General features: G+C 64.3%; 50 protein-coding genes and 1 pseudogene (1 of these 51 only partly in view). 32 read left to right on the top strand and 19 right to left on the bottom strand.

Annotated features, from left to right (window positions below; translation table 11 throughout):
* Positions 1–125 (top strand): annotated as a pseudogene (locus AC2VNO_RS12885) (dihydroxy-acid dehydratase); the annotation flags it as partial.
* Between the two features lie 71 nt (positions 126–196).
* Entirely contained in the window at positions 197–1,285 is a 1,089-nt protein-coding gene (locus tag AC2VNO_RS12880; RefSeq protein WP_486934483.1) for an oxidoreductase, read from the top strand.
* 8 nt (positions 1,286–1,293) lie between these two features.
* Here AC2VNO_RS12880 and nudE read toward each other — a convergent pair whose 3' ends face one another.
* On the bottom strand, positions 1,294–1,881 hold the full coding sequence (gene nudE / locus AC2VNO_RS12875) for an ADP compounds hydrolase NudE (RefSeq protein ID WP_486934482.1): 588 nt from the start codon (positions 1,879–1,881) through the stop codon (positions 1,294–1,296).
* 114 nt (positions 1,882–1,995) lie between these two features.
* Between nudE and yrfG the strand changes: the two genes are divergently transcribed.
* From yrfG to msrB, 5 genes are all read left to right on the top strand, one after another.
* Positions 1,996–2,709, top strand: a complete 714-nt coding sequence (yrfG, locus tag AC2VNO_RS12870; protein WP_486934481.1) for a GMP/IMP nucleotidase — start codon at positions 1,996–1,998, stop codon at positions 2,707–2,709.
* Positions 2,702–3,088: a ribosome-associated heat shock protein Hsp15 gene (gene hslR / locus AC2VNO_RS12865; RefSeq protein WP_486934480.1), complete on the top strand. Its 387-nt coding sequence runs from the start codon at positions 2,702–2,704 to the stop codon at positions 3,086–3,088. Before yrfG ends, hslR begins: the two co-directional genes overlap by 8 nt.
* A gap of 48 nt (positions 3,089–3,136) precedes the next feature.
* Positions 3,137–4,012 (top strand): Hsp33 family molecular chaperone HslO, encoded by an 876-nt coding sequence (gene hslO / locus AC2VNO_RS12860; RefSeq protein ID WP_486934479.1) that lies wholly within the window; start codon positions 3,137–3,139, stop codon positions 4,010–4,012.
* A gap of 314 nt (positions 4,013–4,326) precedes the next feature.
* Positions 4,327–5,883 carry a phosphoenolpyruvate carboxykinase gene (locus AC2VNO_RS12855; protein WP_486934478.1) on the top strand — a complete coding sequence of 519 codons (1,557 nt, stop codon included), beginning with the start codon at positions 4,327–4,329 and terminating at the stop codon, positions 5,881–5,883.
* A gap of 111 nt (positions 5,884–5,994) precedes the next feature.
* Positions 5,995–6,498, top strand: a complete 504-nt coding sequence (gene msrB / locus AC2VNO_RS12850) for a peptide-methionine (R)-S-oxide reductase MsrB (protein ID WP_486934477.1) — start codon at positions 5,995–5,997, stop codon at positions 6,496–6,498.
* On the opposite strand, the gene AC2VNO_RS12845 is transcribed toward msrB, so the two are convergent.
* On the bottom strand, positions 6,491–7,342 hold the full coding sequence (locus AC2VNO_RS12845) for a LysR substrate-binding domain-containing protein (RefSeq protein ID WP_486934476.1): 852 nt from the start codon (positions 7,340–7,342) through the stop codon (positions 6,491–6,493). The two genes, msrB and AC2VNO_RS12845, sit on opposite strands and share 8 nt — an antisense overlap.
* A gap of 112 nt (positions 7,343–7,454) precedes the next feature.
* Here AC2VNO_RS12845 and AC2VNO_RS12840 point away from each other — a divergent pair, with 112 nt between their 5' ends.
* The 5 genes from AC2VNO_RS12840 (at position 7,455) to AC2VNO_RS12820 (ending at position 13,311) form a co-directional block, all read left to right on the top strand.
* Positions 7,455–7,709 (top strand): DUF1127 domain-containing protein, encoded by a 255-nt coding sequence (locus AC2VNO_RS12840; protein WP_486934475.1) that lies wholly within the window; start codon positions 7,455–7,457, stop codon positions 7,707–7,709.
* A 71-nt stretch (positions 7,710–7,780) separates the two neighbouring features.
* Positions 7,781–10,135 carry a Tex family protein gene (locus tag AC2VNO_RS12835; protein WP_486934474.1) on the top strand — a complete coding sequence of 785 codons (2,355 nt, stop codon included), beginning with the start codon at positions 7,781–7,783 and terminating at the stop codon, positions 10,133–10,135.
* A gap of 117 nt (positions 10,136–10,252) precedes the next feature.
* Positions 10,253–11,869: a glutamate--cysteine ligase gene (gene gshA, locus AC2VNO_RS12830; protein WP_486934473.1), complete on the top strand. Its 1,617-nt coding sequence runs from the start codon at positions 10,253–10,255 to the stop codon at positions 11,867–11,869.
* Positions 11,869–12,417: a disulfide bond formation protein B gene (locus AC2VNO_RS12825; RefSeq protein WP_486934472.1), complete on the top strand. Its 549-nt coding sequence runs from the start codon at positions 11,869–11,871 to the stop codon at positions 12,415–12,417. Before gshA ends, AC2VNO_RS12825 begins: the two co-directional genes overlap by 1 nt.
* Positions 12,418–12,459: 42 nt before the next feature.
* Positions 12,460–13,311: an alpha/beta hydrolase gene (locus AC2VNO_RS12820; RefSeq protein ID WP_486934471.1), complete on the top strand. Its 852-nt coding sequence runs from the start codon at positions 12,460–12,462 to the stop codon at positions 13,309–13,311.
* Here the strand turns inward: AC2VNO_RS12820 and AC2VNO_RS12815 are convergent, their stop codons facing one another.
* The 13 genes from AC2VNO_RS12815 to AC2VNO_RS12755 all read right to left on the bottom strand — a co-directional run bounded on the left by AC2VNO_RS12815 (position 13,312) and on the right by AC2VNO_RS12755 (position 26,029).
* Positions 13,312–13,725 (bottom strand): RidA family protein, encoded by a 414-nt coding sequence (locus AC2VNO_RS12815; protein WP_228579269.1) that lies wholly within the window; start codon positions 13,723–13,725, stop codon positions 13,312–13,314.
* Positions 13,718–14,143, bottom strand: a complete 426-nt coding sequence (locus AC2VNO_RS12810) for an acyl-CoA thioesterase (protein WP_486934470.1) — start codon at positions 14,141–14,143, stop codon at positions 13,718–13,720. The genes AC2VNO_RS12815 and AC2VNO_RS12810 overlap by 8 nt, the downstream gene beginning before the upstream one ends.
* A 10-nt stretch (positions 14,144–14,153) precedes the next feature.
* Entirely contained in the window at positions 14,154–14,834 is a 681-nt protein-coding gene (locus AC2VNO_RS12805) for an ABC transporter ATP-binding protein (RefSeq protein WP_486934469.1), read from the bottom strand.
* Entirely contained in the window at positions 14,835–15,578 is a 744-nt protein-coding gene (locus AC2VNO_RS12800; protein ID WP_486934468.1) for an ABC transporter ATP-binding protein, read from the bottom strand.
* Positions 15,571–16,617: a branched-chain amino acid ABC transporter permease gene (locus AC2VNO_RS12795; RefSeq protein WP_486934467.1), complete on the bottom strand. Its 1,047-nt coding sequence runs from the start codon at positions 16,615–16,617 to the stop codon at positions 15,571–15,573. The genes AC2VNO_RS12800 and AC2VNO_RS12795 overlap by 8 nt, the downstream gene beginning before the upstream one ends.
* Positions 16,610–17,524 (bottom strand): branched-chain amino acid ABC transporter permease, encoded by a 915-nt coding sequence (locus AC2VNO_RS12790; RefSeq protein ID WP_486934466.1) that lies wholly within the window; start codon positions 17,522–17,524, stop codon positions 16,610–16,612. Before AC2VNO_RS12790 ends, AC2VNO_RS12795 begins: the two co-directional genes overlap by 8 nt.
* Positions 17,525–17,593: 69 nt before the next feature.
* Positions 17,594–18,736: an ABC transporter substrate-binding protein gene (locus AC2VNO_RS12785; RefSeq protein WP_486934465.1), complete on the bottom strand. Its 1,143-nt coding sequence runs from the start codon at positions 18,734–18,736 to the stop codon at positions 17,594–17,596.
* Positions 18,737–18,843: 107 nt separating this feature from the next.
* Complete coding sequence (locus AC2VNO_RS12780) at positions 18,844–20,481, bottom strand: benzoate-CoA ligase family protein (RefSeq protein ID WP_486934464.1); 1,638 nt, start codon at positions 20,479–20,481, stop codon at positions 18,844–18,846.
* A 104-nt stretch (positions 20,482–20,585) separates the two neighbouring features.
* Entirely contained in the window at positions 20,586–21,734 is a 1,149-nt protein-coding gene (locus tag AC2VNO_RS12775; RefSeq protein WP_486934463.1) for an acyl-CoA dehydrogenase family protein, read from the bottom strand.
* On the bottom strand, positions 21,734–22,543 hold the full coding sequence (locus tag AC2VNO_RS12770) for an enoyl-CoA hydratase family protein (RefSeq protein ID WP_486934462.1): 810 nt from the start codon (positions 22,541–22,543) through the stop codon (positions 21,734–21,736). Before AC2VNO_RS12770 ends, AC2VNO_RS12775 begins: the two co-directional genes overlap by 1 nt.
* Positions 22,540–23,007, bottom strand: coding sequence for a MarR family winged helix-turn-helix transcriptional regulator (locus AC2VNO_RS12765; RefSeq protein ID WP_486934461.1), 468 nt, complete (start codon positions 23,005–23,007; stop codon positions 22,540–22,542). The genes AC2VNO_RS12770 and AC2VNO_RS12765 overlap by 4 nt, the downstream gene beginning before the upstream one ends.
* Positions 23,004–23,747 (bottom strand): SDR family NAD(P)-dependent oxidoreductase, encoded by a 744-nt coding sequence (locus AC2VNO_RS12760; RefSeq protein WP_486934460.1) that lies wholly within the window; start codon positions 23,745–23,747, stop codon positions 23,004–23,006. Before AC2VNO_RS12760 ends, AC2VNO_RS12765 begins: the two co-directional genes overlap by 4 nt.
* The gene (locus AC2VNO_RS12755; RefSeq protein ID WP_486934459.1) at positions 23,744–26,029 is read right to left on the bottom strand and encodes a bifunctional salicylyl-CoA 5-hydroxylase/oxidoreductase; all 2,286 of its coding nucleotides are present in this window, start codon (positions 26,027–26,029) and stop codon (positions 23,744–23,746) included. The genes AC2VNO_RS12760 and AC2VNO_RS12755 overlap by 4 nt, the downstream gene beginning before the upstream one ends.
* 208 nt (positions 26,030–26,237) lie before the next feature.
* Here AC2VNO_RS12755 and rsd point away from each other — a divergent pair, with 208 nt between their 5' ends.
* Entirely contained in the window at positions 26,238–26,726 is a 489-nt protein-coding gene (rsd, locus tag AC2VNO_RS12750; protein WP_486934458.1) for a sigma D regulator, read from the top strand.
* A 79-nt stretch (positions 26,727–26,805) separates the two neighbouring features.
* On the opposite strand, the gene AC2VNO_RS12745 is transcribed toward rsd, so the two are convergent.
* Positions 26,806–29,898, bottom strand: a complete 3,093-nt coding sequence (locus AC2VNO_RS12745; RefSeq protein ID WP_486934457.1) for an efflux RND transporter permease subunit — start codon at positions 29,896–29,898, stop codon at positions 26,806–26,808.
* Positions 29,899–29,900: 2 nt separating this feature from the next.
* A complete protein-coding gene (locus AC2VNO_RS12740; protein WP_486934456.1) occupies positions 29,901–31,037 on the bottom strand; it encodes an efflux RND transporter periplasmic adaptor subunit in 1,137 nt (378 codons plus the stop codon).
* Positions 31,038–31,353: 316 nt separating this feature from the next.
* Here AC2VNO_RS12740 and AC2VNO_RS12735 point away from each other — a divergent pair, with 316 nt between their 5' ends.
* Positions 31,354–32,328, top strand: a complete 975-nt coding sequence (locus AC2VNO_RS12735; RefSeq protein ID WP_486934455.1) for a malate dehydrogenase — start codon at positions 31,354–31,356, stop codon at positions 32,326–32,328.
* Positions 32,329–32,414: 86 nt separating this feature from the next.
* On the opposite strand, the gene AC2VNO_RS12730 is transcribed toward AC2VNO_RS12735, so the two are convergent.
* Positions 32,415–33,071, bottom strand: a complete 657-nt coding sequence (locus AC2VNO_RS12730; RefSeq protein ID WP_486934454.1) for a histidinol-phosphatase — start codon at positions 33,069–33,071, stop codon at positions 32,415–32,417.
* Between the two features lie 198 nt (positions 33,072–33,269).
* Between AC2VNO_RS12730 and AC2VNO_RS12725 the strand changes: the two genes are divergently transcribed.
* The 12 genes from AC2VNO_RS12725 (at position 33,270) to AC2VNO_RS12670 (ending at position 48,783) form a co-directional block, all read left to right on the top strand.
* Positions 33,270–33,761: an RNA pyrophosphohydrolase gene (locus AC2VNO_RS12725; protein ID WP_486934453.1), complete on the top strand. Its 492-nt coding sequence runs from the start codon at positions 33,270–33,272 to the stop codon at positions 33,759–33,761.
* 131 nt (positions 33,762–33,892) lie between these two features.
* A complete protein-coding gene (gene ptsP, locus AC2VNO_RS12720) occupies positions 33,893–36,154 on the top strand; it encodes a phosphoenolpyruvate--protein phosphotransferase (RefSeq protein WP_486934485.1) in 2,262 nt (753 codons plus the stop codon).
* Positions 36,155–36,162: 8 nt separating this feature from the next.
* Entirely contained in the window at positions 36,163–36,951 is a 789-nt protein-coding gene (locus tag AC2VNO_RS12715; RefSeq protein WP_486934452.1) for an NRDE family protein, read from the top strand.
* 67 nt (positions 36,952–37,018) lie between these two features.
* Complete coding sequence (locus AC2VNO_RS12710; RefSeq protein ID WP_486934451.1) at positions 37,019–38,386, top strand: response regulator; 1,368 nt, start codon at positions 37,019–37,021, stop codon at positions 38,384–38,386.
* Positions 38,383–39,177, top strand: a complete 795-nt coding sequence (locus AC2VNO_RS12705; protein ID WP_486934450.1) for a sulfite exporter TauE/SafE family protein — start codon at positions 38,383–38,385, stop codon at positions 39,175–39,177. Before AC2VNO_RS12710 ends, AC2VNO_RS12705 begins: the two co-directional genes overlap by 4 nt.
* A 7-nt stretch (positions 39,178–39,184) precedes the next feature.
* Entirely contained in the window at positions 39,185–39,994 is an 810-nt protein-coding gene (lgt, locus tag AC2VNO_RS12700; RefSeq protein WP_486934449.1) for a prolipoprotein diacylglyceryl transferase, read from the top strand.
* A gap of 67 nt (positions 39,995–40,061) precedes the next feature.
* Positions 40,062–40,916, top strand: a complete 855-nt coding sequence (locus AC2VNO_RS12695; RefSeq protein WP_486934448.1) for a thymidylate synthase — start codon at positions 40,062–40,064, stop codon at positions 40,914–40,916.
* The gene (locus AC2VNO_RS12690) at positions 40,913–41,437 is read left to right on the top strand and encodes a dihydrofolate reductase (protein ID WP_486934447.1); all 525 of its coding nucleotides are present in this window, start codon (positions 40,913–40,915) and stop codon (positions 41,435–41,437) included. The genes AC2VNO_RS12695 and AC2VNO_RS12690 overlap by 4 nt, the downstream gene beginning before the upstream one ends.
* A 119-nt stretch (positions 41,438–41,556) precedes the next feature.
* The gene (locus tag AC2VNO_RS12685) at positions 41,557–42,657 is read left to right on the top strand and encodes a ProQ/FINO family protein (protein ID WP_486934446.1); all 1,101 of its coding nucleotides are present in this window, start codon (positions 41,557–41,559) and stop codon (positions 42,655–42,657) included.
* 412 nt (positions 42,658–43,069) lie between these two features.
* Entirely contained in the window at positions 43,070–44,218 is a 1,149-nt protein-coding gene (locus AC2VNO_RS12680) for a porin (protein WP_486934445.1), read from the top strand.
* 244 nt (positions 44,219–44,462) lie between these two features.
* Entirely contained in the window at positions 44,463–45,200 is a 738-nt protein-coding gene (gene fnr / locus AC2VNO_RS12675) for a fumarate/nitrate reduction transcriptional regulator Fnr (RefSeq protein WP_486934444.1), read from the top strand.
* A gap of 106 nt (positions 45,201–45,306) precedes the next feature.
* The gene (locus tag AC2VNO_RS12670; protein WP_486934443.1) at positions 45,307–48,783 is read left to right on the top strand and encodes an EAL domain-containing protein; all 3,477 of its coding nucleotides are present in this window, start codon (positions 45,307–45,309) and stop codon (positions 48,781–48,783) included.
* Positions 48,784–48,795: 12 nt separating this feature from the next.
* Here the strand turns inward: AC2VNO_RS12670 and AC2VNO_RS12665 are convergent, their stop codons facing one another.
* Positions 48,796–49,692: a LysR substrate-binding domain-containing protein gene (locus AC2VNO_RS12665; protein WP_486934442.1), complete on the bottom strand. Its 897-nt coding sequence runs from the start codon at positions 49,690–49,692 to the stop codon at positions 48,796–48,798.
* 172 nt (positions 49,693–49,864) lie between these two features.
* On the opposite strand from AC2VNO_RS12665, the gene AC2VNO_RS12660 reads away from it, so the two are divergent.
* From AC2VNO_RS12660 to AC2VNO_RS12635, 6 genes are all read left to right on the top strand, one after another.
* Positions 49,865–50,680 carry a citryl-CoA lyase gene (locus AC2VNO_RS12660; protein WP_486934441.1) on the top strand — a complete coding sequence of 272 codons (816 nt, stop codon included), beginning with the start codon at positions 49,865–49,867 and terminating at the stop codon, positions 50,678–50,680.
* The gene (locus tag AC2VNO_RS12655; protein ID WP_486934440.1) at positions 50,677–51,819 is read left to right on the top strand and encodes a CaiB/BaiF CoA transferase family protein; all 1,143 of its coding nucleotides are present in this window, start codon (positions 50,677–50,679) and stop codon (positions 51,817–51,819) included. Before AC2VNO_RS12660 ends, AC2VNO_RS12655 begins: the two co-directional genes overlap by 4 nt.
* An 88-nt stretch (positions 51,820–51,907) precedes the next feature.
* Positions 51,908–52,849 (top strand): dioxygenase family protein, encoded by a 942-nt coding sequence (locus AC2VNO_RS12650; RefSeq protein ID WP_486934439.1) that lies wholly within the window; start codon positions 51,908–51,910, stop codon positions 52,847–52,849.
* Between the two features lie 56 nt (positions 52,850–52,905).
* Entirely contained in the window at positions 52,906–54,018 is a 1,113-nt protein-coding gene (locus tag AC2VNO_RS12645; RefSeq protein WP_486934438.1) for a C4-dicarboxylate TRAP transporter substrate-binding protein, read from the top strand.
* Positions 54,019–54,067: 49 nt separating this feature from the next.
* Complete coding sequence (locus AC2VNO_RS12640; protein WP_486934437.1) at positions 54,068–54,649, top strand: TRAP transporter small permease subunit; 582 nt, start codon at positions 54,068–54,070, stop codon at positions 54,647–54,649.
* On the top strand, positions 54,646–55,163 hold the beginning of the coding sequence (locus AC2VNO_RS12635; protein ID WP_486934436.1) for a TRAP transporter large permease. The gene runs 805 nt beyond the window's last position; 518 of the gene's 1,323 nt are visible here — the first part of the coding sequence; its start codon is at positions 54,646–54,648; its stop codon lies beyond the right edge, outside the window. Before AC2VNO_RS12640 ends, AC2VNO_RS12635 begins: the two co-directional genes overlap by 4 nt.

The following is a 55,163-nucleotide window of genomic DNA, read 5'->3' as shown; positions in this document are numbered from 1 at the left end:
GCAGTCAGGCGTGGAAACCGAGCATCCAGCGGGTACGCAAGGTCTCGGCGGCGCTCAAGGCCTATGCCCTGTTGGCCACCTCCGCCGACAAGGGCGCCGTAAGAGACCTCTCCAAGCTCGATTGACCGGGCGACGAACCGGGCGAGGCCCGGTTCGTCGTCACTGGCATTTCCATCCAGCAGTAAGGAACGACGACATGCGCAAGCAGACCTTCGGCGTCGGTCTGATCGGTTTCGGTACTGCCGGCCGCCTCTTCCATGCCCCGCTGATCCAGGCCACGCCGGGCCTCGAGCTGCTGGCCGTGGTCAGCAGTTCGACGGCAAAGGTGAACGATGTGCTGCCCGACGTCGAGGTGCTGCCCAAGGCTTCGGCGCTGCTGGCCCGGCCGGACATCGATCTGGTGGTCATTGCCAGCCCCAACGAGACTCACTATCCGCTGGGCAAGGCGGCGCTCGCGGCCGGCAAGCACCTGGTGATCGACAAGCCCTTGACCGTGTCGCTCTCCGAGGCTCGTCTGCTCAAGGCCGAGGCCGACAAGGCCGAGCGTCTGCTCAGCGTTTTCCACAACCGCCGTTGGGACAGCGATTTCCTCACGCTGCAAGCGCTGCTTGCCGATGGCTGCGTTGGCCGACCGGTGTCGCTGGAGCTGCGCTTCGATCGATTCCGTCCCACTGTGGCCGACCGCTGGCGCGAGCAGCAAAAGCCCGGCAGTGGGATCTGGTACGATCTCGGCTCGCACCTGCTCTATCAGGCGCGGTCGCTATTCGGCATGCCGCGGGCGATTTTGCTCGACCTGCAGGCGGTGCGCGACGGCGCCGAGGTGGACGACGACTTCCATGCCCTGCTGGACTACGACGGGCTTCGGGTCACCCTGCGCGCCAGCTCCCTGGTCGCGGAACCGACTCCGCAGCTGGCGTTGCACGGTACCCGCGGCAGTTTCGTCAAGTATGGCCGCGATCCTCAGGAGAACTGGCTGCGCGAGGGGGGCACGCCGTCTCGCTGCTGGGGTATCGATCCGCGGCCGGGGCTGCTGACCCTGATCGATGAAAGTGACGGCGATGCCTTGGTCTCCAGCGAATATCCCGGTTTGCCCGGGGATTACCTGGCCTACTATGTCGGTATCGCCGAATCGCTGACCAGCGGCGCCCCGCCGCCGGTTAGCGTGGAAGAGGGTATCGAAGTCATGACGCTACTCGAGGCCGGCCTGGACAGCTACCGCCAGAGCCGCTGGATACGCTTCAAGGAGGGAGCCGGCTCGCTGCGCCATCTGCATCGCCATGGTTGAATGTGGGGCTACCAGGCCAGCGTCGGCTCGCTGTAGCGACGTTGGCGCAGGGTGTCCCGAGCGATGAACAGGGCGGCGATGGCACGCGCTTCGTGAAAGTCGTCGCGCATCAATAGCGCCGGCAGATCCTCGAGCGCGTGGGTTTCCACGATCAGTGGCTCCGGCTCGTCACCCGGCAGGCGCTTGGGATACAGCTCGGTGGCGAGCAGTACCTGCATCCTGTGGCGCATGTAGTTGGGTGCCAGTGACAGCTCCACCAGCGGTTCGATGCGTCGCGCGCCAAAGCCGCACTCTTCCATCAATTCCCGATTGGCCGCTGTGATGATGTCCTCGCCGGGGTCCACCAGCCCTTTGGGCAGCGTCAGTACGTAGTCCTCGAAGCCTGCGGCGTACTCTCGTATCAGCAGCACGTGATCCGGATCGGGCATGGCAATGATCATGACGGCGCCCTGATCGCTGCCGGTCAGGCGCTCGAAGGTGCGCTCGGCGCCGTTGGAGAAGCGCAGGTCGAGGGACTCGATGTGAAACAGGCGACTGCGGGCCACGGACTGGCGCGAGAGCACCTGGGGTTTGTGCAGGGTCTGCTTGTCTGTCATGAAGGCTCCGTTCGTGCGACGGCCGTTGGCTGGCTTCCTGACGGGAATGCGCCGTCGTCATCCTTTGGGTACAATATCACGCCTTCCTCCGCTCAGATGCCACCGGGAGTCGCCATGATCGACTGGCGCGCCATCGATACCGTTCTGCTGGACATGGACGGTACGCTGCTCGACCTTCATTTCGACAGTCATTTCTGGCTGGAGCACCTGCCGCGTCGCTATGGCGAACTCCATCGCCTCGACGAAGCCACCCAGGAGCAGCTGCGTTCGCGCATCTTGCGTGAACAGGGCACCCTCAACTGGTACAGCCTAGCCTACTGGAGTCGGGAGCTGGGCGTGGACATCGTGGCACTCAAGCGCGAGATACAGCATTTGATCGGCCTGCGCAGCGATGCACTCGATTTTCTCAAATGGCTCAAGCAGGCGCACCCGAGGGTCGTGCTGGCGACCAATGCCGACCGCGAGAGTCTTGGGCTCAAGCTGCCACTCACTGGTCTGGAAAGCTATCTGGATGCCATTGTCTCCTCGGCCGATCTCGGCGTACCCAAGGAAGCCCAGGAGTTCTGGTTCGCGCTGCAGGAGGTCGAGCCCTTCGATCCGGCGCGTACGCTGTTCATCGACGACAATCCCGCGGTCCTGGAAAGCGCCAGGGAGTTCGGCATTCGCCACCTGCTCGGTATCAAGCAGCCCGACAGTACGCGGCCGGAAAAGGAGCTCAAGGAGTTCATCGCTCTGGACCGCTTCGCCACGATCCTGCCCCAGGGGCTACCCTTGGAGATACGCGGTGCTGGCGGAATTCGAGCTGAGACAGGAGAAAGCGGTGGATAGCGTACGACTCGACAAGTGGCTGTGGGCTGCACGCTTCTTCAAGACTCGTGCGCTGGCCAAGAAGGCCATCGAAGGCGGCAAGGTGCACTACAATGGCGGGCGTGCCAAGACCAGCAAGAACGTCGAGCTCGGCGCGCTGATTCGTGTCCCCCAGGGTTGGGACGTCTGGGAAGTGGAGGTGATGGCGCTTTCCGACCAGCGCCGCGGTGCGCCCGAGGCCCGTGAACTCTATCGCGAGACCGAAGAGAGCGTCGAACGCAGAACGCGCGAGGCGGAAGGCCGACGGCTGACCAACCAGGCCATGCAGCATCCGCTCAAGCGCCCCGACAAGAAGCAGCGCCGCGATATCCAGCGTTTCCAGCGTCAGCGGGACGAGTGATCGCCGCCTGACGCCACCGCCCTGAACGATCCTATTCCGGAATCAACCATGACCGACAAGATCCAGCGCTTTCTTTTCGAACGCACCAACGTCCGTGGTGAGATCGTCACCCTGGAGCGAGCCTATGCCGAGGTGCTCGAGCGGCATGGCTACCCGGCAGTCGTCAATCGCCTGTTGGGCGAGTTGCTGGCCGCCGTGGCGCTGCTCACCGATACCGTCAAGCTCGACGGTATCCTCAGCATCGAGGTACGCGGCCAGGGTGAGCTGTCGCTGCTGATGGCGGAATCCAACCCGGGCGGCGAGCTGCGCGCCATCGCCCGCCTGGCCGAGAGTGCCAGCCTGCCGGAAGGGGAGGCGGGCTTTCGCGATCTCGTCGGTGACGGTCATATCGTGATCACGCTCGACCCGCGCGAGGGCAATCGCTACCAGGGTATCGTGGCGCTCGATCATGACAGCCTGGCCGGCTGTCTCGAAGCCTACTTCGCACAGTCCGAACAGCTGCCTACCCAGCTGTGGCTGCGTGCCGACGGCCAGCGTGCGGGCGGGTTGTTGCTTCAGCGCCTGCCGGACGAATCGCAGAACCAGGACGAGGATGCCTGGGAGCGTACCGTTCACCTGGCGAAGACCCTGAAGACAGAAGAGCTGCTGGGACTTGACCAGCATGAGCTTCTCCACCGCCTCTACCACGAGGAGACGGTGCGGGTATTCGAACCCAAGGCGCTTCGTTTCGGCTGTACCTGCTCGCGGGAACGCATCGGCGCGGGGTTACTGACACTGGGCGCCGTCGAGCTGCGGGACATCCTCGCCGAGCAGGGCGAGATAGAGACTCAGTGCCATTTCTGCCATACCCACTTCCGTTTCAGTAAAGGCGAAGTCGAGACGCTGCTGCGCGATCAGGACGGCCCGGCCCCGACCTTGCACTGACGTTTTCGGCGATGTGATGGCCGAGAGGCTGAGGAGCGGCTCGTTCGTACGCCTGACCATGCTGCATTGCACAAGCATGGTTGTAGTCAAACTGCGGCGATTTGTCTCGATGTAGTAGTAAAACTACAAGAACTTCGGCCAATGTTACCGTTTCCTGTCGGCTTCCTTTTTGCCATAATGGCGCCGCCTTAAGGCCGATCGCCGCATTACAAGACGGCAACGATCCGCACGGACGATCGGAGACCTCAAACGCAACCGGCGTTACGGACGCCTGGCATACGAGAGAGAACCGGCCGCAAGGCCCAGGAACCGACATGACCACAACCCAAGCCGCTCCTCAAGCACACGTCAATCTCAGTAGCGCAGAACTCATCGAGCGTGCCGTGGCACGCGGTGAAGGCCGTCTGGCCGCCAATGGCGCCCTGGTGGTAAACACCGGCCTGCGTACCGGTCGCTCGCCCAAGGATCGCTTCATCGTCGATGAGCCCTCCACCAGCGGCGATATCGACTGGGGCAGCGTCAATCGCCCCTTTCCCGCCGAGCAGTTCGACGCCCTGTGGAACCGCGTCGAAGACTATCTCGGCAGCGCCGAGCGCTTCGTCACCGAACTGCACGTGGGCAGCGATCCGACCCACTACCTGCCGGTGCGTGTGACTACCGAGACGGCTTGGCACAACCTCTTCGGTCGTACCATGTTCGTGCGCCCCGAGGGCTACAACCCCGCCGCCAAGGAGGAGTGGACGATTCTCAACGCGCCCTTCTTCGAGTGCGACCCGAACCGTGACGGCACCAATTCCGACGGCACCGTGATCATCAACTTCGCCCAAAAGAAGGTGCTGATCGCCGGTATGCGTTATGCCGGGGAAATGAAGAAGGCGATGTTCTCGGTACAGAACTTCCTGCTGCCGGCTTCCGATGTACTGCCCATGCACTGTAGCGCCAACGTCGGCGAGGACGGCGAGACGGCGCTGTTCTTCGGCCTTTCCGGCACCGGCAAGACCACGCTTTCCGCCGACCCGGCCCGCTACCTGATCGGCGACGACGAGCACGGTTGGGGCCCCGGTACCGTGTTCAACATCGAAGGTGGCTGCTACGCCAAGTGCATCGATCTGTCGGCCAAGAACGAGCCGGTGATCTGGAATGCCATCAAGTTCGGCACCGTGCTCGAGAACGTGGTTCTCGACGATCGCCGCGAGCCCGACTACACCGATGACAGCCTGACTCAGAACTCTCGTGCCGCCTACCCGCTGGAGCACGTCGACAAGCGCGTGCCTGAGAACCGTGCCGGCGAGCCCAATGCCATCATCTTCCTGACCTGCGACATGTCGGGCGTGCTGCCGCCGGTGTCGATCCTCTCCAAGGAAGCGGCGGCCTACCATTTCCTTTCCGGCTACACCGCCAAGGTGGGGTCTACCGAGATGGGTTCCTCCGCGGGACTGGAAGCGACCTTCTCGACCTGCTTCGGTGCGCCGTTCTTCCCTCGCCCGGCCCGCGTCTACGCCGACCTGCTGATCAAGCGCGTCGAGGCCAAGGACGCTCAGGTCTATCTGGTCAATACCGGCTGGACCGGCGGTTCCTACGGCGAGGGTGGTTCGCGCTTCTCGATTCCGACGACCCGCGCCATCATCAGCGCGATTCAGTCCGGCGTGCTGCGCGAAGTCGAGACCAAGCGCATCGACGGCCTCAATCTGGACGTGCCGGTATCGGTCCCGGGTGTCGATTCGCGCCTGCTCGACCCGCGCGAAACCTGGGAAGACCAGGCGGCTTACGATCGCAAGCTGCGTGATCTGGCGGCCAAGTTCGTCGACAACTTCAAGAAGTTCGAAGGGGTCAGCGAAGGTATCGTCAAGGCCGGTCCCAGTTTGACCTGAACCTGAGCTGCCCGCGGCAGTCTGAAAGGGGGAAGAGGCAGATGCCTCTTCCCCCTTTTCTTTGCGACGTTCTTTACCGACGTTCGCCCAACGGACCCGAGGGTAGATGAGATGAAGAGACGACACTTTCTCGGCGTTCTGGGCGCAGGCGGCGCGGCCTGGCTTGTGCCGAGCGTCGGCTGGGGGTTCCCCCGGCTGAGCCTCGAGCCTGCAGCGGGCTTGGAACGGCTCGAGCTCTCCCGCGACGAATGGCGTGAACGACTCACGCCCGAACAGTTCTGGATCCTTCGGGAGCACGGCACAGAGGAGCCTTTCTCGAGCCCGCTCGACAAGGAGTGGGGCGAAGGAGAGTACCGCTGCGCCGGCTGCGACCTGCCACTGTTCGACAGCGCCATGAAATATGACTCGGGCACCGGCTGGCCTAGCTTCTTCGCTCACATCGAGGGGCACCTGCTCAGCCAGCTCGACTTCAGCATGATCTGGCCCCGGCGCGAATACCACTGCGCCCGCTGCGGCGGCCATCAGGGCCATGTCTTCAGCGACGGCCCCGAGCCCACCGGCCTGCGCTGGTGCAATAACGGTCTGGCGCTCGCCTTCGTGCCGGCGACTACCTGAACCCCTCTACGATATGCTGCGCCAGACCATCAACTGCGGGTGAGGTGGCCTCAGGCGAGCGCAGCAGCACGATGGAGCCTTCCGGCAGCGGGGGGAAATCGTCCGCTTCGTCGAGAATGCGCATGCCGGGTGTGACCAGGCTCTTCATCAGTGCCGATACGGCAAGCCCGGCGCCCACTACCGCCTGCAGGGTGGCCAGACTAGGACTCGAATAGGCAATGCGGTATTGACGCCCGGCACGGGTCAGAGCATTGCAGGCGTGTTGGCGACAGAAGCAGGGTTCCTCGAACAGCGCCAGGGGCAGCGGCGTCTGGCGATGAATGGAGTGGCTCTCCGCCACAACCCATACCGTTTCCTCCCGGCGCAGGATGGTGCCTATCTCCTGGCCTACCTGGCGGGTCACGATGCTCAGGTCGAGGCTGCCCTGTTGGCGGCCCAGCAGTTCGGAGGAGGGGGCGCACTGAACCTCGACGTCGACGAGTGGCCAGGTCTGAGAAAAGGACTTGAGGATCCCGGGTAGGAAGCGCATGACGAAATCGTCGGGTACGCCGATGCGTACCCGGCCCACCATCTCCGGTTCGCGCAGCATGTTGAGGGCTTCCCCTTGCAGGTCGAGGATACGGCGGGCGTAGCCGAGCAGCGTGGTGCCCTCGCTGGTGAGATGCATCTGGCGCCCCTGGCGCTCGAATAGCGGGCGCTGGATCACGTCCTCCTCGAGCCGCTTGATCTGCATGCTGACAGCCGACTGGGTGCGGTTGACCGCCTGGGCCGCACGGGTGAAACCCCCGTGGTCGACGATGGCGACGAAGGTGCGCAGCAGCTCATGATCGATGGTATGAAGCATGGTTGCCTTCCATCAGGATTGGTGATGAATGGTATAACAACTATTCGTTGGATTGATTCTAGCGGCTCGTCGACACTTTCTCCATCGCATCATTGCATGGAGGAAGACGAGCATGAACATGAAGGTAACCATAGTCGGTGAAGAGGCCTTGCCTCACCGCGAGCCCGGGGCGCGAGGGCGCCTGCGCTCCATCGTGGAAGTGTGGCGGTGGGCGCGACGCATGGACCGCCTGGTGCAGCTGCGCCGCGAGCGCAACCAACTGCTCGAGCTCAGCGACCACCAGCTGCGCGACATCGGCCTGACCCGTTACGAGGCAGCCCGTGAGTCGCGTCGCCACTTCTGGGACGACATCGGCTGGCGGCGCTGATCTCGGCGGCGACGGCGTGGCGTTTGTGGTACCTTGGCGCGATCTTTCGTTGCCGCAATACCAAGGATGTCATGGACGCCACGACCCGGATCATTTCGCGCCTCGCCGAGGAGCTTGCCGTTCGCCCACAGCAGGTGTCAGCTACCGTGGAGCTGCTTGACGGCGGCGCTACCGTGCCTTTCATCGCTCGCTACCGCAAGGAAGTCACGGGAGGGCTCGACGATACCCAGCTGCGCACCCTGGACGAGCGTTTGCGCTATTTGCGGGAGCTCGAGGAGCGCCGCACCGCCGTGCTCGCCGCTATCGACGAACAGGGCAAGCTGACACCGGAGCTCAGCGGACAGATCCAGGCAGCCGACACCAAGCAGCGCCTGGAAGATCTCTATCTGCCGTACAAGAAGAAACGCCGCACCAAGGCGCAGATCGCCCGTGAGGCGGGACTCGAACCGCTGGCCGATGCGCTGCTGGCCGACCCTACCCTCGACCCCGAGACCGAGGCGGCCGGCTATCTTCGTCCTGCCGAGGGCGACATACCGGCCATCGAAGATACCAAGGCGGCGCTGGATGGGGCGCGTCAGATCCTCATGGAGCGGTTCGCCGAGGACCCGGAGCTAGTCGGCTCACTGCGTGAACGGCTGTGGAGCGAGGGCGAACTCAGCGCCCGCTTGCTTCCTGGCAAGGAGCGCGAGGGCGCCAAGTTCTCGGACTACTTCGAGCACGACGAAGCGCTGGCCAAGGCACCTTCGCATCGGGCGTTGGCGATGTTCCGCGGGCGCAACGAGGGCATGCTGACGCTGGCCATTCGGCTGCCCGGCGAGGACGATGCCCCGATTCATCCGGCGCAGGTGGCTATCGCCAGGCATTTCGGCATTCGCGACGAGGGGCGTGCCGCCGACAAGTGGCTGGCCGACGTGGTGCGCTGGACCTGGCGGGTCAAGCTTTACACTCACCTCGAAACCGAGCTGATGGGGCGGCTGCGCGAGCGCGCCGAACTCGAAGCCATCGAGGTGTTCGCGGCCAATCTCAAGGATCTGCTGCTGGCGGCCCCGGCAGGGCAGAAGTCGACGCTTGCCATCGACCCGGGTCTGCGTACCGGCTGCAAGGTGGCGGTGGTGGATGCCACCGGCCAGTTCCTCGAACACACCACTATCTACCCCCACGCCCCGCGCAACGCCTGGGACGCTTCGCTGGCCGAGTTGGCCAAGCTGGTGGAAAAGCACGACGTGGCGCTGATCGCCGTGGGCAACGGTACGGCGAGCCGCGAGACCGACAGGCTCGCCGGCGAACTGGTCAAGGCTTTCGCCGGTAAGCGAGCGCTGGCCAAGGTGATGGTCAGCGAGGCGGGCGCCTCGGTCTACTCCGCCTCGGAGTACGCTTCGAAAGAGCTCCCCGACCTCGATGTCACCATCCGCGGCGCGGTCTCCATCGCCCGGCGCCTGCAGGACCCGCTGGCCGAGCTGGTCAAGATCGAGCCCAAGTCCATCGGCGTGGGACAGTACCAGCACGATGTCTCACAGCTGCAGCTGTCGCGGAGCCTGGAGGCGGTGATCGAGGACTGCGTGAACGCCGTCGGCGTCGATCTGAATACGGCATCGAGCGCGCTGCTGTCGCGGGTGGCCGGCCTCAACCCGGCGCTGGCCGAGGCCATCGTGGCCCGGCGCAACGCCGAGGGTGCCTTCGCCAGCCGCAAGCAGCTGCTCGACGTCAGCCGTCTGGGGCCCAAGACCTTCGAACAGTGCGCCGGTTTCCTGCGCATCATGAATGGCACCAATCCGCTCGATGCCAGCGGCGTGCACCCCGAGGCCTACACGCTGGTGGAGCGCATTGCCAACCGCAGCGGGCGCCCGGTGGAGAGCCTCATCGGCGACAGCGCCACGCTCAAGGCGGTCAAGCCCGCCGAGTTCGCCGACGAGCGCTTCGGTGTGCCCACCATCAGCGACATCCTCAAGGAACTCGACAAGCCGGGCCGCGATCCGCGCCCCGAGTTCAAGGCCGCCGAGTTCCGCGAAGGTGTCGAGACCCTGAGGGACCTGGAAGCGGGCATGATCCTCGAGGGCAGCGTGACCAACGTCACCCACTTCGGCGCCTTCGTCGACATCGGCGTGCATCAGGACGGGCTGGTCCACATATCGGCGCTTTCCGACAAGTTCGTCGAAGACCCACGCTCGGTGGTCAAGGCCGGCGACATCGTCAAGGTCAAGGTCATGAGTGTGGATCTCGAACGGGCGCGCATCGGGCTCTCCATGCGCCTCGACGACCAGCCGGGAGAGGACGAGGGCGGCAGATCGTCGCGCAGTGCCCAGGGTGAGCGCCGCGGCGGGCAGGGCAAGGCGCAGCGCAAGAGTGCACCGCGCGAGCAGGCTCAGCCCAATCAGATGGGTGCCCTCGGGGCCGCGCTGCTGGCGGCGAAGAAGGGCAAATCTTGATCCTGATGCCCGTGTCGCCATACTCTCGACATCATTGGCGTGTCCGGCCGTCGCTGACGGCCGGCATGCATCGACAGAGAGGCCCGTTGAAGGCCTCCAAGACACGGGGTCCACGCCTTGTCTGAGAACTACACTGCTACCATTACGTACTTCACCGCGCTGGCCGCTCAGGGTCGCTTCGGGCGCCTGCGCCGTGGGCTGGAGAAGGAGGGGCTGCGGGTCGACCGTGAAGGGCGTATCGCCGCCACGCCGCATCCTCATGCGCTGGGCTCCAAGCTGACCCACCCGCATATCACCACCGACTATTCCGAAGCGCTGCTGGAATACATCACGCCGGTCTACTGTCGCCCCGGCGATGCCCTCGACTTCCTCACCGACCTGCACCGCTTCAGCTATCGCCACCTGGGCGATGAGCTGATCTGGCCGGCCAGCATGCCGGCCCGGCTCGACGGCAACGACAGCGTGACCATCGCCGACTACGGCAGCTCCAACGTAGGCACCATGAAGCATGTCTACCGCAAGGGGCTCGACGCACGCTACGGTCGTATCATGCAGGCCATCGCCGGCATCCATTATAACGTCTCGCTGCCGGACGAACTCTGGGCACTGCTGCGCGAGCGGGACGACGCCCTGGAGCTGTCCCTCGACGACTACCGCTCCAGCCGTTACTTCGGCCTGATCCGCAATTTCCGCCGTCACAGCTGGCTGCTGCTCTACCTGTTCGGTGCCTCGCCGGCGCTGGATCGTAGCTTCCTGCCTCAGGGCAACATCCCCGACAAGCTGCAGTCGCATGGCCGCGAGACTCTGCTTTCGCCCTACGCCACCAGCCTGCGCATGTCGGACCTTGGCTATCAGAACAAGGTCCAGGCGCAGCTGAAAATCTGCTTCAACTCGCTATCCAACTACGTCGGCACCCTGCGCCATGCCATCTCTACGCCCTGGCCCGCCTACGAGAAGCTCGGGGTCAGAAACGAGCGTGAATGGCAGCAGCTCAATGCCAACATCCTGCAGATCGAGAACGAGTACTACAGCGACATCCGGCCCAAGCGGGTCACGCGCCACGACGAGACGCCGAGCCAGGCGCTGGAGGCGCGTGGCGTCGAGTACATCGAGGTGCGCTGTCTCGACCTGGACCCTTTCCTGCCGCTGGGCGTCGACGAGTCGCGGCTGCGTTTCATCGATACCTTCCTGATGTGGTGCCTGCTGGCCGAGAGCCCCTGGATACCTGACGCGGAGTGCGACCGCCTGGACGACAACCGACGCCTGGTCGTGGAACGCGGGCGCGACCCCGAGCTCAGGTTGCTGCAGAACGGCTCGAGCCGCTCGGTGGCCGACTGGGGCGGTCAGATATTCGGCGAGCTCGCCCAGGCCGCTGAGCTGCTAGATGCCCTGGAAGAGGGGAGCCCGCATGCTGAAGCCGTTGCGGCGTTTGCGCCTTGGCTCGAGGACCCGTCACTGACGCCGTCCGCCAGATTGCTGGCACGCCTGGAGGCGACAGGAGAGGAGTTTGTCGAAGCCATGCTGTCACTGGCCGAAGAGCATGCCGAGCGCATGCGTCAGGAGCCTGTCAGCTCCGCACGCAGCATGACGTTCCACCAGATGGTGGAGACCTCCCATCAGCAGCAGCGCGATATCGAGGCGGCCGATACGTTGAACTTCGATGCATTTCTCGAGGCGTATTTCGCCAACGCCCGCGAGCCTCGTGTGGCGCTGGCAAGAGAGGGGGACGCCTGATGAAATCCACACTGCCACGCCTCAGCGTACGCCAGTGGAGTCTGGCCGGCCTGGCCTTCTGCGTACTGATGATGTTGGTCGCCCTGGGCCTCGAACATATTGGCGGACTCGAGCCCTGCCCGCTTTGCATCTTCCAGCGGGTCGCGGTGCTGTCGGCCGCTGCGGTATTCATCATCGCCGCCATCCACAACCCACGTGGGCGGCTCGGGGCCGTCGTCTACGGTGGGCTCTCGCTTGCCGCCGTGCTGGGCGGTATCGGCGTGGCCTGGCGCCACCTTTGGCTGCAGTCGCTGCCGCCCGATCAGGTACCGAGCTGCGGTCCCGGGCTCGACTACATGATGGACATCCTGCCGATGCGTGACGTGGTGTCCATGGTGCTGTCCGGCTCCGGCGAGTGCGCCGAGATCGACTTCCTGTTGCTGGGCATCTCGCTGCCCGGTTGGACGCTGATCGGTTTCGTCGTGCTGGCCCTGGCGCCGCTGGGCATGCTGTTCGGCGCCTTTCGCCAGCGACAAGCGAGCCTGAGCGGTAGCCACCGCCCGGCGTGAGCGGCGTGAAACGATAACGACAATAACGACAAGGAGCGAGTAATGCTCTACCGCGACTTCGCCACCCAGGAGGCCATCGACCGCGAGTACGACCCCATGCGCGGGCGTGACCCGGCTGCACTGCTGGCCGATTGGCAGGCGCGCAGCCAGGCGGCCCGCGAGCGCTGTCGCGTATCAGAGAGTATCGCCTTCGGGCCGACGCTGGCCGAGCGCATGGATATCTACCACGCCGAGAGCGAGAATGCCCCGCTGCACCTGTTCTTCCACGGCGGCTATTGGCGTTCGCTGGGGCATCGGGAGTTCGGCTTCATCGCCGAGGGGCTGGTTCGGTCGGGTATCAGCGTGGCGGTGGTGAACTACGCGCTGTGCCCCACGGTGGCATTCGGCGAGCTGGTGCGCCAGGCGCGCGCTGCGGTGGCCTGGGCTTACCGTCATGGGGTCGAGTTGGGTGTCGATGGTTCACGGCTGAGCGTTTCCGGCCACTCCGCCGGTGGCCACCTGGCCGCCATGCTGCTCGCCACCGACTGGCGGGGCCAGTACGGCCTGCCCGACGATCTCCTCGAAGGGGCTCTGTGCGTCAGCGGGCTATACGACCTGCGCCCCTTTCCCTGGTCATGGCTGCAACCGAAGCTACAGCTCAGCGGCCGTGACGTGGCCGACTACAGCCCGCTGCTCCTGCCCTGCCGGGTTCCCGCGCCGGTGCAGTTGGTGGCAGGGGGAGAGGAGTCCAGCGAGTTCGACCGGCAGATGCGAGCCCATGCCGAGCACCTCGAGTCCCAGGGTATCGCGGTAGGTGCCGAGCTGCTCTCGGGCGACGATCACTTCACGATTCTCGACCACTACGCACCGAGCGGACGCTTCGTTCAGCGCATCGCCGCCTTTCATGGTGCCTGATCACGCTTCGGGTAGGACAGCGGTCGCTTCGATCTCAACCTTCGCTCTATCCTCGATGAGGTCGGCCACCTGCACCATGGTCATGGCCGGGAAGTGCTTGCCCACCACCTCGCGATAGGCCGCACCGACTTCCTTCAGCCGCGCCAGGTACTCCTGCTTGTCGGTGACGTACCAAGTCAGTCGTACCAGGTGTTGCGGGCCGGCATCGGCCTCTTTCAATACTGCGACGATATTGGTCAACGCCTGGTGGACCTGAGCGACGAAGTCGTCGCTCTCGAAGACCTGGTCGCCGTTCCAGCCGATCTGGCCACCGACGTAGACAGTACGTCCGCTGGCGAGTACCCCGTTGGCGTAACCCACCGCGGCCTTCCAGTGCGAGGGGTGCAGCAGTTGGTGCAAGTTGGCGTCATTCATCTCGTTGTCCTTGTTGGCAGTCCTTGGCAAAGTGCCGGCGCATGTCGTCGGGCCAGGACAGGGGGCGACCGCTGTCCAGGTCGATGTACACCAAGGTGGAGTCGCAGGTCAGACGTGGCTCATCATCGCAGCGGGCCACCATGCGCAGGCTCAGGCTGGTGCGACCGACATCACGTATGGCGAGCTCGAAGATGAGCGTCTCGCCCAGTCTGCTGGGGGCGTGGAAGTCGGTCTCGATATGTGCCGTGGGAACGCCGGTGCGCGAGGTCACGTGCAGGCGATTGAAGTCGTATCCCACCGCTTCGGCAAAATAGTCTTCCACGACGGAATTGAGCATTTCGTAATAGCGCGGGTAAAAGACGATACCCGCCGGGTCGCAGTGCTGAAAGCGCACCTTGCGCTGTGTGGTGTATGGCATGGTGCTTCCTCTATACGCCCAGGTAGCGGTCGCGCAGGCCGTCGTCGAGTTCTCCGGGCTCACCCGTCCAGACCGTGCGCCCTTTTTCCAGAATGGTGCAGCGGTCGGCCACCGGCATCAGCTCGGTGAGCGACTTGTCGACGATCAGCGTGGATTGTCCCTGTGCCTTGAGCTCGCGGATGGCGGCCCAGATCTCGTGGCGAATCACCGGGGCGAGGCCTTCGGTGGCTTCGTCGAGTACCAGTAGACGCGGGTTGGTCATCAGGGCGCGGCCGATGGCGAGCATCTGCTGTTCACCGCCGGAGAGCGTGCTGGCCATCTGACTGCGACGCTCGGCCAGGCGGGGAAACAGTGCTTCGACACGCTCGAGGCTCCATTCGCCGGAGCGCGCGGTGACCAGCAGGTTCTCGCGTACCGAAAGATTGGGGAAGCAGCGCCGCCCCTCGGGCACGAGGCCAAGGCCGGCCTGGGCAATGCGATACGAAGGCAGGCGGCGCAGATCGTGGGACTCGAAGGTGATGCTGCCGCTGCGTGCCGGGGTGAGGCCGAAGATGGAGCGAATGGTGGTGGTCTTGCCCATGCCGTTGCGGCCCATCAAGGCGACCATTTCGCCCGCCTGGACGCTGAGGTCGACGCCGAACAGCGCCTGAGAGGGCCCGTAGTAGGTCTCGATCGAACTGACGTTGAGCATTCAATCCCCCAGATAGGCTTCGCGAACTTGCGGATTGGCACGGATCGCAGCGCTGTCGCCATGGGCGATCACGCCGCCGGCCACCAGCACCGAGATGCGATCGGCGAGGCGGAACACGGCGTCCATGTCGTGCTCGATCAACAGGATCGGCACCTCATGCTTCAGCGCTTCGAGCAGCTCGGTCAGGCGGGCCGTGCCCTCGGGCCCAAGGCCGGCCATGGGCTCGTCGAGCAGCAGCGCTCGCGGCTTCAGTGCCAGGGCGCAGGCCACCTCCACCTGGCGGCGCTCGCCGTGGGAGAGCTCGGCCACTGGCGTATCGGCGCGATGCAGCAGCTGCATGCGCTCCAGCGCCTCCAGGGCGGGGGCCAGCAGGCTCTCGTCACGGTGCACCGGCTTCCAGAAGCGAAAGCTGTGACCCTGCAACGCCTGCACGGCAATCATGACGTTGCGCTTGACCGATAGCGGCTCGGCCAGCGACGAGACCTGGAAGCTACGGCCGAGGCCCAGCCGCGCACGTTGGGCCACGCTGAGAGCGGTGATGTCCCGGCCGGCCAGCGCGATGCTGCCGGAGTCCGGCTTGATGCCGCCGGCAATCTGGCCGATCAGCGTCGACTTGCCGGCCCCGTTGGGGCCGATCAGCGCATGGATCTCATGTGGACGCAGGTCCAGGGAAACGTCACGGGTGGCCTGCAGGGCGCCGAAGCGCTTGTTGAGGTTGGCCAGGCTCAGTACGGCATCACTCATGGCGCTCCCTCCCGGCCAGCCAGCCCATCACGCCATGCTTGGCGAACAGCACCACGAACAGCAGTACCAGGCCCAGGAACAGCTGCCAGTATTCCGTCATTCCGCCCAGCAGGGTTTCCATCATCACGAACAGTAGCGCGCCGGCCAAAGGGCCGTAGAGCCGACCCACGCCGCCGAGAATCACGATCACCATCAGTTCGCCGGACATGTGCCAGCTGAGCATGGTGGGGCTGACGAAGCCGTTGAGATCGGCGTACAGCGCCCCGGCCAGGCCGGTGATCATCGCCGAGATGACGAAGGCGACCAGACGCACGGGATAGGGAGCGATGCCGGCGGTGGCCAGGCGGGTATCGTTGAGCCGGGCCATGGTCAGCGCGGCGCCGAAGCGCGACTTCATGATTCGAGCGGTAAGGGCGAGCGACAGCACCAGGCCGCCGAAGCAGATCAGGAAGAAGGTCAGGGCATCGTTGGTGTCGACCAATGGCAAGCTGTTGCGCAGGAAGATCGGCAGGCCGTCCTCGCCGCCGTAGGTGGGCCAGGAGTTGGCGAAGTAGTACATCATCTGGGCGAATGCCAGGGTGATCATGATGAAATACACCCCGGTGGTGCGCAGCGAGATGGCACCGATGGCCAGTGCCAGGAGCCCGCAAAGCACGATCGCCGCGATCCAGATCACCAGCATGCTGTCGCTGCCCGGAACGGTCAGGGGCCAGCCGATCACCGGGGTGAAATCGAAGGCATGATAGGCACTGATGCCGGCAATGTAGCCGCCCAGGCCGAAATAGGCGGCGTGGCCGAAACTCACCATGCCGCCGTAACCGATGGCCAGGTTGAGCCCCACCGCGGCCATGGCGATCAGGGTGATGCGGGAAGCCAGATTGACGTAATAGATATGGCCTAGGAAATAGGCCGCCAGGGGGGCCAGTAGCAGTACGGCGAGCAGGCCGATCTGCACCAGTCCCTTGCGGTCGTGCCAGCTGGCTGCCGGAGTCGGCAGCCCCGGCTGGGCGGCGAGGGTCGAGGTGTCGGACTTATTCATTGGCGGCAAACAGTCCCTTGGGTTTGAAGGCGAGAATGGCGGCCATCATGATGTAGATCAGCATGGCGGCGATGGCGGAGCCTACGCCCGCCGCCTCCGAGGGGCTCATGAACTGGCGGAAGAAGGCCGGCAGGAAGACTCGTCCCAGGGTATCCACCACGCCGACCAGGATGGCGCCGTAGAGCGCTCCCTTGATCGAGCCGATGCCACCGATGACGATCACCACGAAAGCCAGTATCAGCACCGGTTCCCCCATGCCCACCTGCACCGATTGCAGTGCGCCGACCATGGCCCCGGCCAGACCGGCCAGGGCTGCGCCCATGGCGAATACCAGGGTGTACAGCCGAGCGATGTTGACGCCCAGGGCGCCGATCATCTCGCGGTCGCTCTCGCCGGCACGAATGCGCATGCCGAGCCGGGTGCGGGTGATCAGGAAATACATTCCCACCGCCACGGCGATGCCGACGGCAATGATCACCAGCCGGTAGATGGGATAGCGCAACCCCCCCGGCAGGGTGACCGAACCGGCCAGCTGTGACGGTGGATTGAGCCAGAGCGGCGAAGAGCCGAACAGCCAGCGGGTGCCCTCCGAGAAGATCAGGATCAGGGCGAAAGTGGCCAGTACCTGATCGAGGTGGGGGCGGTGATAGAGCCGGCGGATCACGATCAACTCCACTAGCGCGCCCACCGCGGCGGCCACGGCAATGCCGCTGGCAAGACCGACGATGAAGGACCCGGTGGCGGCGGTAGCCAGGGCCGTGGCATAGGCGCCGACCATGTAGAAGGAGCCGTGGGCCAGGTTGATCAGCCCCATCACACCGAACACCAGGGTCAGGCCGCTGGCCATGAGAAACAGCATGGTGCCCAGCTGCAGGCCGTTGATGAGCTGTTCGATGAATAGCATCATGAAATCGTCAACCGAAGATAGGTGCGGGGAGTGCCGCCGGGCCGCGTTCGGCCCGACGGCGCCGGTGCCTCACATCTGGCACTGCTCGTGATAGATGTCCTGGATGTTTTCCACGGCGATACCTATCAGGCGGTTGGTGGGCTGTCCGTCGTCGCCCTCGACCACCTCACGCACGTAGATGTTCTGGATCGGGTGGTGGTTGGGGCCGAAACGGAACTCGCCGCGCACAGAGTCGAAATCCGCCTCGCGCAGCGCTTCGCGGAAGGCATCCTGCTCGCTCGGGTGGGCTTTCTCCAGGGCGCTCAAGATCAGGTTGGCGGTGTCGTAGCCCTGAGCTGCATAGAGGGTCGGCATGCGGTTGTAGGCCTCACGGAAGCCTTCGACGAAGGCGTGGTTGGCCTCGTTGTCGAGGTCGTAGGCCCACAGCGAGGTGTTCATGGCGCCGATGGCTGCGCTGCCTACCGCCTTGATGATGGTCTCGTCGAAGGAGAAGGCGGCGCCGAACACCGGTAGCTCGACCCCGGAGTTTTCCCACTGCTTCATGAACGAGATGCCCATACCGCCCGGCAAGAAGAAGAACAGGCTGTCGGCATCGCTGGCGCGGATCTGGGCGATCTCGGCGGCGTAGTCGGTCTGGCCCATCTGGGTGTAGATCTCGCCGACCACTTCGCCTTCATAGAGATGCTTGAAGCCGGCCAGGGCGTCGGTGCCGGCGGGGTAGTTGGGAGCCAGGATGATGGGGCGCTCGAAGCCCTGTTCACGCATGTAGGCGCCCATGGCGCCGTGCAGGTTGTCGTTCTGATAGGCGGCGTTGAAGTAGTTCTCGTGACACATGCGCCCGGCCAGGTCGGAGGGGCCGGCATTGGGTGAAATGTAGAACGTGCCCTGGCGTACGGCAGCGGGGACTACCGCCATGGCCAGGTTGGAAAAGATGATGCCGGTGAGGATATCGACGTTGTCGCGCTGCATGAACTCATTGGAGAGGCTGCGCGCCAGGTCCGGTCTGTTGGCATCGTCCTGCACCAGGACCCGCACGTCGTCGCGGCCCGAGCGCTCGATGGCGAGCATGAAACCGTCGCGTACGTCCACGCCGAGGTGCGAACCGCCGCCCGAAAGCGTGGTGATCATGCCGATCTTGACCTCATCGGCCTGGGCCGCCGCCATGGTGGCGGTCATCAACAGGCCGAGGCCAACGCTGGCTAGTGTCTTCATGGGGATTCCCTCATCATCTCGTTTGTTATGGTCTTCGGCGCCGTGTCCAGCGCTTGTGCCGTGATTGCCCGTCAGATCGTGCCGGCGGGCTGGTTTCCACTGTCGGGCTAACTTCCGCCGTCAGGATAGTGCTCCTGACGCAGCCGAAAGCGCTGCACCTTGCCGGTGGCAGTCTTCGGCAGCATTTCGACGAAGCGAATCGAACGCGGATACTTGTAGGGCGCGATGCGCTGCTTGACGAACGCCTGCAGTCGCTCGGCACATGCTGAATCCTGTTCGACACCGGCAGACAGTACCACGAAGGCTTCGACGATCTGCCCACGCTGTGGGTCCGGTGCGCCGATGACGGCACACTCCGCTACCGCCTCATGGGCCAGCAGGGCGGCTTCCACCTCAGGGCCGGCAATGTTGTAACCGGCCGAGACGATCATATCGTCATTGCGTGCGGCAAAGTGAAAATAGCCCTCCGCGTCCTGATAGAAGGCGTCGCCGGTGATGTTCCAGCCCTGGCGGACGTAGCCACGCTGCCGCTCGTCGTCCAGGTAGCGGCACCCGGTCGGTCCACGCACTGCCAGCCGGCCCACTTCACCGCGGGGCACCTCTTGCATGTCGGTGTCGACGATTTTCGCCTCGTAGCCCGCTACCGGCTTGCCGGTGCAGGCGGGACGGTGATCGTCGAGGCGATTGGAAATGAAGATATGCAGCATCTCCGTGGCGCCGATGCCATCGAGGATCGGCTTTCCGGTCTTTTCCATCCATTCATGGTAAATCGGTGCCGGCAGCGTTTCACCGGCTGACACCGCCAGCCGCAGGCTGTCCAGTTCTCCGGCGCTCGTCATTGAGGCGAGCATGGTGCGATAGGCGGTGGGTGCGGTGAAGACGATAGTCGCGCGGTGCTCGTGGATGATCTCCATCATGTTGGGCGGCGAGGCCTTTTCCAGCAGCACGGCTGTGGCACCGAAGCGCAGCGGGAAAATGGCGAGCCCCCCCAGGCCGAAGGTGAAGGCCAGCGGCGGCGAGCCGACGAAGACATCGTCACAAGTGACCTGAAGCACCTCGCGGGCATAGCCGTCGGCAATGATCATGAGGTCGCGGTGAAAGTGCATGGTCGCCTTGGGCATGCCGGTGGTGCCTGAAGTGAAGCCGAGCAGGGCGACATCGGTGGCGGCTGTCGCCACCGCCTCGAATTCGCTCGGCTTGTCGAGTGCCAGGCGGTCGAGCTCGGCATCGTGGTTGGCGGTGCCGTCGAAGCCGACGATGCGCTGTAGAAAGGAGCTGTCGCTGGCACAGGCTTCCAGCTCTTCGAGCAGGCGGGTGTCGCACAGGGCCAAAGCCACCTCGGCCTTGTCGACGATCTGGGCCAGCTCACCGGCACGCAGCATCGGCATGGTATTGACCACTACCGCTCCGGCCTTGGTCGCAGCCAGCCAGCAGGCGACCATGGCAGGGTTGTTGGCCGAACGGATCAGCACCCGGTTGCCCGGACGCACGCCCAGGTCCTCCACCAGGACATGGGCCAGGCGGTTGGTCCATTCATGGAGCTCGCGATAGCTGCGTTGGCGACCGTTGCCGATCAGCGCCACGCGGTCGCCGTGGCCGTGCTCGACCCACCGGTCGCAAAGCTCCACCGCGGCGTTGAGACGCTCGGGGTAGTCGAATCCGTCCAACTTCAGCTCCGGCCACTCCTGTGCGGGCGGCAGCCGGTCCAGCGTGAAGGTATCGGCATGGGCCGACGCTGTGTTCATGACCATTCTCCGTACTTCGTTGTTGTTGTTCGGCGCTTGCGCGTCGACAGGGGATACGGGTCTGGCGTGTCTCGTCGCTTAGTTATTGGTCTTGTTGCTTTCGTTCAGTTCGTGCCCGGTCGGTTCTCCGCCAATGCACTGCGGGCGATCACGATCTTCTGTACGTCCGACGCCCCTTCATAGATACGCAGCGCGCGGATCTCGCGGTAGAGGCTCTCGACGATGTGGCCCTTGCGCACTCCGTCGCCGCCGTGCAGCTGCACCGCCTTGTCGATCACCTGCTGGGCGCGGTCGGTGGCGTAGAGCTTGGCCATGGCCGCCTCGCGGGTGACTCTTTCGGCACCCATGTCCTTGGTCCAGGCGGCGCGGTATACCAGCAGGGCGGCGGCGTCCACGTCCAGGGCCATCTCGGCCAGGTGGCCCTGTACCATCTGCAGGTCGGCCAGGCTGGCGCCGAACAGCTCGCGGTTGCGGGCGCGGTCTAGGGATTCGTCCAGCGCGCGGCGGGCGAAGCCCAGCGCTGCGGCGCCCACCGTGGAGCGGAACACGTCGAGTACCGCCATGGCGATGCGAAAGCCCTGGCCGGGCTGGCCGATCATGGCGCTGGCCGGCAGGCGCATGTCGTTGAAGCCGAGCCGCGCCAGCGGGTGTGGGGAGATCGTCTCCAGTCTCTCGCGAATCTCGAGGCCCGGCGTGTCGGCCGGCACCAGGAAGCAGGAGAGCCCCTTGGCCCCCGGCCCCTCGCCGGTGCGGACGAACAGGGTATAGAAGTCGGCGATACCGCCGTTGGAAATCCAGGTCTTCTCGCCGTTGATGCGATAGTCGTCGCCGTTGCGTTCGGCCACGGTATCCAGCTGTGCCACGTCGGAGCCCGAGCGCGGTTCGGTCAGAGCGAAGGCGGCCAGCGCCTCACCGCGGCGGGTTCTCTCCAGCCACTGTTTCTGCTCGTCGTTGCCGAACAGGCTGATCGCCCCGGTGCCGAGCCCCTGCATGGCGAAGGCGAAGTCGGCCAGGCCGTCATGCCGCGCCAGGGTCTCGCGTATCAGGCACAGGCTGCGCACGTCGATGGCATCGCCCGCGGTGCCTTCGAGAAAGCCTGCCTGGCCCAGGTCGCGCACCAGCTGGATGCAAGTGGCATCGACGTCGCTATGGTCGCGTGGCAGTTCACGCTGGCACCACGCCTCCAGGCGCTTGGCCAGGTCGCGATGGCGCGCTTCGAAGAACGGCCAGTCGAGAAAGCTCGTGTCGCTCATCAATCCCCCTCGAAGACCGGCTTCTGTTTGGCGGCAAAAGCGCGATAGGCACGCTCGAAGTCGCGGGTCTGCATGCAGATCGCCTGGGCCTGGGCCTCGGCCTCGATGGCCTGCTCCAGGCTCATCGACCACTCCTGGTTGAGCTGGGTCTTGGTGATGCCATGGGCGAAGGTGGGGCCCAGGGCCAGCCGGGTGGCATAGGCGATGGCCTCGGCTTCCAGCGCGTCGGGCTCGACCAGGCGATTGTAGAAGCCCCATTGATGGCCCTCTTCCGCGCTCATGCTGCGTCCGCTGTAGAGCAGGTCGGCGGCACGACCCTGGCCGATGATCCGCGGCAGCATGGCGCAGGCGCCCATGTCGCAGCCGGCCAGGCCCACTCGGGTGAAGAGAAAGGCGGTGCTCGCCTGGGGCGTGGCGAAGCGGATGTCCGAGGCCATGGCGATGATGGCGCCGGCGCCGACGCAGACGCCGTCAATGGCGCTGATGACCGGTTTGGTGCAGTTGATCATCGCCTTGACCAGATCGCCGGTCATGCGGGTGAATTCCAGCAGGCCCTTCATGTCGCGACCCACCAGCGGGGCGATGATCTCGTGCACGTCGCCGCCGGAACAGAAATTGCCGCCGTTGGAGGCGAACACCACCGCCTTGACGTCCTCTGCGTAGACCAGGTTGCGGAAGGTGTCGCGCAGCTCGGCATAGCTGTCGAAGGTGAGCGGATTCTTGCGTTCGGGGCGGTCCAGGCGGATCACCGCCACCTCGCCCTCCATGCGCCACAGGAAATGCTGGGGCGCCAATTCGGCCAGTTTCATTGCTGTGCTCCCTTGTCTGCCGGCAAGCGGTGCAGCAGCTCGCCAATATGGTGGGCATCTTCTTCACTGACGCCTTCCAGCAGGTCGTCGACCCAGCTTTCGTGGGCTTGTGCCATGACGGTGAAGGCATCGCACCCGGCGGAGGTAAGGCGTACCAGGGTGGCGCGGCGGTCGCCCTCGATGGCGATTCGCTCTACCAGGCCGTCGTCGGCCAGGCGGTCGACGATGCCGGTGACATTGCCGTTGGAAACGCGCAGCCGCTTGGAGAGCTCGTTCATCTTGAGCCCCTCGCGGTCGCGATAGAGCGCGGCCATGACGTCGAAGCGCGGCAGGGTGGAGTCAAACTCCAGGCGCAGCTTCTCGCGCAGCGCCGCCTCCACCTGACGGGTGACCCTGAGCATGCGCAGCCACAGGCGCAGGCGCTCCTTGCTCAGGGACTCCTGTCTCAGCTGCTGGGCCGTCATGCTTCACCTCCCGAGATCGAAATGGCCTGACCGTTGATGGCGCCGCTATGCGGGCCGCACAGCCACAATGCCGTGGCGGTCACCTCGGCGGGCTGGATCAGACGCCCCGTGGGATTGGTCGATTGCAGGTGGGCGCGGGCCTGATCCGGGCTCTGGCCGGTCTTGGCCACGATGGTGGCGACACTGGCCTCGAGCAGCGGAGTCTCGGTGAAGCCGGGGCACAGCGCGTTGACGGTAACGTCCCGGCCCGCGATCTCCTGGGCCAGAGCGCGCACCAGCCCGACAACGCCATGTTTGGCGGCGCAGTAGGGCGCCACGTAGGCGTAGCCCTTGAGCCCGGCGGTTGAGGCCACGGCGATCAGCCGCCCTCCGTCGCGCAGGTGCTTGAGCCCCTCGCGCAGGGTGAGGAAGACACCGGTCAGGTTGACATCCAGCATGCGCTGCCACTGCTCCAGTTCGGTTCTGGCCAGCGGGGCACTCTCCGCCGCACCGGCGTTGGCGATGACGATATCGACCTCGCCGAGACGCTCGAACAGTGCTGTCATGTCGGCTTCGCTCGTGACATCCGCCACTTCGGCAGTGATTGCCGGGTGGCGCTTGGCCATGGCTTCCAATGGCTCGTGGCGGCGACCGCTGATGGTCACCTCGGCGCCGGCCTCGGCGAACGCCAGCGCCATGTCGGCGCCGATCCCGCTGCCGCCGCCGGTGATCACCGCGCGCCTGCCCTTCAGGTGGCTCATGTCCAGCCCTCGCCGCGCTCGGCCAGGCGCTGCAGCTGGTCGCGTCCGGCGCGGTAGGGCGCCGGCCAGGCGCACTCGCCGTCCTGCAGGCCGGCGGCGGCATGCAGCGTCCAGTAAGGGTCGGCCAGATGCGGTCGTGCCAGGCACACCAGATCGGCGCGGCCCGCCATCAGGATCGAGTTGACGTGGTCGGCCTGGTAGATGTTGCCTACCGCCATGGTCGCGATGCCGGTCTCGTTGCGGATGCGATCGGAGAAGGGCGTCTGGAACATGCGGCCGTACATCGGCTGTGCGCGGGTCGAGGTCTGCCCGGCGGAGACATCGACGATATCGACCTCTGCGCTTTTGAGCAGGCGGGCAATTTTCACCGCCTCGTCGGGGGTGACGCCTTCGTCGCCGACCCAGTCGTTGGCCGAGATGCGCACCGCCAGCGGCTTGTGGGCCGGCCACGCCTGACGCACCGCGCGGATCACCTCCAGCGGGTAGCGCATGCGATTTTCCAGCGAGCCGCCGTACTCGTCATCGCGGCGGTTGGTCAGCGGCGTGATGAACGAGGAGAGCAGATAGCCGTGGGCGGCGTGCACCTCGAGCATGTCGAAGCCGGCGCGCTCGGCCATTTTCGCTGCGGCGACGAATTCGTCGCGCACACGCTCCATGTCGGTACGATCCATGGCCTTGGGCACCTGGTTGCGCTCCGACCAGGGCACGGCGGAAGCCGCCAGGATCGGCCAGTTGCCCTCGGGCAGCGGGGCATCCATTTCCTGCCAGCCGAGCTGGGTCGAGCCCTTGGGTCCTGAGTGGCCGATCTGGGCGCACAGTTTGGCGGCCGTTTCGGCATGAACGAAATCGCACAGCCGCTTCCAGACCGCTTCATGCTCCGGGTCGTAGAGCCCGGGGCAGCCCGGGGTAATGCGCCCCTCGGGTGAAACGCAGGTCATTTCGGTATAGACCAGCCCGGCACCGCCCTTGGCGCGCTCGGCGTAGTGCACGAAGTGCCAGTCGGTGGGCCGTCCCGCCACCGCCTTGTACTGAGCCATGGGTGAGACGACGATACGATTCTCGAGCCGCATGTCGCGCAGCTGAAAAGGTGCGAACATCGGCGCACGGCGCGAGCCCTCGTTGCCGGCCTGGGCCTGGAACCAGCCCTCGGCGCTCGCCAGCCATTGCGGGTCGCGCAGGCGCAGGTTCTCGTGGCTGATGCGCTGGGAGCGGGTCAGCAGGGAGTAGTTGAACTGCACCGGGTCGAGATCCAGGTAGCGCTCCACCTGTTCGAACCACTCGGTGGAGTTGCGCGCCGCCGACTGCAGGCGCAGCACCTCGGTGCGGCGTTCCTCCTCATAGCGGGCGAAAGCGCTGCTCATGTCGGGCTCGCTGTGCAGGTACTCCGCCAGGGCGATGGCGCTCTCGAGCGCTAGCTTGGTGCCTGAGCCGATGGAGAAATGCGCGGTGGCCGCGGCGTCGCCCATCAGTACGACGTTGTCGAAGCTCCAACGCTCGCACAACACGCGGGGAAAGTTGATCCAGGCCGAGCCGCGGATGTGGTTGGCGTTGGTCATCAGCGCATGGCCGCCCAGATGGCGGGCGAAGATCCGCTCGCACACGGCGATGGACTCCTGCTGACTCATCTCGCCGAAGCCGAAGGCCTGCCAGGTGGCTTCGCTGCACTCGACGATGAAGGTCGCGGTGTCGGCGTCGAACTGGTAGGCATGGGCCCACACCCAGCCATGTTCCGTCTTCTCGAAGATGAAGGTGAAGGCATCGTTGAAGGTCTGATGCGTACCCAGCCAGACGAACTTGCAGGCGCGCACCTCGATGTCGGGCCGGAAACGTTCGGCATAGTGCTGGCGGGTGCGGGAGTTGAGGCCGTCGGCGGCCATCACCAGATCGAACTCGTGGCGCAGCTCGTCGATGCGTTGCTCCGGGATATCGCACTCGAAGCGCAGCTCGATGCCGAGTTCCCGGGCGCGTCGTTGCAGCAGAAGCAGCAGCTGATGACGGCCGATGCCGCAGAATCCGTGGCCGGTGGAAACGGTCTTCACTCCGTCGTGGATCACCGCGATGTCGTCCCAGTAGGCGAAGTGCTCGCGGATGCGAGCCGCACTCACGGCGTCGTTGGCGGCCAGGTTGTCCAGCGTCTCGTCGGAGAGCACCACGCCCCAGCCGAAGGTGTCGTCGGCGCGATTGCGCTCGAGCACCACGACTTCGTGAGTAGGGTCCTTCAGCTTCATGCTGATGGCGAAATAGAGGCCGGCGGGGCCGCCGCCAAGACAGGCGATTTTCATGGTGTCTAGCCGTATCGTTGTTGTAATGAAACTCAAACTAGACCCAACGGAAAAATACTTCAAGCTTAAAATTTCAAGCTTGAAGTATCCCGGCGGCCACGCTTTTACCGAGGCCAAGGATTGACACTCAGGCTGGCAGCGGCGAGTCTGGCATTTGGGTTCGGCAGGGTCCGGGCTGCAACCGGCTTACAAGGGAAGGAGGCTCACGATGCTGGAAGAGTGCAAGACAGCCAGGGAGCGCTGGGGTGGCGTGCATCAGCTGATCGACCGATGGCTCGATGAGCGTCGGGAGCTGCTGGTCAGCTTCATTGAGCTCAAGGAGGCCTGCGACACCGAACTCGAGGCGGTGGACAAGCCACAGATCGATCGCTTCAGTGAGCTTCTGATGGACTACATCAGCGCCGGTCACTTCGAAATCTACCCGCAGCTGCGCGAGGAGGCCAACGCCTTCGAGGATCACGATGCGCTGGAAATCGCCGGCAAGCTGCTCGAGCGCCTGGAACTCTCCACCGAACTGGTCCTGGCCTTCGATGCCGACTTCTCTACGCCAGTCCGCTGCCAGCACTTCCTGCCACGCCTGCCTGCCTGGCTCGATCGCCTCGCCAAAGGGCTCACCGAGCGCTTTGCGCTGGAGGATCAGCTGATCGCTCGCCTGCACGCCGCGCACACGCCGCTGACGGAAGATCAGACCGAGTAGCGCTAGGCCGCTCGACCGCTCATGTTTTCCGCCGTCGCCCCGGACCCTGGTCCGGGGCGGCGTCGTTTCGAAGGTCGCTTCAGGTTGTCGCCGGTTCGCCCTCGACCGATTCGCGCTGCGGAACCCGGCGCTGCCAGAGGATCAGCATGCAGGGCGTCAGCAGCAGCGTCAGGCCGGTGGCGAATACCAGCCCGCCGGCGATGGCGCTGGAGAGCTGCGTCCACCACTGGGTGGAGGGAGCGCCGATACCCAGGCTCGGGGCGAACAGGTTGACGTTGATCTCCAGCACCATCGGCATCAGGCCGAGCACGGTGGTGATGGCGGTGAGCAGTACCGGCCGCAGGCGCAGTCCACCGGCCTGCAGCGCTGCATCGTAGGGGGCCAGACCCGCCTGGCGCAGCTCGTTGTAGGTGTCGATGAGCACGATGTTATTGTTCACCACGATGCCCGCAAGGGCGATGATGCCCATGCCCACCATGACGATGCCGAACGGCTGACCGTTGATCAGCAGGCCCATCAGTACCCCGGCAGTGGAAAAGACGATCGCCGACAGCACCAGCAGGGCCTGGTAGAGGCTGTTGAACTGAGTCACCAGGATCAGCAGCATCAGGCCGATGGCGACCAGGAAGGCGGTGATCAAAAAGCGGCTCGCCTCCTCCTGGTCTTCCTGCTCGCCGGCGACGTTGACCCGGACGCCCTCGGGCGGTGGGCCCAGCGCCGTGAGCAGCGCTCGCAGTCGTTCGTCCGGCTGATAGCCTTGGGCCACGTCCGCCTCCAGAGTAATGGCGCGCTGGCCATCGATCCTGTGCAGGGTGCCGACCCGTGGAGCAGGCTCCAGGCTGGCGAAATGGGAAATCGGCACCTGCCCGCGGGACGTGTTGAGGGTAAGTCGGTCGAGTTGATCGATGCTGCGCCAGTCATGGGGAAAGCGCACGCTGATGTCGACTTCATCCGGCGCATGGGCCGGCCGGTAGCTCGCCACGCGCAGGCCGTTGGTGACCAGCTGTACGGCGCTGCCCACGGCAGCCACGTCGGCTCCCAGCCTGGCGGCCGCGGCACGGTCCACGTTGAGGCGCCATTCGATGCCGGGCAGGCTGCGATTGTCTTCGATGTCGCGAAAGCCACCCAGCCGCTCCATTTCGCGGCGGATGGTCTCCACCGCCGCGGTGCTGTCCTCCGCCAGCTGGGCGCTGATTTCCAGCACGATGGGCTTGCCGCCTCCCGGCCCCTGCTCCTGCTCGCGAAATTCCAGTACCACGCCGGGCAGGTCGCCGGTGCGCTCGGCCATTTCATCCATGATCGTTTGGGCTGGACGGCGCTCCTGCCAGTCGATGAGCTGGAACTGCACTACGCCTATCACGTCGCTGCCAAGTTGTTCGTTGGGCACGCCGTAGGAGCGGGCATATAGCGCCTGCACCTCGCTCATGCCGGCCAGTCGCGACTCGACCCGGCGTACGATGGCGTCCTTCTCCAGGGCCGAGAAATCGCCGCGGGAACGCACCACTACCTGGGCGTTTTCCGGCTCGACCGCGGGGAAGAATTCGACGCCGTGATTGAAACGCCCGTAGCCGACGAAGATCAGCGCCATCAGCAGCAGGGCGATCGTAAGCGTCATGCCGGGCCACGCCAGCAGCCGGGCCAGGGTGGCGCGATACAGCCGCCCGCCGGCGGTGATCATCTCTTCGCCGTGCACGGTTCTGCTGGCGCGCACGCTGAACACGCCGCCCAGGGTGGGCAGGAAGATCAGCGCCATGGCGAGCGAAGCGAGCAGGCAGAGGATCACCGTGGCCGGCAGGTACTTCATGAATTCCCCGACCACTCCGGGCCAGAACAGCAGCGGGAAGAATACCGCCAGGGTGGTGGCGGTGGCGGCAATCACCGGCCAACTCATGCGGGACGCGGCGTTGACCCAGGCCTCGCGCGGTGGCTGTCCCTCACGCAGGTTGCGGTCGGCCAGTTCGCTGACCACGATGGCGCCGTCCACCAGCATGCCGGCCACCAGAATCAGAGCGAACAGCACCACGATGTTGAGGGTGTAGCCGATGGTCCAGATGAGCAGGATGCCGGTAAGGAAGGCGCCGGGTATGGTCAGCCCCACCATCAGCGCCGAACGCACGCCCATCGCCGCCAGGATCACGATCAACACCAGTACCACGGCGGTCAGCACGTTGTTGAGCAGCTCCGAGAGCATCTGATCGACGGTGACCGACTGGTCCATGATAGTGGTGATCGAGAGCTCCTCGGGGAGCAGCGGTGCGGCGTCGGCGAGAATGTCGCGCACGCCTTCGATGGTGGCGATCAGGTTAGCGCCGGCGCGCTTGGAAATCTCCAGCACCAGGGCCGGTTCGTCGTCGATGCGGGCGAAGCCGGCGGGGTCCTTGAAGGTGGGGTGGATCCAGCCCACGTCGGCGAAGGTCACTACCCGGTCGCCGTCGACTTTCACCGGCATGCCCAGCACGTCGTCCAGCGACTCGATGATGCCGGGTACCTTGACCGGGCTGCGGCCGGCACCGGTATCCAGGCTGCCGGCGGCGACCAGGCGGTTGTTGCGGGTAATGAGGTTGAACAGGGTGTCGAAATCCACGCCGTAGCTGTCGAGTACCAGCGGGTCGATGACGATCTCCATCAGCTCCTCGCGTTCGCCGCCGATGTCGACCTCCAAGACTTCGGGCACGCCCTCGAAGGCGTCCTGCAGCTGGCGAGCGATGGCCAGCCGCCGGGTCTCCTCGATGGGCCCCGACAGCCCCAGGGTCAGTACCGGGAAGAGGCCGACGTTGACCTCGAAGACGCGCGGCTCCTCGGCTTCATCGGGCAGGGAGGCGTTGGCGATGTCGACCCGCTCACGGACGTCGGCCAGCGCCCGGCGGGGATCGAAGCCGGCATCGAACTCCAGGGTGACGGCAGCGTGCCCCTCGCTGGCCTGGGCGGTCATCTTGCGCACGCCCTCGATGGTGCGCAACTCCTGCTCCATGGGCCGCACCAGCAGCCGCTCGCCATCTTCCGGGCTCACGCCTTCCAGGGCCAGCGAGACGTAGATGATGGGAATGGGAACGTCCGGATTGGCCTCCTTGGGCACCGCCTGCCAGGCGGCAAGGCCTGCCATCAGCAGGACCAGCAGCAGCAGCAGGGTAGTGCGTGACCGGTCCAGTGCGGCCTCGATCAGGGTGCGCATGTTCAGGGTGTCTCCTGCACGGCGCTTGCATCGAGATCGCCATCACCGGCAGAGCCGTTTCCGGCCGCGTCGGGAGCCGGTACGGCGACCACCTCATCGCCGGGGGAAACGAAGCCACCGCCCAGGGTGATCAGCCGGATCGTCTCGGGCAGCCCGGCTACGCTCGCCTGGGTGGCATCGGCGGCGACCAGGGTGATCGGCGTGGAAACCACCCTGGCATCTTCGTCCAGGTGCTTGATTCGCAATTGGCCCTGGTCGTCCAGTTCCAGCAGGGCCGGCGAGAAGCGATGCACGTCACGTTCGGGCAGAGTGATGGCAAGGGTCGCGCTGGCACCTGCCAGGCGGCGGCGCTGGGGGTTGTCGAATTCGGCCTCGACATAGAAGGAGCGGGTGGACTCCTCGGCACGACTCGACACGTGGGTCAGCTCGCCGGAGAGTCGGCTGCCGTCCAGCAGCCGGGCTTCGGCAGGCAGCCCCGGGCTCAGGTCGGGGGCGTCACGCTGGGCGACCCAGGCGCTGAGCTTGAGTCGACGATCGTCGATCAGGCGGGCATAGGTCTCGCCGACCTGCAACACTTCACCCTGCTCCACGTAAAGCCGATCGAGGACGCCGTCGAAGGGGGCGGCGGGGCGAGTCTCGTCGAGTGCCTGGCGCAGCTCGGCGACTTCTGCCGCCGCTACGCTGACGCTGCTTTGCAGGCGCAGCAGCTCGGGCTGGGAAATCAGGTTGCGCTGGCGCAGGTTGGCGGCCCCTGCCAGCTCTGCGCGTGCCAGTTCGAGCTGGTCCTCGGCTCGCTGCAGCTGTGCCTCCAGGGCGTCGCGGGAGAGGACCAGCAGGGGCGTGCCGGCTTCCACTGCGGTGCCCTGTGTCACAGGCAGCTCACTGACTCGTCCGGCATGCCGGGTGCGAAGTTCGACCTCGCGAACAGCTTCCAGCTGGCCCTGAACCACTCGTCGAGGCTGGTAAGCGGTGGCCTGACTGGTGCGATATTCGACCCTGACCGGCGCTTCGCCTGCCGGGGAGTCGCCAGCCGGGGCCTGCTGCTGAAAGCGCTGTATGTCGCCGAGCGCCAGCCACAGCAGTATGGCCAGCAGCACCAGAGCGGCCAGCATGGCGGAAATGGGGGGACGTCTGGGCATGCGGCCTTCCCTGGTTCGGTAGCGGTAGCACGGTAAACAGGTCTGCGCAGCGAGTGCTGCGTCGCGCGGAGCCGAGCTGGCTGAATCGTGCAGCTTTCTCGGCTAATCAAGCATTGCATGATAGCGCATGATCTCGCATGAGGCAGTCGTCATGCATGGGTGCCCTCTCTCATGAGGTCACCTAGTCAGAGGTCGGATTGAGTTTTGTGCGGTGCAAGCATAACATCTTGGCGGTCCGAATCCCGGCCAGGGCGGGCAAGCGCTCGCAAGGCTCATCTTCATATTCCCTCATGGCGGCTCAACCGAAGGAGCAACAATGAAAGATCCCGTACGTATTGCCATTACCGGCGGCGCTGGCCAGATCAGCTACTCCCTTATCTTCCGTATTGCCGCGGGTGACATGCTGGGCCCGGATCAGCCGGTCATTCTCCAACTGCTCGAGATTCCCCAAGCCATGGACGCGCTCAACGGCGTGGTCATGGAAGTGAACGACTGCGCCTTCCCGCTGGTGCAGGACATCGTCGCCACCGACGACCCCAACGTCGCCTTCAAGGATGTGGATTTCGCTCTGCTGGTCGGTGCCCGTCCGCGCGGCCCGGGCATGGAGCGCAAGGATCTGCTGGAAGCCAATGCGGCGATCTTCTCCGTTCAGGGCAAGGCGCTGAACGACAACGCCAGCCGCAACGTGCGCGTGCTGGTGGTGGGCAACCCCGCCAATACCAACGCCCTGATCGCTTCGTGCAACGCGCCGGACCTCAGCCCGCGCCAGTTCACCGCGATGACCCGCCTGGACCACAACCGTGCTCTGACCCAGCTGGCCCAGAAGACCGGCAAGCGTGTCACCGACGTGGACAGCATGATCATCTGGGGCAACCACAGCGCCACTCAGTACCCCGACCTGGCCCACACCAAGGTGGACGGCAAGCCGGCCTTCGACCTGGTCGAGCGCGACTGGTACGAAAACGACTTCATCCCCACCGTGCAGCAGCGCGGCGCGGCGATCATCAAGGCGCGCGGTGCCTCTTCCGCGGCTTCCGCCGCTTCCTCCGCCATCGACCACATGCGCGACTGGGCGCTGGGCACCGACGGCGTGGTGAGCATGGCGATCCCCTCCGACGGTAGCTACGGCATCGAGGAAGGCATCATCTACTCCTACCCGGTGCGCTGCCAGAATGGCGACTACGAGATCGTCCAGGGTCTGGAGATCGACGAGTTCAGCCGCGCCAAGATGAAGGCTACGGAAGACGAACTGCGGGAAGAGCGTGCCGCTGTCGAGCATCTGCTTGGGTAACGAATGCCTGGGCGAGTGAATCGCTGTTAAAAAACCCCGAAAGCCTTGGCTTTCGGGGTTTTCCTTTTCTACGCCGCAGGGCAGGTTCAGTCGCGAAGAGACATGATGCGCCAGTCGCGCTGCTCGGCCACTTCTCTCAGGGTGGGGTCGGGGTCCACCGCTACCGGATGTTCCACCAGCTCGAGCAGCGGTAGGTCGTTGTGAGAGTCGCTGTAGAACCAGGCGTCCTCAAGGGTGTAATCCTTGTCGGCCAGCCACTCCGCCAGACGCTCGACCTTGCCTTCCCGATAGCTCGGTGTACCGCTGACCCGGCCGGTATAGCGGCCGTCGCGCACCTCGGGTTCCACGGCAATGAGGTGATCCACGCCCAGTCGCTCGGCGATCGGGCCGGTGATGAAGCGGTTGGTGGCGGTGATGATCAACAGGGTATCGCCACGGCTGCGATGGCGGGCCAGCAGCTCCTCGCCCTTGCCCAGAATATTGGGTTCGATCTTGCTGGCCATGAACTGCTGATGCCAGGCGGCGAGCTGTTCGGGGCTGTTGTCGGCCAACGGTTTGAGCGCCACGGCGAGAAAGGCATGGATATCCAGCGTCCCCGCCTCGTAGTCGGCCATGAAGCGGTCGTTGGCTTCACGGTAGGCCTTGGCATCCACTGCGCCCTGTTCGAGCAGGAACTCGCCCCAGGCGTGATCACTGTCGATGGCGAGCAAAGTGTTGTCCAGATCGAAGATGGCCAGACTCACGGCTTACCCCTTGCGATGTGGTGAGTAAAGTCATGCTGCTTTTCGTAAAAGCTGGCGATTATGTCAGACAACGCTCACGCTGCTAAGCCCGCCGGTGCTTTTTCTGCTGCCGTGGTGCTCAGCTCCAACGTTGTATTGATGCACTTCGCGCCCTTGTGGAAGAATGCAGGCAACGATGAATTTCACAAGGTGACGTCCGTGATCGACGCTGACGGCTTTCGTCCCAACGTTGGCATCATAATCGCCAACGCCAGGGGGCAACTGCTTTGGGCGCGTCGGGTAGGACAGAACGCGTGGCAGTTCCCCCAGGGAGGCATCAAGTCAACCGAAACACCGCAACAGGCGCTCTTCCGTGAGCTTGAAGAAGAGATCGGCCTTACCGCCGAAGATGTCGAGTTGCTTGCCTGTACCCGGGGATGGCTGCGCTATCGCTTGCCGCGACGCATGGTGCGCATGAACTCGAGGCCGGTTTGTATCGGTCAGAAGCAGAAGTGGTTCCTTTTGCGGATACGCTGTCAGGAGAGCCGCATCTGCATGGACGGCTCGGAGAAACCCGAGTTCGATAACTGGCGCTGGGTCAGTTACTGGTATCCGCTGGGGCAGGTGGTGCCATTCAAGCGCGAGGTATATCGCCGGGCGTTGAGCGAGCTTTCGCCGCGAGCGCAACGGCTGGCGCTGGAAGGACGCTGAGCGTGCAGGGTTTCTGTACGTACGACAGGGGCTGCGCAGGGCCCCGACATGAAGCGCTGCGATTCGCTGGCGGCGCTCGGCCTTGACTCCTCAGCAGGCGAGGGAAGACAACAATGGAAAGCAAGACGCCGATGCTCGAGGTGTTGCGCCGGGTCATACAGGAGGTCAACGGCGCTCGCAATCTCGATGCGGCGCTGGCGACCATGGTGCGGCGTATTCGCAAGGCCATGCGCACCGACGTATGCTCCTTCTATCTCTATGACGCCGAGACGGAAGCTCTGGTGTTGATGGAAACCATCGGTCTGCACAGCCAGGCAGTAGGTCACGTCAGCCTGCGGGTAGGGGAGGGGCTCGTCGGTCTGGTGGGCGAGCGTGAGGAACCGCTCAACCTGGAAGATGCTCCCGCGCACCCGCGGTTCCGCTACTTCGAGGCCACCGGTGAGGAGCGCTATTCGAGCTTTCTCGGCGTGCCCATCATCCACCAGCGACGCATGCTCGGCGTACTCGTCGTACAGCAGGCGGAGAAGCGTCGCTACGATGAGGAGGACGAAGCCTTCCTCATCACCATGGGGGCGCAGCTCGCCGGCGTTCTGGCCCATGCCCTTGCCACAGGCAGCCTCAGCAAGCCCACCTTGCCCGGCGGTCAGGCGCTGTTCACCGGCGTCGCCGCCTCTCCCGGGATGGCCATCGGCGAAGTGGTGGTAGTGGCGCCGCTGGCCGATCTGGACAGCGTTCCCGACTTGATTCCCACCGATGTCGAACACGAAATCGCCCGGCTCAAGGTAGCCATCGAGAGCGTGCGCGAGGAGATCCGTGCCGCGGGCGAGCGTCTGGCCAACCGTATCTCCGCCCAGGAACTGGCGCTGTTCGAGGTCTACCAGCAGATGCTCAGTGAGGCGGCGCTCTCTCAGGAGGTGGAGAAGCGCATTCGCGAGGGGCAGTGGGCGCCAGGCGCCTTGGCCGATGTGGTGCGACGCCACGTTCAGTACCTCGAGCGGGTAGATGACGACTACCTGCGCGAGCGGGCCGCCGACGTGCGCGACCTGGGGCGCCGGGTGCTGGCACATCTGCAGGAAGAGACTCCTCAGACGCCCGCGGCCTTCCCTGAGAGTACCATTCTGATCGGTGACGAGATCAGCGTTGCCATGCTGGGCGAAGTGCCGCGTGAGCGCCTTGCCGGCCTGGTTTCGATGCGCGGCTCGAGCACCTCTCACGTGGCCATCGTGGCACGGGCCATGGGCATTCCTACCGTGTCGGGCATGGTCGACCTGCCGCTGCCGCGGCTCTCCGGCGCCGAGGTGGTCCTCGATGGCCATCGAGGGCGGCTCTTCGTGCGTCCCACCGACGAGCTCAAGGCTCGCTACACCAGTCTGATCGCCGAAGAGGCTGCCCTGAGCGAGGTGCTGGAGCATGAGCAGGACCTGCCCAGCGAAACGCCCGACGGCCACGTCATGCCGCTCATGGTCAATACAGGCCTGGCGATCGACACCACGGTGTCGCTCAAGAAGCGCATCAGCGGCGTCGGGCTGTACCGCACCGAAGTGCCGTTCATGATTGCCGAGCGTTTCCCGGGCGAGCAGGAACAGGCGCGGCTCTATCGCGACCAGTTGGAAAGCTTCGCACCGCTGCCGGTGGTGATGCGCACCCTCGACATCGGCGGCGACAAGGACCTGCCCTATTTCCCCATCGACGAAGCCAACCCCTTTCTCGGCTGGCGTGGCATTCGCGTCACTCTCGATCATCCTGAAGTCCTGATGGTGCAGCTGCGGGCCATGCTGAGGGCCTCTCAGGGGCTCGACAATCTGCAGATCCTGCTGCCTATGGTGACCAACGTCGATGAAGTCGACGACGCCCTGCGCCTGCTGGATCGTGCCATTCGCGAACTGGGTGAGGAGGGTGTCGTCTCGCCGCGTCCCAAGGTCGGCGTGATGCTGGAGGTCCCGGCGACGCTCTATCAACTGGACGCTCTGGCCGAGCGGGTCGATTTCTTCTCCGTGGGCAGCAACGACCTTACGCAGTACCTGCTGGCGGTGGATCGCAACAACCCGCGCGTGGCGAATCTCTACGACGCCTGTCATCCCGCCGTAGTGAGCGCCATGGCACGTTTGGCCGAAGAGGCCAAGCGCCTGAAAAAGCCGATTTGCGTTTGTGGCGAAATGGCTGGGGATCCTGCCGGAGCGCTGTTGCTGATGGGCATGGGCTTCGACTCGCTGTCGATGAATGCGCCCAGTCTGCCGCGGGTAAGAGCCGCGATTCGCCGGGTCTCGTACGATGCGGCTCAGGCGCTGGTAAAGGAAACGCTGGCACTCAATACGCCGGCGGCCGTGCGCAGTCATCTACTGATGCGTCTTGGCGAATGGCAGCTGGCTCACCTCTTGCCACCGAGGGACTGAGTGAGCCCATGTGTCTGATCGCTTTCGATTTCCACCCACGAACGCCGATACCGCTGCGCCTGGTGGCCAATCGCGATGAATTCCATCAGCGGCCGGCAGCTCCCCTGGGGGCATGGCAGGAGGCGCCCGACATCGTCGGTGGCCGCGATCTGGAGGCCGGCGGTAGTTGGCTGGCCGTCCATCGGCGGGGGCGAATCGCGGCAGTGACCAACGTGCGTGATCCGTCGCTCGTCGTTGACCCCGGCGCGCCCAGCCGCGGTCATCTCGTGCGTGACGCTTTGGAATGTCCGGACTTGGCCGTCTGGCTGGCCGAGCACGCCGCGGGCGAGGGCTGGCGCTATGCCGGTTTCAATCTGCTGGCCGGTGACGGCGACCGGCTGTGGCACCTGCACCGCAGCCGGGACAGGCTGCTGCTCACCGAGGTTCCGGCCGGTCTTCATGGGCTCTCCAATGCCACCCTCGATACCCCATGGCCAAAGTTGATCTCTGCGCGACAGGGGCTAGCTGCTGCGCTTCGTCGACGCTGGCCGGAAGATGCCCTGAAAGCATTTTCCGCCACCCAGCCGGCCGATGACGGCCACCTGCCGGATACCGGTATTGGTCTTGAGCTGGAGCGCCGCCTGTCGCCGCCCTTCATCGTTGGCGAGCAGTATGGCACCCGTGCCATGACCTGGCTGGAGTGGCGCGCATCGGCCGATTCGATCGAGCTGGAGGAGCGCCGATTCGGCCCCGGCGGGCATGAGCTCGGTGCAAGTCGGGAAATAATTTCCTTGCGCCACGCCCTGTTACGATCCTGATGGGTCATGACAGCCGAAGCCTGGCGGCGTAAACTCCCTTCAATAACTGGCTCAGGGATGAATGCCCGTGGTAGCTAACAAGGACCGCTTATGGTCGTATCTGGTCTGGCCCCTGCTATGGCCACTGTTGCTGGCCCAGGCGGCACTGGTCCTGCTTTGCGTGGTGGTGGGGGCGGTGCTCTGGGTGGCTACCCCCGACCCCACTTCCTGGATGGAACCTGCCTGGCTGCTATTGTCACTGCTGGTTGGCACGACCCTGACCACTGCAGCTTTTCTCCTCCAGCTTCGCCACCGCCTTCGTGACTGTGAGAATCAGGCCGAGAATCGGCTCGATCGAATCGAGCGACTGTTGCTTGAAGCAGAGCAGATGCTGCCAGCCTGGCTGGGCCAGCCGGAGAAGCTCACGCCCTATGCCGGTACGATGATAGGGCACATGGAACGGCTGCACGACGGCATGATCGAGCTGCAGTCACGGCTTGAACTGGTACCGAGCCCGGATGCGCTGTTGGCGTCGAGCCAGCGTCCGGCTCTGACGCTCTATCGGGGGCGAATCGTTGGAGCCAACCTCGCCATGGAGCGGCTTCTTGGAGACAGCCTGGAATCGTTGAGAGGCCAGGATCCCGCGACCCGCCTTATCAGCAAGGGTGATGCAGGTGACAAATGGACCGAGGTCCAGGTGCTGGACGGCGAGGGGCGCTGGCGCACTCTCCGGGTGGAATGGCTTGAAGCGTCGCCCTACCAACTGCTGCTCTTCGACCGGGTCAGCATGCATGAATTCGGCGATCTCCTGGCAGCGCGCGAGCGTGCTCGGGAAGATTCGCGGCTCAAATCCCATTATCTGACACTGCTGCAGCGCGAGCTCGAACCGCTTCTTTCCGAGCTGACCGAGAGCATGGAAGAGCCTGCCAGCTTTGGCGAGCCCCAGCGCCATGCGCGGCTGCGAGAACGTATCGCCGACATCCTGCTGCTGATCGGCAGTCTGGCAGGGGAGCGAGAAGGTGTGACGCTGCCCGTCTCCCTTCGTCAGGCCGATCCACTGAGAGTGCTGGTCGTCGACGACGGGCCGGTCAACCGCATGCTGGCAAGCCAGCTTCTCGAGGCGCAAGGGCTCGAGGTCGACAGCGTTTCCAGCGGGTTCGAGGCGCTCGAGCAGCAGCGTCGCAAACCCTACGACCTGGTGTTGATGGACATCTTCATGCCGGAGATGGATGGCGTGGAAGCGGCCAGACGGTGGCGCCAGCAGGAGTCGCAAACACCGGAGGCCGGGCGCAGCACCCTGGTGGCGCTGACGGCCAACGCCTCGAACAGTGATCGTGGACGTTTCATGGAGGCCGGCATGGACGACTATCTGGCCAAGCCCTACGGCCCACGCGAGCTTATCGACCTGCTGCGGCATTGGCGCCCCGACGCCTTCGAGGAAACCTCTTCCAGATGACCCTGCTGTTCACCTTTTTCGGCTACCTGATCCTGGGGGCGGCCGCCGGCACCATGGCCGGACTTTTCGGCGTCGGCGGTGGGCTGATCATCGTGCCCGCTCTGGTGTTCGCTTTCGGGCTGCAGGGCATCGACCCCATTGTCACCATGCACCTGGCAATCGGAACTTCGCTTGCCACCATCGTGGTGACGGGGGCATCTTCGAGCTGGGCGCACTACCAGCGCGGCAGCATCCAGCGTGACGCTTTTTTTTCTCTGTTGCCGGGCCTGGTGCTGGGGGCGATAGCCGGTGTGTTCGTGGCCGGGGCGCTCTCCGGGGGGCTGCTCGGCACCCTGTTCGGCCTTTTCGTGATCCTGGTGGGCATCAGGATGGCGCTCGGTATCGGCCCCAAGCCCGGCCGCGCCGCGCCTGGGCGTCTGGGGATGGGCGTGGCCGGCGGGGTCATCGGCAGCATATCGGCGCTGTTCGGTATCGGTGGGGGTACGCTGTGCGTGCCCTGGATGTCTCGTTGCGGTGCCAGAATGACTGAGGCGGTGGGAACCTCCGCGGCCTGTGGTCTGCCCATTGCCCTATTCGGTGCGATGACTTTCATTTTTATGGGCTGGGGCAATCCGTTGCTGCCGGCCGGTGCCACAGGCTTCGTCATGTGGCCGGCGTTTCTCGGCATCGTATTGGCCAGCGTACCCTTTGCCAGGCTTGGCGCTCGCCTGGCTCATGTGCTGTCGGCTCGAGTGCTGCGGCTGGGCTTTGCTGCGCTGCTGCTGATCGTTGGACTGCGCTTCCTGCTTTGAGGTCTTCATGAACTATCCTGCAATCGATCCCGTGGCCATCTCTCTCGGTCCTTTCCAGGTTCACTGGTATGGCCTGATGTATGTGATCGGCTTCGTGGGCGCCTGGTGGCTGGGCCGCCAACGGGCCCACCGCTTCGGCCTCAGCCATGACGATGTGGGCGATCTGCTGTTCTATACCGCTATCGGGGTAGTGGCGGGAGGGCGCCTGGGCTATGCCTTGTTCTATGGCATGGGCCAGTGGGCCGCCGACCCGCTGTGGGTATTTCGCGTATGGGATGGCGGCATGAGCTTCCATGGCGGGCTGATCGGGGTGCTGCTGGCTGCGCTCTGGTTCGCCCGCAAGAAGCGCATGGCCTTCTTCACCCTGACGGATTTCTTCGCCCCCATGGTGCCTATCGGCCTTGGAGCAGGGCGCATCGGCAATTTCATCAACCGCGAGCTGCCAGGGAGAGTGACGGAACTGCCCTGGGGCATGCCGTTTCCCGGCATGGGACCCGAACTGCGTCACCCCACCGCACTCTACGAGGCCTTCTTCGAGGGCCTGGTGCTGTTCGTCATTCTCTGGTGGGTCTCGGCACAGCCGCGCCGGCGCGGGCTGGTTTCCGGCCTCTTCCTGCTGCTGTACGGCGTGTTCCGTTTCGGCGTGGAGTTCTTCCGCCTGCCCGATGCCCACATCGGCTACCTTGCCTTCGGCTGGTTCACCATGGGCATGCTGTTGACCCTGCCGATGATCGCCTTCGGCCTCCTGCTTATCGTCTGGTCGCGCCGCCAGCCGGTTGAAGGTATGAAAGCTGCAGCAGTGAAGCCTGCGGAGTAGGACGCCGTGAGCAGAGGCGGTAGACTCATGGCCCCAATCGTTCACTCTCATTAGAGCCTTTGCCAAGATGCCTGACGACAACGCCCAGCCCGCACTCGAGCAAGCCGTCATCGAACAGCCCGCTCTCGAACAGCCGTACCTGGACCTGATGCGCCAGGTGCTCGAACAGGGCGTTGAGCGTGACGACCGCACCGGGGTCGGTACGCGCTCCATCTTCGGTCATCAGATGCGCTTCGATCTTGCCCGTGGCTTCCCGCTGGTGACCACCAAGAAGCTGCATTTGCGCTCGATCATTCACGAGCTGCTCTGGTTCCTGCGTGGCGATACCAATATCGGATACCTCAAGCAGAATGGCGTCAGCATCTGGGACGAGTGGGCCGACGCTCAGGGCGAGCTTGGCCCCGTCTACGGTTACCAATGGCGCAGCTGGCCCGACCCCCGCGGCGGCCACGTCGACCAGATCGCGAACCTGCTCGAGCAGATCCGCACCAACCCGCGCTCGCGGCGGCTGATCGTCTCCGCCTGGAATCCGGCGCTGGTCGACGAGATGGCGTTGCCGCCGTGCCACTGCCTGTTCCAGTTCTACGTGGCCGAGGGGCGCCTCTCCTGCCAGCTCTATCAGCGCAGCGCCGACATTTTCCTCGGGGTGCCGTTCAACATCGCCAGCTATGCGCTGCTGACCATGATGGTGGCCCGTGTTTCCGGACTGGAGCCTGGCGACTTCGTCCACACCCTGGGCGATGCGCATCTCTATCTCAACCACCTGGAGCAGGCCGAGCTGCAGTTGGCCCGCACACCGCGGCCGGCTCCCCGGCTGGTGCTCGACCCAAGCGTCGCATCGCTGTTCGATTTCCGCTTCGAGCACATTGCCATCGAAGGCTACGACCCGCATCCCCACATCAAGGCCGAGGTGGCCGTATGATCGACGAGACCCTGGTGCCGGTGGCAATGATCGCCGCCGTATCGCGCAACGGCGTGATCGGCATCGACAACAAGCTGCCCTGGCACCTGCCTGAGGACCTCAAGTTCTTCAAGCGCATGACCCAGGCCAAGCCGCTGGTGATGGGACGCAAGACCTTCGCCTCCATCGGCAGGCCGCTGCCGGGCAGGCTCAATATCGTGGTAACCCGAAATGAAGGGTTTCATCATGATGGCGTGCGGGTCTGTCACGACCTGGCCTCGGCGCTGGCGCTGGCCGACCAGCAGGCCACCATCGACGCCAGTGACGAGATCATGGTGATGGGTGGCGGCGAGATCTACGCCCAGGCGCTACCCCACGCCAGTCGCATCTATCTCACCGAGGTGGAGGTCGAGGTGGAGGGCGACGCTCGCTTTCCCGAGCTCGACGAAAACGAGTGGCAGGAAGTGCAGCGGGTGCCAGGCTCGCCCCACCCGGGACAGCCCGAGTACAGCTTTGTCGAGTACCGCAGAAAAGAAGATTGAGCGGACGGTTTGTCAGCGCCACGCTTGTGGCACACACTAGCTTGATCATGGATAGCCGCTCCCGACCGAAAGCCGTCGCCGTGTCGTCAACGTGGGCCTGCCAGGAGGATGCTGGTTTGATGGAGAATAGTTCACGTCAGCTTTTTCGTGATCTCGAGGCTCGTGCCGCCGGTGCGCTCGACGAGCTGCGTAGCTGCCGCATGAAATTGCAGGAGCTGGAAGCCCGGCTCGCCGAGTCCGAAGCGCGACGGCAAGAGCAGGAAGCGGCTCGCCTCGAACTGGCGGAGGAGAACCGCGAGCTCGACGAGCAGAACCGCGAGCTCGAAGAGGACAACACCCGCCTGCGCGAGCGTCTGCGCAAGGGCGAGCCGGCGCCGCTCTTCCCCGGCTCGACCCGGCGTGCCCAGGGGCTGGCTGCCCTGATGGGCCAGCGCCCAGCCGCCGAACCCGCTCGCCAGCCCGATGCTCAGCCCGAACCCGAGCGGTCCGAACACACCGGGCCCGAGCTAGCCAAGCCAGAACTAGCTAAACCAGAGCTCGCCAAGCCGGAAGAGGTCGCGGCAGCGCCGGCGGCACAGGGCGAACGCCAGGGCCATCTGGCCATCGAGCAGGCGCCCTCCGCCGATGGCCTGTTGAAGCAGTGGTACCAGCGCTATCCCCGCACTTTCTTCAAGGGCCATACCCGTCCGCTCAAGGTCGGCATACATCATGACCTGGCGGCTTGCGAGCCCTGGCCGGAAAAATTGGTGCGTCGGGCGTTGGCGGGTTACGTCAATCTGCCGCGCTATCTCAAGGCGGTGCGCGAAGAGGCCGAGCGCATCGATCTCGACGGTGCCCCCGCCGGTATCGTCGATGCTCAGGCCGCCGAGCATGCGAGGCGCAAGCTGGAGCGGCTGCAGAGCGAGCGGCGTGAAAGTGGCAGGAAAGAGAATGGGCGTAAAGAAAGCGTACGGAAAGAGGGCGAGCGTAGGGACACGCCGCCGCGGCGCAGCGCCGACAAGACGCAGGCTCACGGCAGCGCCAACCGGCCAGCCCAGCGCGAACAGAATGCTGAACAGAGAGCCGAGCAAAAAGCCGAGCGCAAACCCAGGCCGATGACGGGCGCCGCTGACTCTTCTGCTACCCAAGCGGCCGCCGCGCCGACCGACCCGAGAGAGCGTATGGAGGCCAAGCTTTCCGCGCTTCTGGCCAAGCACGGCAGCGGCAAGACGGAGCCCTGAAAAGCGGCGTTGGCCAAGTGTGAAAAGCGCATTGCTTGCCAGCACTGTAACAGCGGGGCATGATGTGCGGGCTCATCGCTGCCAGGCGCCAAACTGCCATGCCTGCGGCACGCGAGCCCTCGCGCTGGAGCGCCTGGGACCGCATCAGCAGGGCAAAGTTCCATCGGAAAGGCGAGCGTCGTAGGAAAACAGTGTTTTTTCTTATTGCGTTCCGTTTTTCTCCGGTATAGAGTTCTACCTGCGAGCATTGGACTATAACAAGGCTTCGCTGCGGTCATGTCCGGCCCCCGGCCCTTCCTGAGAAGGAACCGAGCCAAGCACGGCGGGACCCATGCCCGGCAAGCTACCTGCACCGATCACCGATCCGTGCAGTAACGATCGAAACAGTAAGCTAGTGAAAGGAACTATAGAGATGAAAAAGACACTGTTAGCGACTGCCATTGCCGGCGCTCTGGGCGTCACCGCTGCCGCTCAGGCTGCTACCGTTTATGACCAGGACGGCACTCAGGTTGACGTCTACGGCCGTATCAACTACGGCATCACCACCGGTGGCACAGATCGCCCGGATCGCTATAACGTAGTGGGTGATGAAGTTGTTTCTGAAGGTGAAGTGAAGACCAGCGGTTCTGACTTCGTCGACGTGTTCTCCCGCTTCGGCTTCCGCGCCCGCCATCAGGTAGCGCCGGGCCTGCAAGCTTTCGCCAACATGGAGTTCCGTCCCAACCTGACGGCCCAGAACGACGATCCCATGGTCATCCGCAACTCCTTCATCGGCCTGCGCGACGACAACTTCGGTATGTTCCGTGTCGGTAACTTCGATGGCGTCGTTTACCAGGCGGTGACCAGCAAGTTCGAAGTTCACGAGTACGAAGGTTTTACCGCTATCAGCGGCGGCCCGGTCGGTGCGCGTGGTGACTCAATCCAGTACTCAACTCCGGTTCTGGGCGGTTTCCAGGTCCACCTGCAAGCTAAGCACGCTTCTGGCAACGGCAATGATGTTGGCGACGGCGACAACTCTTCTACCGTTAGCTGGCAGACTGCTGTCAACTATCAGTGGCAGGATCTGTACCTGGCTGCTGGTTACAACCAGTCCAAAGATCTGGCAGATCGCAATGCTAGCTACTCTGGTGGCGGCACTTACCCGGCAGGTGAAGATATCTGGACTGCCATGGCTGCTTACCAGTTCACGCCTGCCTTCTCTGCGCGCGTGAAATACGAAGAAGTTACCAGCGAGTTCAGCCAGGAAGAGCTGCTGGAGCGCATCGATAATGCTTCTGACGCTGGCTCTCGCGCAATCGTAGGCTCCGCACGTAACCTGTGGACCGTCGGTGCCACCTTCGACTACGGTATGGGTGAAGTCTACGCTGACTACAACCGCGTGCGCTCCGCTCTTGAAGGTGTCGACAGCCGCAACGTCTGGACCCTGGGCGCCAACTATCGCTTCAGCCGTCCGATGTACGTCTGGGCCGAAATCCACGACGCTAACTTCGACACTGATGACTCTATCGCCGACCTGAACGACGAGCTGCGTTATACTGTCGGTCTGCGCTACGACTTCTAAGTCAAGCCCAAGCTGACTGCAAGACTACGTCGATTCGTCGACGACAGAACCGGCCCTTCGGGGCCGGTTTTTTTGTACCTGCATTTTTTGGTTAGCGTGCAGGTGAGCATGTTTCTCTTGATGTAGATCAACCGTTGTTTCATTTCGTTAACCTGGGCGGCGCGCAGGCAGGACAGGCTTTTCGGCACAGGCGAGAATCGAAACTCCACTGATTTACCCACCCACCGAAGCAAGGAGTACGCTGATGAAGCCCCAGCCCGCCGAGCGGCCAGGTGCCGGCGTACCCCGCTGCGAGCGCTGCACCCTGCATGCCCGCTGCCTGCCGCTTGGGCTGGAGTTCGATGCCCTGCAATCCTTCGATGCCATCATTCGGCTGCCGCAGAGCCTCAAGCGCAGCCAGGCGCTGGTGCGCCAGGGGGAGCCGTTTACCAGCCTCTATGTGGTGCGTTCCGGCAGCCTCAAGCAGACCGTGGCCTTGGCGGGGCAGCGCGATCAGGTCACGCACTTCTACCTGCCCGGGGAGGTGGTGGGGCTGGATACCATCGGCGAGGCATCCTGCCATGGCAGCGTGGTGGCGCTGGAGAGTGCTTTCGTCTGCGAGCTGCCGTTCACTCGCTTGGAAGACCTGGCCGAACGGCTGCCGGAGCTGCGCGGTCAGCTCTACCGCTGCTTGAGTCGCGAACTGCGCCGCGACCAGCGCATGATGTGTTGGCTCTCCGGACGCACCGCCGATCAACGGATAGCGAGCTTTTTGCTGGGCCTGTCGGAGCGTTTCCGCACGCGGGGCTTCTCGCCGCTCTGTTTTCATCTCTCCATGTCACGCTCCGACATCGGCAGCTACCTGGGGCTGGCGCTGGAAACCGTTAGCCGGGTGCTGGGGCGCTTCCAGGAGCAGGGCATGATCGGCGTGGCAGGGCGCGAGCTGACCATCAGCGACTTCGACGCGTTGCTCTCTCTGGCGGAAGGCGGGGGCGGTGCCTAAGCGGGATTCAACCTTTCTCGCTGGCTGCCGATAACTCTCTATGACCACGCCTGCCGTCTGGTTGGATCGTCTCGTAAGCGGCTGACCCTAGGAGTGCGCGCTCGATATGTCTCACAAGACGCTGGATATCGCCAGAGATACCACGCTCTATGTGGCGGCGGCAGTGCTCATTCTGATGGGCGCATCGGGACTGCTGACCTATTGGCTGGATATCGTCTTCCCGCTGCGTAGCGTGCTGCTACCTGACAATGCACTGGCTGTGCTCATGGTCGGTGTCGGCCTGCTGGCGCTCATGCTGCGCTGGTCGTTGCTGCGTTGCGTTGCCGGTTTCATACTGCTCTTGCACGTTGCCTACCTGTTGATTCACAACGCTGTGGCAGGTGGTCGTGAAGTCGGAGTGTCTTGGCTGACGGGTGACGTGCGCATGGGGTCGCTGGCATCGGCAGTACTGTTGCTGGTGGCGCTCTGCCTGCTGCTGGGCGTGGGCAGGCGCCCGGCGCGCTGGCTGTGGATCGGCGTAGGCATCCTGCTGTTGAGCAGCAGCCTCCTGGCTCTGCTCAGGCTCTTCCTTCCGGGTGGCGAGGCTGCCTGGACGCTGAACAATGCGTCTTCCCCTCTGCTGGGCACCGTTCTGGCGCTGCTGCTGGGCGTTTCGATGCTGCTGATGGCTGTTGGTGTCGAGCGCCCTCAGCCGCGCATGGGCAAGCTGGCGCTGGCGTGCGGCCTGCTCGGTGTCCTGCTCAGCTGTACGGTCTGGTACCTGTTGAACTGGCAGTACCAGGCGGACAAGCAGCTGCAGGCCAGCCATCTGCTGGACAATCTGCAGTACAACGCCGAGCAGGTCATGGCCGCACAGCTTCTCTTCATCGAGTATATGGCCGAGCGCCTGGACTCTCCTGAGCTGGAAATCGAGACGGCGGGTCATGATCCCTATCTCCAGCGCTATTTCAGCGATTCATCCGGGATACAGGCGTTCGGCTTATTGAACGAGGGAACGTTGACTTGGCAGTTCGCCCGCCATGCGCCGGCCGGGCGATGGTTGCAGGATCGACTGAGTGATGCCCGAGTCATGTCATCGTTGGCGCTGTCTTTTGCCGAGCCACGGCTGGTGTCGGCCGATGCTGGGCACGACGGTATGGTGCTGATAACGACCCAGTTGCCCTCGGCTCGACGGCAGCTGGTGGGAAGCTTGGATCTCGTGGCGCTTTTCGAGGAGGAGCTACGCGTCCAGTTGGGCACCTACAGAGTCCGCGTGCTTCGCCAGGGGGCTCCTCTGCTCGACATGCGTGCGCCGGGGCGCGCCCCGAGCGAAGCGAGTTACCCTAAGGCGGCGCATCGCCGCGTTACCTTGCCAGGCGGGCTCGAGCTGACGCTCGAGATCTATCCCGATTCTGTCAATGAAATGCTCAAGGCCGGGTTGATTCCCGGCGGCGTGGCGCTCTCGGGGCTCATGCTGAGCTTTCTCATGGCGTTCAGCCTGGGGCTCGCCCATCAGCGACAGCATGACCGTCGGTCGCTGTGGGAAAGCGAACAGCGCTACCGTTCGCTCTTCGCCTACAACCCCGATGCGGTTTTTTCCGTCGATCCGCAGGGCGTCATTGCCACCGCAAATCCCACCTTTGCCGCCATTACCGGCCGGCCACTGGAGCGCATCGTCGGTACGCCGTTTTCCCAGCTCAGTCTTCCCGACCAAGCCGAGGGCATCCACCAGCATATTGCCGAAGCTCTCAAGGGCAACGCGCAGCGGCATGTGGTGACTATCGTCGATCGGGCCGGCGAGCCGCGCTTGCTCTACGTGACGCATCTGCCGATCCTGGTGGATGGAGTGGTCAAGGGGGTCTTCGGCATCGGCAAGGATGTCACCGAGCAGCACAGGAACGAAACGCGCCTGCGGGTGCTGGAGCGCAGCGTTCAAGCCAGCATCAATGGCATCGTGATCACCGATGCCGATCAGGTCGATTTACCCATCACCTTCGTGAACGAAGCTTTCCTGGCCCTGACGGGCTATCGCGAGGAAGAGCTGATCGGCCGTAACTGCCGGCTGCTGCAGGGGCCCGACACCGACCCCGAGAAGTTGGCCTGGCTGCGACGCCGCCTGGCCGAGCGTCGTGACTGCCATGTCACGCTACGCAACTATCGCAAGGATGGCAGTGCATTCTGGAATGCGCTCTATGTGGCGCCGGTACCCGATGGCGACGGGCGCGTGACCCACTTCATCGGTGTCTTGCGCGACGTATCCGACCGCCTGGCCTACGAAGAGCGACTTGCCCATAGCGCCAGTCACGATGCCTTGACCGGCCTGGCCAATCGATCGCTGCTGGAAGAACGGCTTACCCATCACTGCAACACCTCGCTGCTACAGGGTCGTAACTTGGCCGTGCTGTTCGTCGATCTGGACGACTTCAAGCCGATCAACGACAGCCTGGGTCATGCCATCGGCGATGAAGTGCTGATCGAAGTGGCCCGCCGTCTGACCAGCGCCATGCGGCCCGGCGACACCCTGGGGCGGCTGGGTGGGGATGAGTTCGTGGTGCTGATGACCGATGCCACCGGGGAAGAGCAGGCGGAGATGGCAGAGGTCTTGCTGCGGCTCGTGGCTCAACCTTATCGCATCGGTCATCACGAGCTCCATCTGTCGGCCAGTATCGGTATTGCCGTCAGTAACGGCGACATCGAGCAGCCCATGGAGTTGATCCAGCAGGCGGACATGGCGATGTACATGGCCAAGCAGCAGGGGTGTAACGCCTTTCAGTGGTACACGAGTGAGATCACCACGCGTGTCAACGAGCGCCTGGCGATGCGTAATGAGCTGCAGGAGGCCATCGACGGGCAGCGGCTGGAACTCTACTACCAGCCGCTATACGACCAGAGGGGAAAGATCGTCAGCGTGGAAGCCCTGCTGCGCTGGAACCACCCGGTGAGAGGCTTCGTGTCGCCCGGAGAATTCATCCCCCTGGCCGAGCAGACCGGCCAGATCATGCCGATCAGTCGCTGGGTTCTCGAACGCGCCTGTCTCGATATGGGCTTGCTTGACGCGCGAGGCCTTGCCGGGTTCAAGGTAGCGGTCAATCTCTCGCCCTTGCAGTTCCACCGTTCCGGGTTCCTGGACGCGCTGCGGGACACCCTTGCCACGACCCGGCTACCGGCCAGTCGGCTGGAGCTGGAGCTGACCGAAGGCGTGCTGCTGAAGGATGCTCAGGACGTCGTCGATATTCTTAATGCCCTGCGCCGGATGGGGGTCGAGGTCTCCATCGACGATTTCGGCACCGGCTATTCCAGCTTGAACTACCTGAAACAACTGCCCATCGGCAAGATCAAGATCGATCGCAGTTTCATTCGGGAAGTGACCCATAGCGTAGACGATGCTTCCATCGTGCAGGCCATCATCTCCATGGCCCATCATCTGGGCCTGAGCGTGGTAGCAGAGGGCGTTGAAACCGAGCAGCAGCTGCATTTGTTGAAAGGCTACGGCTGCGATCTCTTCCAGGGTTTCCTGCTCGCGCGCCCCATGCCGCTCGCTCGGCTCGAACAAACGCTGACCGCCGGCAAGGCGGTTCCGTTCGGGGAGGACGATAGCCGCTGATACAGGCAGAACTCAGCGTCTCCCCAGCGGACCCTGCATGACCAGCTGACGAATCGTCTCGGCCATGAAGCGGCTGGCGGGAGAGCGTTGGCCCTGCTGCGACCACAGCAGCCCCGGGGTACGCACAGGAGTAGGGCTTTCAAGCGGAATGGCCTTCACGCCGGGCTCGTTGCCCAGCGCATTCTCCGACACGATGCTGGCTAGATCGGTGCGTCGCACCAGTTCGATCATCGGCGAAATGGCATTGAGTTCGGCAACGATCTGCGGCCGCGCGCCGGCGGCAGCGAAGCACTCATCCAACATCTGGCGGGTGGAGAAGTGTGGCGCCAGCAGCGTCATGCGCTGGCCATTCAGCTCGACCATCCTGAGCCGCTTACGCCCCGCCAGCGGATGCCCGGCAGCCACGATCAGCTTGAGTTCCTCGTTATAGAGTGGCTCGAAGCGCAGGCCACGCGGAACGCCTGGGCGATAGGAGATACCCAAGTCCAGGCGGCCGTTGACCAGACCTTCGCTGATTTGATCCCCCGAGAGTTCCTCCACGGCCACCTTGACATGGGGCAGGCGCTGCATGAAGAGCGACAGACATTGTGGAATGAGCTGTACGTTGAAGCTGTGGGTTGCGGCGATACGCAGCTCACCGCGCAGCTCGTCGGGTGCTTCCTTCAAGGCCCCTACGGCCTGGTCGACCTGGCGCAGTATCGGCACCACATGCTCGTGAAAGCTTTGCCCCGCCTCGGTGATCACTACCTTCTTGCCGACCCGGGCGAATAGCGGCTGCCCCAACTCCCCTTCCAGCTGACGAATCTGGTGCGAAAGCGTCGACTGCGTGACGTGAACCTTTTCGGCCGCACGGGTGAAGTTGAGCGTCTCGGCAATGGCCAGGAAGTACCGCATATGTCGCAGTTCCATGGGAAGCCTCGCTGTCGTTTCGCAATCAATCGATGCCATCGTTCGTTTCAATGGAAATTTATCATTTTTATGAATCGTATTCGCGTCGTATGTTTTTCTACACAGCGTTACACACCCCGAGCGTGAACGCCTCGTCGGCGTCTCACGCTCGCTTCTTTCCCCGGAGCGACAGATGAAAATAGGGCGCGAGACAATTCCAAGAACCGCCATCAGCACCTCCAACGCCGACACCATCGTGGTGCGTGGCAAGGACTTGAGCGCCGAGCTGATCGGCCACACCACCTTCACCGACTATTTCCTCATGCTGCTCGATGGCCAGCCGGTTAGCGACGTGCGCCGCCGGGTGCTGGATGCCACCCTGGTGGCCATCGCCGAACATGGCCTGGTGCCCAGCGTGCAGGCCAGTCGCATGACCTTCGCTGCCGCCCCCGAGGCGCTACAGGGCGCAGTGGCCGCGGGTCTGCTGGGCTGCGGGTCGGTGATTCTTGGCGCCTCCCAGGCGGCGGGTGAGCTGTTTGCCGAAATCGGCGGTCGGGTCGACGGGGGGGAATCGCTCGAGCAGGCCGTTCACGATGTCGTCAGCGAGCGTCGTGCCCGTCGCGAAGCGATCCCCGGCTACGGCCATCCGCTGCACAAGGCGCGTGACCCACGGGTCGAGGCGCTGTTCGGCGTAGCGCGCGAGGCGGGTGCCGACATGCGCTACGTAGAGATCGCCGAGGCCGTAGAGCTGGCCATCCCCGAGATCGTCGGCAAGGAACTCAAACTCAACGTTTCCGCCGCCATTCCTGCCGTTCTGCTGGGAGCGGGCTTCCCGCTCAAGGCGCTGCGGGGCGTGCCGCTGCTGGCCCGTACCGCCGGGCTGATCGCCCACCTGCTGGAGGAGTCCGAGCAGCCCTGCGGCTTTGCGCTTTCCTACCAGGCGGCCCAGCGGGTCGAATACACCGGTGACGTTCCGCCGGGCTTCGAGACGGAGGGGAGCGGATCATGACCAAGGTACTCGAAGGCATCACCGTCATCGAACAGGGCACCTTCATTACCGGGCCTGCCGCCGGCATGCTGCTGGCCGATCTCGGGGCCAACGTCATCAAGGTGGAAATGCCGGGCAAGGGCGACCCCTTCCGCGCCTTCAAGGGCGGGCTCTACAGCCCTCACTACCAGACCTACAACCGTAACAAGCGCAGTATCGCCCTCAACACCAAGGAGCCGGAGGACCTCGCCACCTTCGATGCGCTGATTCGCGATGCCGACGTCTATATCCAGAACTTTCGCCCCGGCACTGCCGAGCGCCTGGGGGCAGGGGAAGCGCGGCTGCGGGAGATGAACCCGGGGCTGATCTACTGCGCCATCAGCGGCTTCGGCAACGACGGCCCTTACGCCTCACGCCCCAGCTACGACACCGTGGCCCAGGCGGCGAGCGGTTTTCTCAAGCTGCTGATCAACCCGGAAAATCCGCGGGTGGTGGGCCCGGCCATGGCCGATGCCCTGTCGGGCTTCTATGCCGCCTACGGCATTCTCGGTGCGCTGGTGGAGCGCGGCCGTACCGGCCAGGGGCGGCGGGTCGACGTCTCCATGCTGGAGGCGATGTGCCACTTCAACCTCGACGCTTTTACCCACTATCTCTCCGAGAACGAGATCATGGGGCCCTACAGCCGGCCGCAGGTGTCGCAGTCCTACGTGGTGGAGTGCGCCGACGGCAAGTGGGTCGCGCTGCACATGTCCTCGCCTGAGAAGTTCTGGCAGGGGCTGGCCAATGCCATGGAGTACCCCGAACTGCTGCAGGACGAACGCTTCGCCACCCGCGAGGGGCGCATCGACCACCAGGAGCAGATGATCGAAGTGCTCAAGCAGGTCTTCAAGCGTCACGGGCGCGACGAGTGGTGCCGGCGACTCGAGGCGGAGGACGTGCCCCACGCGCCCATGTACGACACCGACGAAGTGCTCCAGGACCCCCAGGTGAAGCACCTGCAGCTCGAGGTGAGCACCGAGCATCCCACGGTGGGCACCTTCCGCACGGTGCGCTCGCCGGTTTCCTACGATGGCGTCAAGCCGCTGGACGTGGTGGCGCCGCCGGTACTGGACGAGCACCGCCAGGAGATTCTCGACGAAGTGAAGCGCCGGCAGCGTTGAACGCCGCCCGAGCGCATCGGCACCATCAAACAATGATAATCACGAGGCCGGGTAGTGCTGATACCCAGGCCGATCAGGAGCGACAGTCATGTTCGAATTGCCCAACAAAGACGACATAGTTCCGCATGGCATTCCCCAGACGCCTGACGATATCACCGAGATCGTCGTCAAGGCCATGAGCCATACCAAGGATGATCGGCTACGGGAAATCCTTACGGCGCTGGTGCGACATCTGCATGCGTTTGGCCGCGAAGTGAAGCTGAACGAAGAGGAGTTCATGGCCGCCATCAATGCTGTCACGCGGCTTGGCCACCTCACCCGCGATCGCCACAACGAGACCATGGTGATGTCGGACGCCCTGGGTTTTTCCACCCTGGTGATGATTCTCAACCAGGAGCGCACCCCGGAGCAGATCTCGCCGGCCCTGCTGGGGCCGTTCTACAGCCGCAAGGATCCCGAGTATCCGTTGGGCACCAATATTTCACGCGACACGCCCAAGGAGAGCGACATTCCGCTATTCGTCTCCGGGCGGGTGACAAGCCGCGACGGCACGCCGTTGGCGGGTGCGCTGGTGGAGGTATGGCACGCCTCGCCGGAGGGCCTCTACGAGAACCAGGACGATAGTCAGCCGCACCTGAACCTGCGCGGCAAGTTTCGCACCGACGGCGAGGGCCGCTACCGCTTTCGCACCATACGCCCGGCCAGCTATCCGATCCCCACCCACGGCATCGTCGGCGAGATGCTCGAGGCGCAGCATCGTCATCCGTTTCGTGCCGCCCACCTGCACTTCACGATATCGGCGGAAGGGCATCAGACCCTGGTGACCCAGATTTTCCCCGACGACGATCCCTTCCTCGAATCCGACTGCGTTTTCGGCGTCACCAGCGCCGATCTGGCCATGCCGTTCACCCTGCACGACGACGGGAAGGCCCCCGATGCCGATGTCAGCGGACGCTACTGCACGCTCGACGTGGACTTCGACCTGAGCCCCGGGGATTCGCGCTTGCCGTCCTCGCCTATCGACTCCTGACCGGGCCGCACGCCAAAACCCGTTCCATAACAACAACCCCAATACGAGACGCCAACATGACACCGACCAAGCACAACACCACCCAATCGTGTCCCACCTTCACCCTGAGTGCCGTGGCTCTGGCCGCAGCGCTCGTTCCTGCCAGCGCCTTGGCCACGCAAACCATCGATCTGACCGTGGGCTCGAGCCACCCGACCACCATCCCCTGGGTGGGCATGATCCCCGAGGTCTTCATTCCCAAGGTCAACGAGATTCTGGCGGAAGAGGGCGAATATGAAGTGCGCTGGACCGAGGCCTATGCCGGCCAGCTTTACGGTACCAACGCCACGCTTACTTCCATCCAGGACGGCATCGCCGACATCGGCTGGGTCTTCAGCTACCTCGAGCCCTCACGCATGCCGCTGGCACAGATCAGCGCCTATACCCCGTTCACCACCAGCGATCCGGAGCTGATGCTCGAGGTGATGAACGATCTGGTGCGCTCGGAGCCGGCGTTACGCGCCGAGTGGGAAGATCACGACCTGGTGTTCCTCGGTGCGACTGCATCGGATACCTACGACATCTACACCAACTTCCCGGTGAACGGCCTCGACGACCTCGAAGGAGCGCGTATCTCGGCGCCAGGGGTGCTCGGCGTCTGGCTCGAGCCGGTGGGCTCGGTGCCGGTAGACGGCACCCTGGCAAGCTACTACACCGACATCCAGACCGGCGTCTCCCAGGGAGTGGTGGGGCTGGCCACCGGCAACCTCTCGGCACGCATCTATGAAGTGGCGCCGTACATCACCCAGGTCAACCTGGGCGTGGTGTTCTCCGGGGGGCTTGCCATCAACCAGTTCACCTGGGACGGCCTGCCGGAACCGGTACAGGAAGCCCTGATGGAAGCCGGCCAAACCTATACCGTCGCCCATGGCCGCGACTTGGCCGAGCGCTACGAGAGTTCTCTCGAGCGTATGGTCGAGCTGGGCGCCGACCAGAGCACCCCGGTACGGGTTCAGGCGCTTTCCGACGAGCAGCGCCAGCAGTGGATCGACGGCATGCCCGGCCTGGCGGATCAATGGGTCGAGCGCAACGAAGGGCGCGGCCTGCCTGCCCGCGAACTCCTCAATACCTACATGGATGCCATGCGCGAGCGCGGCCATGAGCCCGAGCTGGCCTGGGACCGCAACTGATCGACAATGCCCGGCCGGTAGCGCCGGCCGGGCCTGAGGAGTCGTGGCAATGACGTTTTCCTTCAAGACGCTGGTGCTTGGGCGCCGGCTCGGTGGCGGCCGTCACAACAGTCTGTTCGGCTATCTGGTAGACGGACTCAACGCGATAGGCTCGCTGCTGATCTTTTCGATCATGGCGATGATCGTGGTGGACGTGCTGTCCCGCAATCTGTTCAACAAGCCCATTGCAGGGGTGGCGGAGCTGGTGGCGGCGTCCATCGTCATGATCGTGTTCTTGCAGCTCCCCGGCACCCTGCGCCACGGCCGTATGGCTCAGGCCGATATCTTCATTCGCGGTTTCACCGAACGACATCCTCGCATCGGATATGGGCTGCAGACCCTGTTCTACCTGGCCGGTGCCTACATGCTCTACGTGATTTACCAGGGCACCTTGCCGACCTTCCTGCGTGCCTGGGAGCGTAGCCAGTTCATGGGGGTGGAGGGGGTTTTCACCTTTCCCGTGTGGCCCATCCGCCTGGTGGTCATCGCCTGTGCGTTGATCACGCTGCTGCAATATCTGCTGCTGGCAGGCCAGGCGCTGGTGCGAGCGGTGCAGGGCAGGGTGCCCGACGCAGAGGAGGCTGGCTCATGAGCGGTATCGAAATCGGCATCGTTGCCGTGGGCATGATGCTGGCGCTGATCTACTTCGGCATGCATATCAGCATTGCCTTGATGCTGGTCTCCTTCGTCGCCATCTCCACGCTGCGTACGCCGGAGCTGGCTACCCGCATGGTAGCGGCGGCGGCCAACGATTCCCTGAGCAGCTACCTCTACGGGGTGGTGCCGCTGTTTGTGCTGATGGGCCTGCTGGTGGTGATATCGGGGGTCGGGCGTGACACCTTCGATGTATTTCAGTGGCTGACTCGCAAAATTCGCGGTGGCCTGGGCTTGGCCACCGTAGGGGCCAACGGCATTTTCGCTTCCATTACCGGTATCAGCGTGGCGTCGGCTGCGGTATTCACCAAGGTGGCGGTACCCGAGATGCGGCGCCACGGCTATACGCCAAAGTTCGCCGTGGGCGTGGTGGCGGGGAGCTCCGTGCTCGGGATGTTGATCCCCCCATCGCTGCTGATGATCGTCTACGGCGTGCTGGCGGAACAATCGGT

The sequence above is a fragment of the Halomonas sp. TH-94 genome, assembly GCF_057473365.1.
This window is presented reverse-complemented; position numbering and strand designations above follow the sequence as displayed.

What these genes read in the sequence shown, in the direction of transcription:
- AC2VNO_RS12790 (WP_486934466.1), bottom strand. Translation starts at nt 17,524, where the DNA reads ATGATGCTATTCATCGAACAGCTCATCAACGGCCTGCAGCTGGGCACC.
- fnr (WP_486934444.1), top strand. Translation starts at nt 44,463, where the DNA reads ATGAAGCCCCAGCCCGCCGAGCGGCCAGGTGCCGGCGTACCCCGCTGC.
- AC2VNO_RS12755 (WP_486934459.1), bottom strand. Translation starts at nt 26,029, where the DNA reads ATGAAAATCGCCTGTCTTGGCGGCGGCCCCGCCGGCCTCTATTTCGCC.
- msrB (WP_486934477.1), top strand. Translation starts at nt 5,995, where the DNA reads ATGAAGAGACGACACTTTCTCGGCGTTCTGGGCGCAGGCGGCGCGGCC.
- AC2VNO_RS12810 (WP_486934470.1), bottom strand. Translation starts at nt 14,143, where the DNA reads ATGCCATACACCACACAGCGCAAGGTGCGCTTTCAGCACTGCGACCCG.
- AC2VNO_RS12695 (WP_486934448.1), top strand. Translation starts at nt 40,062, where the DNA reads ATGCCTGACGACAACGCCCAGCCCGCACTCGAGCAAGCCGTCATCGAA.
- AC2VNO_RS12780 (WP_486934464.1), bottom strand. Translation starts at nt 20,481, where the DNA reads ATGAACACAGCGTCGGCCCATGCCGATACCTTCACGCTGGACCGGCTG.
- AC2VNO_RS12685 (WP_486934446.1), top strand. Translation starts at nt 41,557, where the DNA reads ATGGAGAATAGTTCACGTCAGCTTTTTCGTGATCTCGAGGCTCGTGCC.
- AC2VNO_RS12665 (WP_486934442.1), bottom strand. Translation starts at nt 49,692, where the DNA reads ATGGAACTGCGACATATGCGGTACTTCCTGGCCATTGCCGAGACGCTC.
- AC2VNO_RS12680 (WP_486934445.1), top strand. Translation starts at nt 43,070, where the DNA reads ATGAAAAAGACACTGTTAGCGACTGCCATTGCCGGCGCTCTGGGCGTC.
- AC2VNO_RS12640 (WP_486934437.1), top strand. Translation starts at nt 54,068, where the DNA reads ATGACGTTTTCCTTCAAGACGCTGGTGCTTGGGCGCCGGCTCGGTGGC.
- AC2VNO_RS12745 (WP_486934457.1), bottom strand. Translation starts at nt 29,898, where the DNA reads ATGCGCACCCTGATCGAGGCCGCACTGGACCGGTCACGCACTACCCTG.
- hslO (WP_486934479.1), top strand. Translation starts at nt 3,137, where the DNA reads ATGACCGACAAGATCCAGCGCTTTCTTTTCGAACGCACCAACGTCCGT.
- AC2VNO_RS12690 (WP_486934447.1), top strand. Translation starts at nt 40,913, where the DNA reads ATGATCGACGAGACCCTGGTGCCGGTGGCAATGATCGCCGCCGTATCG.
- AC2VNO_RS12880 (WP_486934483.1), top strand. Translation starts at nt 197, where the DNA reads ATGCGCAAGCAGACCTTCGGCGTCGGTCTGATCGGTTTCGGTACTGCC.
- AC2VNO_RS12735 (WP_486934455.1), top strand. Translation starts at nt 31,354, where the DNA reads ATGAAAGATCCCGTACGTATTGCCATTACCGGCGGCGCTGGCCAGATC.
- AC2VNO_RS12715 (WP_486934452.1), top strand. Translation starts at nt 36,163, where the DNA reads ATGTGTCTGATCGCTTTCGATTTCCACCCACGAACGCCGATACCGCTG.
- rsd (WP_486934458.1), top strand. Translation starts at nt 26,238, where the DNA reads ATGCTGGAAGAGTGCAAGACAGCCAGGGAGCGCTGGGGTGGCGTGCAT.
- AC2VNO_RS12760 (WP_486934460.1), bottom strand. Translation starts at nt 23,747, where the DNA reads ATGAGCCACCTGAAGGGCAGGCGCGCGGTGATCACCGGCGGCGGCAGC.
- AC2VNO_RS12765 (WP_486934461.1), bottom strand. Translation starts at nt 23,007, where the DNA reads ATGACGGCCCAGCAGCTGAGACAGGAGTCCCTGAGCAAGGAGCGCCTG.
- AC2VNO_RS12820 (WP_486934471.1), top strand. Translation starts at nt 12,460, where the DNA reads ATGCTCTACCGCGACTTCGCCACCCAGGAGGCCATCGACCGCGAGTAC.
- yrfG (WP_486934481.1), top strand. Translation starts at nt 1,996, where the DNA reads ATGATCGACTGGCGCGCCATCGATACCGTTCTGCTGGACATGGACGGT.
- AC2VNO_RS12645 (WP_486934438.1), top strand. Translation starts at nt 52,906, where the DNA reads ATGACACCGACCAAGCACAACACCACCCAATCGTGTCCCACCTTCACC.
- AC2VNO_RS12800 (WP_486934468.1), bottom strand. Translation starts at nt 15,578, where the DNA reads ATGAGTGATGCCGTACTGAGCCTGGCCAACCTCAACAAGCGCTTCGGC.
- nudE (WP_486934482.1), bottom strand. Translation starts at nt 1,881, where the DNA reads ATGACAGACAAGCAGACCCTGCACAAACCCCAGGTGCTCTCGCGCCAG.
- AC2VNO_RS12775 (WP_486934463.1), bottom strand. Translation starts at nt 21,734, where the DNA reads ATGAGCGACACGAGCTTTCTCGACTGGCCGTTCTTCGAAGCGCGCCAT.
- AC2VNO_RS12655 (WP_486934440.1), top strand. Translation starts at nt 50,677, where the DNA reads ATGACCAAGGTACTCGAAGGCATCACCGTCATCGAACAGGGCACCTTC.
- AC2VNO_RS12835 (WP_486934474.1), top strand. Translation starts at nt 7,781, where the DNA reads ATGGACGCCACGACCCGGATCATTTCGCGCCTCGCCGAGGAGCTTGCC.
- AC2VNO_RS12650 (WP_486934439.1), top strand. Translation starts at nt 51,908, where the DNA reads ATGTTCGAATTGCCCAACAAAGACGACATAGTTCCGCATGGCATTCCC.
- AC2VNO_RS12825 (WP_486934472.1), top strand. Translation starts at nt 11,869, where the DNA reads ATGAAATCCACACTGCCACGCCTCAGCGTACGCCAGTGGAGTCTGGCC.
- AC2VNO_RS12740 (WP_486934456.1), bottom strand. Translation starts at nt 31,037, where the DNA reads ATGCCCAGACGTCCCCCCATTTCCGCCATGCTGGCCGCTCTGGTGCTG.
- ptsP (WP_486934485.1), top strand. Translation starts at nt 33,893, where the DNA reads ATGCTCGAGGTGTTGCGCCGGGTCATACAGGAGGTCAACGGCGCTCGC.
- AC2VNO_RS12840 (WP_486934475.1), top strand. Translation starts at nt 7,455, where the DNA reads ATGAACATGAAGGTAACCATAGTCGGTGAAGAGGCCTTGCCTCACCGC.
- AC2VNO_RS12795 (WP_486934467.1), bottom strand. Translation starts at nt 16,617, where the DNA reads ATGAATAAGTCCGACACCTCGACCCTCGCCGCCCAGCCGGGGCTGCCG.
- AC2VNO_RS12855 (WP_486934478.1), top strand. Translation starts at nt 4,327, where the DNA reads ATGACCACAACCCAAGCCGCTCCTCAAGCACACGTCAATCTCAGTAGC.
- lgt (WP_486934449.1), top strand. Translation starts at nt 39,185, where the DNA reads ATGAACTATCCTGCAATCGATCCCGTGGCCATCTCTCTCGGTCCTTTC.
- AC2VNO_RS12815 (WP_228579269.1), bottom strand. Translation starts at nt 13,725, where the DNA reads ATGAATGACGCCAACTTGCACCAACTGCTGCACCCCTCGCACTGGAAG.
- AC2VNO_RS12805 (WP_486934469.1), bottom strand. Translation starts at nt 14,834, where the DNA reads ATGCTCAACGTCAGTTCGATCGAGACCTACTACGGGCCCTCTCAGGCG.
- AC2VNO_RS12785 (WP_486934465.1), bottom strand. Translation starts at nt 18,736, where the DNA reads ATGAAGACACTAGCCAGCGTTGGCCTCGGCCTGTTGATGACCGCCACC.
- AC2VNO_RS12660 (WP_486934441.1), top strand. Translation starts at nt 49,865, where the DNA reads ATGAAAATAGGGCGCGAGACAATTCCAAGAACCGCCATCAGCACCTCC.
- AC2VNO_RS12670 (WP_486934443.1), top strand. Translation starts at nt 45,307, where the DNA reads ATGTCTCACAAGACGCTGGATATCGCCAGAGATACCACGCTCTATGTG.
- AC2VNO_RS12770 (WP_486934462.1), bottom strand. Translation starts at nt 22,543, where the DNA reads ATGAAACTGGCCGAATTGGCGCCCCAGCATTTCCTGTGGCGCATGGAG.
- AC2VNO_RS12845 (WP_486934476.1), bottom strand. Translation starts at nt 7,342, where the DNA reads ATGCTTCATACCATCGATCATGAGCTGCTGCGCACCTTCGTCGCCATC.
- AC2VNO_RS12705 (WP_486934450.1), top strand. Translation starts at nt 38,383, where the DNA reads ATGACCCTGCTGTTCACCTTTTTCGGCTACCTGATCCTGGGGGCGGCC.